This window comes from Brachybacterium sp. AOP3-A1-3 (assembly GCF_052378285.1).
GTDB lineage: Bacteria > Actinomycetota > Actinomycetes > Actinomycetales > Dermabacteraceae > Brachybacterium.
Genome location: NZ_JBQSXM010000003.1, coordinates 1 through 56,492, shown reverse-complemented (window position 1 = coordinate 56,492; position 56,492 = coordinate 1). Strand labels below are relative to the sequence as shown.

Below are 56,492 nucleotides of genomic sequence, written 5' to 3'. Positions count from 1 at the left end.
CGCCGCCCGCTCGCACAACCAGGCGCGACTGCCCCAGGAGTTCCAGGGCATGCCCAACGGGCACGAGGGCGCCCATCACTTCCTGGTCGATGACTTCGCGCGCGCCGTGGTCGACGGCAGGCAGCCGATGGTCAACGCCTGGCAGGCCGCGCGCTACACCCTGCCCGGCGTCATCGCGCACCAGTCGATGAACCAGGGCGGGGAGCGCCTGGAGATCCGCGACCTCGGCGACTGCCCGCTGCCGGTCCAGGATCTCGACGCGGACCAGGAGCCGCTGGACCTCGACGCGCTGTACGCCGAGCAGGAGGCGCGCAAGGGCGCTGCCGCGGAGTGAGGCGTCCCGCGCCGACCGCGAGGTCGTGCGCGGGACTAGCAGGCGGTGGGAGAGGACGGGCAGCCGTCACCTCCCACCGCCTGATCGGGCCGCTGTCGTGGAGGAGGCCGGCTCGGGGTCGACCGCGCTGTCGTCGTCCCGTCGGCCGCGAGGCATGATCACGAAGGCGACGACGGTGATGAGGGCGATCCCGGTCAGCCCCGTGGGGAGATCCAGGAACCAGTTCAGTCCGGCCGCCGTCTCACTCGTGGCGACCACGCCGATCGCCAGGCCCAGGGTCGAGTTGAGTGTCGCGTGGGCGAAGGCCGACGGGATCGGGTTGCCGCCTGCACGCTCGGTGATCGCGGTGAAGAGGTAGTTCAGGGTGATGCACGCGGGGATGAACATCGCCACCGCCGCCCATCGGGGCAGCCCGGTGTAGTTATGACCGATCAGGGTGACCGGCAGGTGCCACAGCGACCAGATCGCGCCGCCCAGCACGATCGCGCGCCACGTACCCATCGGCTTCAACGCCCGCCACAGCCAGCCCCGCCAGCCGATCTCCTCGCCGAGGGCGGGCACCACGGTCACCAGCACGCCGAGCGCCGAGATGGCCAGGACGAGCGCGACCGCCCCGGCGGTGGGCATCGCGGCCCCGCTCTCGGCCATGGTGCGGGAGACCTCGGCCGCCCAGGTGCTGCCGGTGAGATCGCCGGGCACGCCGCGCAGCACCATGATCACGGCGGTGGCGACGTTGAGGGCGAGCACCAGGAGCGTGGCCAGAGGCGCCCACAGCAGGATCCGGCGCCACTTCCCGCGGAAGCGCAGACCGGTGGCGTCGCGCCACGAGGTGCGGTCCACGAGCTTGGCGACCACGATCGACGCCGCCATCGGCGCGAACATCCCCACCCCGACCACGAGCGAGTACAGCGGATGGGCGATGCCGCCTTGGAGCACCCAGAACGGCGCCGCGCAGAGCCCGAACAGCCCATAGGCGACGGCGATGAAGACGAGGACGCTGCGCCACTGGACGCCGGGTCGCCCGACAGGGCCGGTGGGCGCCTGGTGACCGGCAGCCGCCCCGGGAGCTGCGTGAGTCGTCGGGCGATCCGTCGGGCGGCCCGTCGTCCGGACCGTCGGCCGGGAGGCCTGTCGATCCGACCGCTGGTCCGGCGGGAGGAGCGTGCTCGGAGCGGCCCAGGGGTGCGGACGGGGAGCGGGCTCCTGGGCGGGAGGTGGGACGGGGGTGCTCATGGCTCCACGGTTGCCCTCCGGGAGGTGCCGGTCAATGCGCTGGCGTGGGGTCTAGACCTTGGTCGGCAGAGTGCCGACGCAGGTCCGACGGAGTGTCGACGGAGGGCCGACGGAGGGCCGACGCGCGGCCGACGGGGTGCCGATGCAGGGTCGACGCGCGGCCGACGCAGGGCCGACGCAGGGTCGACCACGGGCAGAGGGCGCGCGGCACGAGGTGCTCGGACGCCTGACCCTCTCTCGCGGTCCACTCGATTCGGCAAGGGGGTTGGTGAAATCACGGAGAACGACAGGGGTCGAGGGTGGCACGGCGGCGAAGAAGTGGTAACTTCACACTCGTCACGCTTGAGAATGAAGTTTTCTCACCGGCTGGTCCTCCCGACCGATGCCGAGTCCGTGAATCGACGAAGGAGTCCTCATGATCGCTCGACGACAGGTCCTGGCCGCTGGTGCGGCAGGCTCGGCAGCATTGGCCCTCGCAGCCTGCGGTGACGGCGGAGGCGACGGCGGAAAGGTCGACGGCGAGGGCAAGACCATCACCATGTGGCTGATGGAGGGGACCAACGCCAGCGCCGACGACTACATCGACGAGCTCAAGACCGCATTCACCGAAGCCACCGGCGCGACCCTCGACGTCCAGGTCCAGCCCTGGGACGGCGCCCACGACAAGTTCGTGACCTCCATGGCCGGCGGCACCGGCCCCGACGTCGCCGAGGTCGGCACCACCTGGGTCCCCGAGTTCGCCGACGCCGGCGGCCTGGACGACCTCACCGAGGACATCGAGGCCGCAGGGCTCACCGACGGCCTGGTCGAGGGACTCGTCGAGGCGGGCACCCTGGACGGCGTCATGTACGGCATGCCCTGGTACGCCGGTGTGCGATCGATCCTCGGCAACAAGGACATGCTCGAGGAGGCCGGGGTCAACACGCAGCCCGAGAGCTGGGACGACCTGCTGACCATGATCACCACCCTCGAGAAGCACAATCCCGACTGGATCTCGTTCCCGGTCCCGGGGGCGAGCATCTTCTCGGCGACGCCGTTCGTCTGGGGCGCCGGTGGCGAGATCGCCACGGACGACGACGGTGCGTTCACGGCCACCATCAATGCCCCCGAGGCCGTCGAGGGCCTGACCTGGTACACGGACCTCGCGCTGAAGCACAACTCCTCGACCGCCGCAGCGAACACCTGGGTGGAGACCGAGGCTCTCGCGGAGTTCCTGCAGGAGAAGGTGCCGATGTTCATCACCGGCTCCTGGGTTCCCGCGACCATCCGCCAGGACAATCCGGAGCTCGCCGAGAAGCTTGTGGCCTTCACGATCCCGGCCAAGGACTCGGCCGTCGCACCGTCCTTCCTGGGCGGCTCGCTCATGTGTCGCTTCACCGAGTCCTCGGAGCCCGAGCTGGCGTTCGAGCTCATCAAGCTCGTCACCACCGGCGACTTCGCCACCCGCTGGGCCGAGGAGACCAACTACTTCCCCGGCACCATCGACGCGCTCGACGAGATCGTCGAGGGCGGCGACGACCTCACCAAGGTCTTCGCCACGCAGATGACCGAGGGCGGCAAGTCCGTGCCGGTGACCCCGTCCTGGGGGAAGATCGAGGGTGCGAAGACCATGAGCACGCTGGTCTCCTCGATCCTCGGCGGCACCCCGGTCCAGGATGCCGCAGACACCGCCGCTGCGGAGATGGACAAGATCTTCGGCGAATGAGCACCCCGACCACTCTCGAGAGGACCCGTCCCGACGGTGCGGAGCCGCTGGCGCCCCGCACCGTCCCGCTCGGGCGGCGCGTGCGCAAGCTCGCCCTGCCCTGGACGCTGCTCGCTCCCGCCCTGATCTGCCTCGCGGTCCTGCTGCTGTGGCCGATGGCGCGGGTGCTGGACCTGTCCCTCCAGGACTACGAGCTGCGCAATCTGCTGAAGGGCGAGAGCAACTACATCGGCCTGGACAACTTCGTCCAGGTGCTCACCGACCCCTTCCTGTGGACCACGGTCCTGCCCAACACGGTGGGCTTCGCCGCCGTGTGCGTGGTGCTCACGATGGTCGTCGGCACCGTGGTGGCCCTGTTCCTGAACTCGCTCAGCACCACCTGGCGCAGCATCTGCACGACTGCGGTGATGGTCGCCTGGGCGATCCCGGCGCTGACCGGCACCTACATCTTCGTGTGGCTCTTCGATCCGCAGTCCGGGCTGGTCATCACCCTGCTCGACAGCGGTGGCCTGATGGACGCCGGCACCTTCAACTGGTTCACCAACCGGTGGACCTTCTATGCGATCGCCACCATCAACGTCGTCTACCACGGCTTCCCGTTCATCGCGGTGACCATGCTGGCCGGCCTGATGACCGTGCCCAAGGAGCTGTACGAGGCCGCGGCCATGGATGGTGCCACCGCCTGGCGCCGCTTCTGGAACGTCACCGTGCCCGCGCTGCGGCCGATCATCGCCGTCTGCGTGATCCTGTCGACGATCTGGGACTTCAAGGTGTTCGTGCAGATCTACCTCATGCCCGGTGGCGACGGCTCCACCCGTGAGGTCATGAACCTCGGCGTGTGGTCGTACACCCAGTCCTTCGCCCAGGGCGAGTACGGCATGGGCTCGACGATCGCGGTGCTGCTGACCGCGCTGCTGCTGGTGATCTCCGTGATCTACCTCCGCGTGCTCATGAAGGAGGACGAGCTGTGAACCGACCGACCCCTGCCGGCCAGGTCGGGAAGGTGCTCGGCATCGTGCTGCTGATCTCCCTGAGCCTGTTCCCCTGCTACTGGATGGTCTCCACCGCGGTGGACACCAGTCCGCTGTCCCGCGGCGCGAGCCTGCTCCCGTCGGGCTTCACGCTCGACCACTTCCGCCACGTCCTCGTGGACGAAGGATTCCTGCGCTACGTGAAGGTCTCCGTGATCGTCTCGGTGGGCACCGTGGTGCTCTCGGCGATCGTGGCGCTGCTGGCCGCGGTGTCCGTGGCCCGCTTCCGCTTCCGTCTCCGCACCCAGGTGCTGATCATGGTGCTCATGGTGCAGATGGTCCCGTTGGAAGCTCTGGTCATCCCGCTCTTCCTCCAGGCGCGGAACTTGAATATGCTCAACTCCCTGTTGGGTCTGACGATCGTGTACCTGAGCTTCTCGCTCCCGTTCGCGATCTGGAACCTGCGCGGCTTCGTCGCGGCGGTGCCCAAGGAGCTCGAGGAGGCGGCGTACATGGACGGTGCGACCTGGGGGCGGATGTTCCGCTCGATCCTGCTGCCGCTGGTGGCACCCGGACTCGTGGCGACCTCCGTGTTCTCCTTCATCACCGCCTGGAACGAATTCATCTTCGCCCTGACCTTCATGCAGGACAGCACCAAGTACACCGTCGGCGTGGGCCTGCGGACCTTCTTCACCCAGAACTCCGCGGACTGGGGCAGCGTCATGGCCGCCTCGACCGTGATCACGCTGCCCGTGGTGATCTTCTTCGTGCTGGTCCAGCGCAACCTCGCCTCCGGCCTCACGGCAGGGGCGGTGAAGGGCTGATGACGACCACCCCGACGGACGCCGCCCCCCGGCCGTGGGATGCCGACGTGCTCGGGGTGCTCATGGCGCCGTTCACCGGCACCGCTCTGCCACCCTGGATCGGCGAGGCGCTCGATGCCGGCCTCGCCTCGGTGATCCTGTTCGGGCACAACACGCCGGACCCGGCGACCACCCGGGCATTGTCGCGCGCGGTGCATGCCCGCTCCGAGGACTGCATCGTGGCGATAGACGAGGAGGGCGGGGATGTCACCCGCATCCAGTCCGCCACCGGGTCCTCCCTGCCCACCGCCTGGGCGCTGGGGGAGGTCGACGACATCGAGCTGACCCGCCACGCGGGCCACGCCCTCGGCGACGTCCTCGCGGCATGCGACGTGGACCTCGACCTCGCCCCGGTGCTGGACGTCTCCACCGACCCCGCGAACCCGGTGATCGGGACCCGCGCCTACAGCGACGATCCGGATCGGGTCGCCGCCCACGCCCGCGCTTTCGCCACCGGGCTGATCGAGGCCGGACTGGGCACCTGCGCCAAGCATTTCCCGGGCCACGGCGCCACCTCGACCGACTCCCACACCGCCCTGCCGCGGATCGACCTCGATCGCGCCGAGTTCGAGCGCGACCACCTGGCCCCGTTCCGGATCGTGCCCTGGCTGGACGCGGTGATGACCGCCCATGTCCTGGTCCCCGCCCTCGGCGAGGGACCGGCTTCGATCTCGCCCTGGGCGAGGCCGCTGCTGGACCGGGCCGCGGGCGGCACGTTCCGCGGGCTGCTGATCACCGACGCCCTGGACATGGCGGCCGTCGCCCGGGACCCCGGCTACGGGGAGGCCGCCGTGCGCGCGCTGGAGTCCGGTGCCGATCTGCTGTGCCTGGGCACGTCGATCCGCCGCGACGACGAGCAGATGGTGCGCGAGGCCCATGACGCGATCCTCGCCGCCGTGGACACCGGGCGACTGGGCCGGGAGGCGCTCCACGCCCGGGCTGTGCGCACCCGCGAGCACTGCCGGGGTCTGCGCACGCGGCGCCGCTTCGTCCCCGCCCGCGATCTGACCGAGGTGCTGGCCCGCGCCGAGCAGCTCGGGGCCGCTGCCGCCGCACGCGCGGTCCGCTCCCGCGACGCGCGGCTCGGCCTCGGGCCGACGGCCGTGCTCGACCTGCGGGCGCGCGCGAACCATGCCTCGGGGGCGCGCTCCGAGCAGCTGATCCAGGCGCTGCGCGACCGGCGAGTGCGGGCCGACGTCCCCGACTATCCCGAACAGATCGACGCCGACGCCCAGGTCGTGGCGATCACCCGACTGCCCCGCAGCAATCCTGAGGAGGGGGAGCGCCTCGCCGTGCTGCTCCGACGTCGGCCCGACGCGATCGTGGTCCACGTGGGGGTGCCCGATGCGGCTCCCGACCATCGCCACCTGGTCCTCGCCCACGGCGCGGGCCGCACGATGATGCGCGCGGCCGTGGACCTCCTGCTGGACGGGAAGCCCTGATGCGGGTCCTCGGCATGATGTCCGGGACCAGCCTCGACGCGATCGACGTGGCCCTGGTGGAGTTCGCCCGGGATCCCCGGGAGCCGAGCGTCCTGACGGCGCGCCTGGTGCACGTCGGCGAGCAGCCCTGGCCGGAGGGCACGCGCCAAGCACTGATAGCCGCCCTGTCTCCGGCGCCGGCGGACGTCGCCACCTGGAGCCGCCTGCACGCCGCCGTGGGAGAGGCGTTCGCCGGCGCAGCCGCCGATGTCCTCTCCCGCCATGGAGGCGCCGATCTCGTGGCGACGCACGGCCAGACGATGTACCACGACGTGCAGGAGGACGGCCGCGTGGCGGGCACTCTGCAGATCGGGGATGCCTCCCGCATCGTCGCGGCCACGGGGACCGCGGTGATCCACGACTTCCGCAGGGCCGACGTCGCCGCCGGCGGCCAGGGCGCACCCCTGGTGCCGATGCTGGACCAGCTGCTGCTGGGCGGCGACCGGGGCGAGCGCACCGCCGTGCTCAACATCGGCGGGATCTCCAATGTGAGCGTCGTGGGCGGGAACGGCGGGAACGAGGGCGGGAACGGGGGCGAGGACGAGCGCGGGAGCGGGGTCGTTGCCGGGGATCTGGGTCCTGGCAACGCCCTGCTCGATGCCGCGGTGCACGCCGCGACCGGGGCGAGCGCGGATCTCGACGCGCGGATCGCGCGCACCGGCACGGTCGATGCGGCCGCCCTGCGCCGACTGCTCGGCGATCCGTTCTACGCGCAGCCCCTGCCGCGCTCCACGGGCCGGGAGCACTTCGACGGCCAGTACGTGCGACGGATGCTCGGAGCCGGAGCCGGAGCCGCCGACGGAGCTGGAGCAAGCGCCGGGGCGGGAGCTGGAGCCACGGGCGGGGGAGCGGGCGACGACGCGATCGACGCCCTCGCGCTGCCTGACCTGCTGGCCACGCTCACCGAGCTCACCGCCGTGACGATCGCCCGGGCGATCGCGGTGGTCGGGGCGAGCCGCGTCGTCGCCTCGGGCGGCGGCATCCGTAACCCCCTGCTGCGCGAACGCCTCGCCGCGCAGCTGGCGCCGATCCCGCTGCTGGACGCCGATGAGCTGGGGATCCCGGCCGACGGCAAGGAGGCGCTCCTCATCGCCCTGCTCGGGTACCTCAGCGCCCACGGCCTCCCCGGCACCCTGACCCGTGCCGACGGCACCTCGCACACCGGCGCGCGCACCCCGGTGGTGCTCGGCTCGCTCCTGCCGCCGCACGGCCTGCGGGGCCGGCGCGGAGACCTCGACGAGCTCCCCGTCGGCCGCCTCGAGATCGTGCCGGGGCTGGAGTCGAGGCTGGGGCCGGGGCGATGAGCGCCCCTCTGCTGCAGGGGATCCGCGGGCGACGGGATGACCTCCAACCGGCGCTGCGGCGTATCGCCGACGTGGTGCTCGCCGATCCGCTGGCCGCCGGACGCCTCACCATCGACCAGCTCGCCGAGGCCGCGGGCTGCGCGCAGTCCTCGGTGGTCAACTTCGCCCGCGAGATGGGCTGCACCGGGTACCGGGACTTCCGTGCGGCGCTGGTGGAGGAGACGGTGCGCGCTGCGGCCCACGAGGGTGACCTCGCGTTCCCGCTCGACATCGATCCCGCGGATCCGCTCGAGACCAACGTGGCACGGATCGCCGCGGCCGATGCCCGTGCCGTGCGGGACACGGTGCGCCTGCTGGACCTGGGCCAGCTCGAGAAGGCCGCGGCGATGCTGAGCTCCTCGCGCCGGATCAACCTCGTCGGCATGGGGGCCTCGGGCCTGACCGCGACCGATCTCCAGTACAAGCTGACCCGGCTGGGGTTCTCGGCGCAGGCGCTGACCAGTGCGCATGATGCGCTGCCGGCGGCGAGCGGCCTCGGGGAGCAGGACTGCCTGGTGGCGATCTCGGATGGAGGCCGCACCAGGGATGTGCTCGATGCCCAGGAGGTCGCCCGACGGGCGGGAGCGCGCACCCTCGTGATCACGGGGTCCCCGGCCAGCCCGTTGGCCCGCAGCAGCGAGCTGGTGCTGCTGACCGCGTCCCGCGAGCCGTCCTTCCGCGCGGGGGCGACGTCCTCCCGGATCGCCCAGCTGACCATCGCGGACTGCCTGCTCATCGCGCTGTCGACCTCGTTGCCCGATGCCGGCGCCGCGGCCCTCGAGCGGACCCGGATCGCGCTGGAGAGCCGTCGATCCTGACCCGATCGGGGGCTCTGCGGCAGCATGGGATCTGCCGCACGGTGCGGCAGAACCTTGACCTTACGGTTCCGTAAGTTACGCTACCGTCGTGAGCGTTTTCCGATCCACGATCCCTGATGTCGCGGCCCAGGAGCCGATGGTCCAGCTCCTGGCGCCCGACGGCACCCGCACCCCCCATCCCGAGCTCGATGCCGTGATCGCCGGGAGCGGGGGCGAGGACGACCTCGCCTCCCCGGAGCGCCTGCGCGGCTACTACCGCGACATGGTGATGATCCGTGCGGCCGACCTCGAGGCGACGAACCTGCAGCGCCAGGGCCAGCTCGGGCTCTGGGCGAGCGCCCTGGGCCAGGAAGCCGCCCAGATCGGCGCCGGGCACGCCTCCCGCGAGCAGGACTACCTGGTGCCGACCTACCGCGAGCACGGCATCGCCTGGGCTCGTGGCATCGAGCCCTGGCGCCTGCTGGAGTCCTTCCGTGGGGTCAGCCACGGCGGCTGGGACCCCAACGCGCTGCGCACCCACCCCTACATGATCGTGCTCGGCTCCCAGGCCCCGCACGCCGTCGGCTACGCCATGGGCCTGCAGCGCGACGGCGTCGTGGGGACCGGCGAGAAGCAGACCGACACCGCCGTGCTGGCGCTGTTCGGCGACGGCGCCTCGAGCGAGGGGGAGGTCTCGGAGTCCTTCACCTTCGCCGCCTCCTTCCAGGCGCCCGTCGTCTTCTTCACCCAGAACAACCAGTGGGCGATCTCCGTGCCCACCTCGGTGCAGACCCGGGTGCCGCTCGCGCAGCGCTCCCGCGGCTGGGGCATCCCCTCGGTGCGCGTGGACGGCAACGACGTGCTCGCGGTCCTCGCCGCCGTGCGCGACGGGCTCGACGCGGCCCGTGCGGGGGAAGGGCCGCGATTCATCGAGGCGGTCACCTACCGCATGGCCGCGCACACCACCAGCGACGACGCCTCCCGCTACCGTCCCTCGTCCGAGGAGGAGGAGTGGGCCGAGAAGGACCCGATCCTGCGCCTGCGGCGTCACCTCGAGCAGCTCGGGGAGATCGACGAGGCGTTCATCGCCCGCTGCGACGAGGAGGCCCACGACCTCGCCATGCAGCTGCACCACCACATCCACGGCATGGAGGACCCGGATCCGGTGGGCATGTTCACCCACGCGTACGCCGAGCCCCATCCGATCGTCGAGGCCGAGCGCGAGCAGTACCTGGAGTACATCGCCCAGTTCGAGGACGAGAGCGACGCCGGCGACAGCGCCGAGCAGAACGGGGAGCGCGCATGAGCAGCACCACCCTCCCGATCGCCAAGGCGATCACCGCCGGGCTCCGCGACGCCATGCGCGCGGACGACAAGGTCCTGCTGATGGGCGAGGACATCGGCGTGCTCGGCGGCGTCTTCCGCGTCACCGACGGCCTGCACTCCGAGTTCGGGTCCCAGCGCGTGGTCGACACCCCGCTCGCGGAGGCCGGGATCGTGGGAACCTCCGTGGGTCTGGCCGTGCGCGGCTACCGACCGGTGGTCGAGATCCAGTTCGACGGGTTCGTGTTCCCGGCGTTCAACCAGATCACCACGCAGGTCGCGAAGATGCACAACCGCACGAACGGCGCGGTGCACATGCCGATCGTGATCCGCATCCCGCACGGCGGCGGCATCGGGGCGATCGAGCACCACTCGGAGAGCCCGGAGGCGCTGTTCGCGCACACCGCCGGCCTGCGGATCCTGGCGCCCTCGAACGCGCACGACGCCTACTGGATGACCCGTCAGGCCATCGAGTGCGAGGACCCCGTCATCGTGTTCGAGCCCAAGAAGCGCTACTGGGTCAAGGGCGATGTGGATCCCGACGAGCGCCCCGAGCTGTCCGCGTGGCAGGCGGAGGTGGTGCGGCCCGGGACCGACGCGACCCTGCTGGCCTGGGGGCCGAGCATGCCGCTCGCGCTCGAGAGCGCGGAGGCCGCCGCCGAGGACGGCATCGACCTGGAGGTCATCGACGCCCGCTCCCTGGCACCCATCGACTATCCGACGATCGCCGCCTCGGTGAAGCGCACCGGGCGGCTCCTGATCACCCACGAGGCGCCGGTGCTCGGCGGCCTCGGCGGAGAGATCGCCGCCCGCATCTCCGAGGAGTGCTTCTACCACCTGGAGGCCCCCGTGCTGCGCGTGGGCGGCTACCACCTCCCGTACCCGCCGGCGCGCATGGAGCACGCCTACCTCCCCGACCTCGACCGCGTGCTCGACGGCGTGGACCGCCTGCTCGAGCACTGACGTCCACGCGCCTGCGTGAAAGGATTGCCCCATGACACACGAGTCAGACCCGACTGCGAACTCCTCCTCGATCGTGACGATCGCGCTCACCGATCCCGGTGAGGGCCTGACCGAGGCCGAGATCATCGACATCAAGGTCGCCGTGGGCGACACCATCGCCATCAACGATGCGGTGGTCGAGGTGGAGACCGCGAAGAGCGCTGTCGAGCTCCCCAGCCATGTGGGAGGCACCGTGGTCGAGATCCTGGTGGCCGTGGGCGACGAGATCCCCGTGGGCACCCCGCTGCTCCGTGTCGACACCGCCGGAGGGCCGGCACCGTCCGCTCCGGCCGACCCCCCTGCGTCTGGCGCAGGAGCCCCCACATCTGGCTCCGACGCCACGGCTGCCGCCGATGCCGCCTCGGCCCCGGCCGCCGGGTCTGCGGCGGACGACGTGCAGACGGCCGCCGAGGTCGCTCCGCAGCAGGAGCCGGCAGAGTCTGCGTCCTCGGCCGCCGACGGAGAGCCCAAGAACCTCGTCGGCTATGGCGCGAAGGCGGCCCCGCAGCGCCGTCGTCGGCGTCGCAGCGCGCAGGACGACGGTCAGCAGGTGCCGATCGACCGCATCCTCGCCAAGCCCCCGGTGCGCAAGCTCGCCCGGGACCTCGGCGTCGCCCTCGCCGATGTGTTCGCGACGGGGCCCGACGGCACCGTGACCCGCAGCGACGTGCTCGCCGCACAGCAGCGGGCGATCGGCGGCGACGTCCCCAGCGGTGGCGCCGAACAGGACGGCGAGTACTTCCCCGAGGAGTCGCCACAGGTGCCCGAAGGCCTGGGAGGCGCGATGAAGTCCACCCGCGACCAGTCCTTCGCCGGGGTCACGAGCGATGACCGCACCACGCGGGTGCCGATCCGCTCCGTGCGCAAGCGGACCGCGGAGGCGATGGTGGCATCGGCCTTCACCGCCCCGCACGTGACGGTGTTCAACGAGATCGACATGACCCGCACCGTGCAGATCGTCTCGGATCTCCGGGCGTCCCGGGAGTGGGCCGACGTCAAGGTCAGCCCGCTGGTGGTGGTCGCGAAGGCGCTGCTGGTCGCGATCCGTCGCAACCCCGAGGTCAATGCATCCTGGAGCGAGAAGGACCAGGAGATCGTCTACAAGCACTTCGTGAACCTGGGCATCGCCGCGGCGACCCCTCGTGGGCTCATCGTGCCGAACCTCAAGGATGCGCATCTGATGACGCTGCGGGAGCTGGCCGAGGGGATCAACGACCTCGCCAAGACCGCCCGGGCCGGGCGCACCTCTCTCTCCGACACCCGGGACGGGACCATCACGGTCACCAACTTCGGCGTGTTCGGCATCGATTCCGGCACCCCGATCCTCAACCCGGGGGAGTCCGTGATCCTCGGCGTGGGCGCCATCAAGGAGAAGCCCTGGGTGGTCGACGGGAAGATCGAGATCCGCAAGGTCGCCCAGCTGGCGCTGAGCTTCGACCACCGTCTGATCGACGGTGCACTCGGCTCCGAGCTGCTCCGCGACATCTCCGCCGTCCTGGAGGATCCCGCCCTGGGTCTGGTCTGGGGCTGATGGGGACTGGTCCGGAGCCGATGGGGCTGGTCCGGGGCCGAGCGGACGGTGCAGGGCCGTGGCGAGTGAGGATCCGCGCAGAGACGTCAGATCGGGGACATCCTGTGATCTCCCCACCGCGGCCCTCGGTACCCTGATCCGGTGACTCCGAGCCCACCCCCGCCCTCGACCTCGCGCCGCGACGATCCGCGGATGCACACGGTCGAGATGGCCGCGCTGCGGTTCGACGACCTCGACCAGGCCACGGACACCTTCGGCTCCGGGCCCGTGCAGGTCCCGTTGCCCTCGTGGAAGATCGCTCTGCTGGTCGCCGGGGGCGGAGCAGCGGGTGCGATGCTGCGCTACGCGGTCTCGCTGATCATCCCCACCGTCACGACCCCCACCCTCGTCGAGCTGCCCTGGGCCACATTCTGGGTCAACCTGCTGGGCTGCCTGGGGCTGGGACTGCTGACCGGCGCCCTCGAGGCGCGACCCGGACGTCCCTGGGTGCAGCCGCTGCTCGGCGTCGGCCTCTGCGGCGGGTTCACCACCATGTCCACGGTGGTCCTCGAGGGCTCGGCGATGGTCGGAGCGGATTTCCCCCTGGTGGCTTTCGGGTACGCCCTGCTCACGGTGGTCTTCTGCCTCGCGGCGACGGTGGCCGGGCTCCTCGTCGGGCGACGGGCCGCCCTGGCTCACGAAACCCGCTCCCCGTCGGAGACTCCGGACGGCGCGGACGAGTCGGATGGGGCGGACGGGTCGACGGATCCCGACATCCTGAGCGTCGTCGACGACCTGGATGGGTACGACGAGCTGGACGAGGAGAGCCTGCGCAGCGATCAGCGCGATCACCGTGACCCTGACGGGGAGAGCGGCTACAGCGATCAGCGCGATCAGGGTGGCCACAGCCATCGAGCCACGCGGGAGACGCGGGAGACGCCGGACGCGGAGGACACACCATGAGCGCGGGGGCCATTCTGCTGGGAACGCTGCTGGTGGGCATCGGCGGCGGCGCCGGATCGGCGCTGCGCTGGTGGCTCCGCGAGGCCGGGATGCGCCTCGCCGCCCGCCGGTCGAACCAGGGTGACGTGCGCATGAAGCCGTGGCTGACCCTGCTCGCGAACGTGCTCGCCTGCCTCCTGCTCGGGATCGCGGTGGCCCGCCTGGGGTCCGCGGTCTCCGGAGTCGCAGAGATGGGCTTCCTGCTGGTCGGAGTCGGCTTCTGCGGGGGACTCTCCACGCTCTCCACCGCCGCCCTCGATGTGGTCGACCTGATCCGCCGTGACAGCTTCGCGATCTCCGTCGGGTACTTCCTGCTCTCGATCGGCACCGGGATGGCCGCGCTGTGGATCGGCTTGGTGATCGCTTCGTGACCGCTGTCGCTCCGAGGCGCCCCCCGGTGTCGGCGATCGTGCTCGTCCTGGTCACGATGCTCGTGCTGGCGCTGATCTCCGTGCTCGCGGCCGACGCCGCCGGCGGGGACAACCTCGTGCTGCGCGACGCTGGCGCCCTGGCCCGCGTCGGCGGCCCCATCGCCTCGATGATCGCCGACCTGGCAGCGGCCCTCACGCTGGGCGGCGCCGTGGTGAGCGGCTGGCTGCTCCGGGAGCAGGCCGACCGTGCCCGCGCGATGACCCTGGTCGGCATCGGCGCCGCGATCACCACCCTCGCACGGGGCGCCTCACTGGCCTTCTCCTACGCCGTCGCGACCGGGCAGAGCGTGGGCTCCGCACGATTCGGCTCCGACCTCAGCGTGTTCCTCGCGACCGAGCTCGGCATCTGGCTCGTGACCGCGGTGGTGATCGCCGCGGCCGCGACCACCATCGCCGTCACCGGGACCTCGCGCGGCACCGCCCGGACGGTCGCGATCGCCGCCGGTCTGGTGGCCTTCTCCAGCGCCATGACAGGGCACGCAGGCGGGGGAGAGAACCACGAGGTCGCGACGTCGACCATGCTCGTGCACCTGCTCGCGGTCGGGATCTGGCTGGGCGGCCTCGCGGTCCTCCAGCTGCTGCCGAGCACCTCGCGCGACGATGCGGCCGTCGTGCGCGGATACTCCCATCTCGCGCTGATCTGCTGGATCGCGCTCGCGGGGAGCGGCGTGTGGGCCCTCGCGGTGCGCATGAACTCCCTGTCGGACATCCTCACCAGCGCCTATGTGCAGCTCGGGGTCGCCAAGGCCGTGCTGCTGATCGTCCTGGCGATGTTCGGCGTGCTCCAGCGCCGCCAGGTCGCCACCGGCTTCGGCTCCGGCGCGGCCGGCCAGCAGGCCGCGGTCACCTACCGCCGGCTCGCCGTGCTCGAGCTCGCCCTGATGGGGCTGGCCGTCGCGCTCGCCGCCGCCATGAGCTCCTCGCCGCCTCCGGCCGACGCCGGCACCCCGCCGGCCGGGCCCGCCGGGGTGCTCACCGGGTATCCGCTGCCCAGCGCCCCGGATCTGTGGACCGTGCTCACGGCCTGGCGCCCCGATCCCTTCGGGATGATGCTCGCCTGCGTGATGCTGCTGGTGTGGTGGCGGCCGCGCGGCCCACGACGCGACCGTGCCCGGAGCATCCGGCTCGTCCTCGGCGGCGTCGTGCTGGTGCTGCTGACCAGCGGCCCGCTGAACGTGTACGGCAAGGTGCTGGTCTCGGCGCATCTGCTGCAGCACGTGCTGCTGCTCGCCGGCGCCGGGGTGCTCATCGGCAGCGCGGTCACGGTCCCGGCGCTGCTCCAGCGGCTCCTGGCCACCCGCACGTGGCTCGCGGCCCTGGGGGCGGCCGCCCCGGTGGCGCTCCTCGGAGCCGCCTATGCCGGACCCTTCCTGCGCAGCGCGCTCGACGGGCACGCCGCCCACCTCGCGCTGCAGATGCTGGCGCTGTGCGGCGGGGTGCTGATGACCCTGGCCGTGCGCAGCGCGTCAGGCACCCGCCGACGCGCGCTCGCCGCGACGGCACCCCTCGTGCTCGGCCTGGCGGCGGGGACTCTCCTGATCAGCACCGACCTGCTCCTCGCCGCGAGCTGGTTCGGGGCGACCGGTCGCACCTGGCTGCCCGACGCGCTCGCCGATCAGCAGCGCGGAGGGATCGGTGTCCTCGTGGTGAGCGTGCTGACGGGGCTCGGCGCGGCCCTCGCCCTGCGCGGCCACGGGAGGGTCGCCGACGCTCCGGCCGCGAAGCCCGCTGCCGCCGCGCCGACGGCCACTCGCTGAGGCGGCCGCGGCAGGCGAAGTGGTCCTGGTCAGACGACGAAGGGGTCCCGGTCAGGCGAAGAGGTCCCGGACCGAGCGCAGGCGGGCCAGGAGGGTGTCGCGATCTGCGGCCGGGACCAGCATCTCCCCGGCCTCGTCCCCGGACCCGATCCTGGGCGTCGTGGCGCTGGCGCGGGCAGTCACCTTGTGCGCGCCGAGCACGCCGCTGAGGCGACCCAGCACGCCGGACCCGGCCGAGGAGTCCGCGACGGGCACGGCGCTCTCGGACCCGGCCCGCAGCTGCTGGAACCTCCGCAGCGCCGAGGAGCCGCCCGCGCGGCTCGCCGCCAGCACATAGGCGGCCACGTCGGCCTGCTCGACCAGCACGGGCAGGGCGCCCCCGGCGACCCGCTGCTGCCCGAGCACCACAAGATCGTCGCGGCCACGGGGGAAAGCTCCCAGGAACAGGTCGAGGTCGCCGGCCGCGGTGCGGGGCACGACGTCCTCGGGAAGGTGCCCGGCCCCGGACTCGTAGCCGGTCGCGAGCACGATCAGGTCGGGGGCGTAGCGGAGGTGCCCGGCGTGGTGGGAGGGTCCGTCGTGGTAGACGGTGCCGTCCTCGGTGACGCTGGTGATCGCGCCGGCGGGGGTGATGCGCCCCTCCCGCACGCGGGCGAGCACATCGTCGGAGATGATCACCGAGTCCTCGAGCAGGGGCAGGACGGGCTCGGGCAGGCCGGCATCCTGCGGGGTGCCGACGCTGCGGCCCACGACGGCCTCGGCGATCTTCTCGTTGAGGCCGCCCAGCAGCGCGGGCTCACGGGACGCGGCGACGTCACCGGGGACCCCACCGATGCGGCGCGGCACCACCCAATGGCCGGTCCGGACGGACCAGCGCACCTCGAGGGCGCGGCGGGCGGCGTCGACGGAGATGTCCGCCGCGGACTGTCCGGAGCCGACCACGAGGACCCGCTTGCCCTCGAGCCCGTCGGGCCCGGTCCAGTCCTTGGAGTGGATGACCTGCACGGACTTCGGGACGTCGGCGGCCCAGTCGGGGCGATGCGGTCGCTCGACGATCCCGTGCGCCGAGATCACCGCGCGGTAGATCAGGACCTCGCCGGTGGACAGCTCGACCTGCCACACGCCGTCCTCGAACGGGCGGGCGTAGCGGACCTCGACGCCGGGGCGGAAGTGCGCGGTGAGCTCATGACGGGCGGCATAGGCGCGCAGGTACTTCGCCATGTGCCCGGGGCTGAGGAACTCGGGGAAGGACACGGGCTGGAGCATGTCCTCGTACTGGGTGAACTCCCGGGAGGAGATCATCTCCATCGAGGGCCAGACCGGAGAGTCCGCCCGCTCCTCGTTCCAGATTCCGCCGACGTGCTTGGCACGGTCGACCAGGTCGAAGGGGACCTCCAGCGCCTTCAGGGCCGCTGCGGCCGCAAGGCCCGCAGGGCCGGCGCCGATGATCAGCACCTTCTCGCGGCTGGGGATCTGGTCGTGATGGTCGGGCATCGAATAGAGCCTTCCGAGTCGGGCGGCGCGCGGTGCCCGGGACGTTCCCCGGACACCCGGCTCAGCGGCGGGCAGACGCTGGCCATTCTAGGGGTCCTCAGTCTCCCACCGGACCGGACTTCGCAGGTTGCCCAGCCCGCGTGATCTCGCGCTCGCGTCCGGCCCGAGTACGTTCCCTCCCCACCACCACCCCTCGCGGGCGGTTCCACGGCGAGGCGGAGGAGACCCGGAGGAAGCGCGGAAGACGTCAGAGCAGCACGGCTCTGGCCATCTCGCGCGCCAGCTGCAGGGCGCCGGGCAGGCCGGTGGGCGCAGTGCAGTAGGTGCGGCCGTCGGCCTCGAGCCCGGTGCTCACCTCGTCGTGGATCGGACCGGCGGAGGCGAGCACGGAACCGGCCAGGACCACGGGCAGGCCGCAGTCGGGGTCCAGGGCGCGCACGGTGTCCATGACATGCCGGATGGCGGTATCGAGGATCTCCCGGGCGGCGGCATCCTCGGGCAGCGTGCCGGGCAGGCGTGCGAAGCGGCCCAGAGCGGCGGGGGAGCCGGAGGGCAGCACGTCATCCAGAGCACGGATCAGGTCCTGGCGGGTATCGCCCGTGGGGGAGGGCGGCAGCAGCCCGTCACGGAGGTCGAGGTCGAGCAGGTCGCCGAGCGCCTCGGTGAGCAGAGTGCGTCGCCCACGGTGGTCGAGGTCGGCGGCCACGGCCTGCACGGTGCGTCGGCCCAGCCACACGGCGGAGCCGATGTCGCCCAGCAGCCAGCCCATCCCGTCGCGGCGCTCGACAGCCTTGCGGTCGTGGAAGCGCACCGAGACCGCCCCCGTGCCCGCGAGCACGAGCAGGCCGTCGTCCCCGACCCCGCCGGAGAGGAAGGCGGTGCGGAGGTCGTCGGTGATGAGGATCCGTCGGGGGTCGATGCCCAGCTGCGTGAGCCGCTCGGCCACAGCGCTCTGCACCTCGGCGGCCCGTGCCGGCCCGGCACCGGAGATGCCGAGGGCGACTGCCACGACCTCGAGGCCCTCACCCAGCTCGCGGCGTCCTGCCTCGAGCACGTCGCGCACGGTGTCGGCGAGGTGGTCCAGCGCCGCCGCACCCGAGGAGCGCAGGTTCGCGCCGGGGCCCGCGGCCTCCGCGATCGGGTCTCCGGCCAGCGGCGCGAGGACCAGACGCGAGCTGGTGCCCCCGATGTCCCCGGCGATGACGACGGGCGTCGACGAGGTCGTCTCGGCGTCCATGGTGGCCTCCCTCTGGCGGATCTCGGAGCGGGCCTCCATCGTAGGGCGGCTGCATCTCGCGGGAGGCATCGCAGGGTGACGCCGCGGGGCGGCATCGCGGGGAGGCGCCGCGGGAAACCCTCGCGAGGACGCATCGCCGGGAGGCGCCGCGGCGCGGGAGGGCAGGTCCGGCTCGCTCACTGGCTACCCTGGTCGCGGTGGCGGCGACGACGTCCCGGGATCACGGATGATCCTTGGCGCGCTCTTGCTCGCCCCACCCTCACCGACCTGTGTCCACGACGACCTCGACCCGACCCCAGGAGCCCCCGTGACCGATCCCCGCCCCGACGACGCCGCCATCCCTCTGGACCTCGCGGATCTGCCCTCGCCCACCGAGGAGCGCAATCCCGCCAGCGCCGAGCTCGATTCCCTGGACGCCCGCGGCATGGTCGACGTGATCCTGGGCGAGGATGCGACGGTCGCCGGCGCGGTGCAGGAGCAGGCCGGCCCGATCTCCGAGCTGGTCGAGGTCTGCGTGGGGGCGATCGCCGCGGGGCGGACCGTGCACTACCTGGGCGCCGGCACCTCGGGTCGGCTCGCGGTGCTGGACGCCGTCGAGCTCGCCCCCACCTTCAACGCGGACGAGTCGATGGTCGCCGCCCACCTCGCCGGTGGCGCCGGAGCGTTCCTCACCGCCGTGGAGGGAGCCGAGGACGATGCCGAGGCCGGAGCCGCGCTCGTGCACGAGGTGTGCGTCGCAGGCGACGTCGTGATCGGCCTGGCCGCGAGCGGGCGCACCCCGTTCGTGCGCGGGGCGCTGCAGGCCGCCCGGGCCGCCGGGATGCCCACCGCGCTGATCTCCGCGAATCCTCGGGCCGAGCTCGCCGGTGACGCGGACATCCCGATCCTGCTGGACGTGGGCCCCGAGGTGGTCACGGGCTCGACGCGCATGAAGGCCGGCACCGCCCAGAAGCTCACCCTGAACGCCCTGTCCACCGCCATGATGGTGCGCCTGGGCACGACCTACGGGAACCTCATGATCGATGTGCGTCCCACCAACGCGAAGCTCGTGGGACGCACTGTGCGGATCCTCGTCCAGGCCAGCGGCGCCAGCGCCGAGGAGGCCGGGCGGGTGCTCCAGGCCGCCGGCGGCAGCGTGCGCGTCGCGCTGGTCGCCCTGCTCTCCGGGGCCGACGTCGACCGCGCGGCCGCCGCCCTCGCCGACTATCCTCGGGATCCGCGGCGCGCCGGTGACCCCGCCGGCATCCGCTCGGCCGTCGCCGCGCTCGCCAAGCAGCCCTGAGACCGGGTGGCCGCACGTCCGCGGTAATTCCCTGGACTTCCGCACGAGCCGGTTCCTACACTCGTCCCCGTGAAGCTCTGATCAGCCCCTGACCCACACGCGCCCTCGCGAACCGGAGCTGATCCATGCCCTCATCACCCCTGAACCCCTCTGCGCTCGCCGCTGCCCCGACCGGCACCGGCGACCCCGCCCTGCATCTGCGGGCCGACGGGATCTCCTTCTCGTTCCCCGACCGCCGCGTCCTCACGGACGTGAGCCTCGTGGTGCCCGCCGGCCGGCCCACCGGCCTGCTCGGCGAGAACGGCAGCGGCAAGTCCACGCTGCTCCGCGTGCTGTCCGGCGACCTCGCACCCGACGGCGGCGCGGTATCGGCCCCCGGCCCCCTCGGCGTGCTCCACCAGGAGCTGCCCTTCGGATCCGAGGCCACCCTGGCAGCCGTCGTCGCCGACGGCCTGGACCGCTCGCGCCGACTCGAACGGGAGCTCGCCGAGGCGGGGGAGGCCCTCGGCGCCGGCGGTGGCGATCCCACCCCGGAGGCGAGCCGTCGCTTCGACGAGCTGCTCGCCGAGGCGACCCTGGCCGATGTCTGGAACGCCGACCAGAGGGCGGAGACCGTGCTTGCCGGGCTCGGCCTCGCCGGCATCGACCCGCTCACCGCCCTGGGGTCGATCAGCGGCGGCCAGCGCGAGCGTCTCGCGCTCGCGCATCTGCTCATCTCGCGCCCCACCACCTGGCTGCTCGACGAGCCCACCAACCATCTCGACGACGACGGCGCGGCCTTCCTCACGGCAGCGATCGCCGCCCATCCCGGGCCGGTGCTGATCGCCAGCCACGACCGCGCCTTCCTCGACGACGCGACGACGGCGCAGCTGGACATGGACCCCGCCGAGTCCCCGCTGCGCACCGAGATCGGCGGTCTCAGCGTGTACACGGGAGGGTTCAGCGACTACCTGCTGGCGCGCTTCGAGGCCCGTGATCGCTGGGAGCACCGCTTCCGCAGCGAGCAGGAGGAGCTCGCAGCGCTCCGTCGGGCCGTGAAGGACTCCGAGACCGTCGGGCACGTCGGCGCGGCACCCCGTACGGAGGCGCGCGCCTCGAAGAAGTTCTATGCGGACCGCAACGCCGCCGTGGTCTCGCGGCGCCTGCGGGAGTCCCGGGCGCGCCTCGCACAGCTCGAGGAGGAGCAGGTGCGCAAACCCCCTGCGGAGCTGCACCTCACCCACCTGCCCGATGCTCCCGGGCGCGGCCGCAGCGGGGGCGCGGGCGCCGGCTCCGTCATGCTCACCGCGAGCCGCGTCGCGGTCGACGGGCGGCTCGCCCCGACCTCCTTCAGCCTCTCGACCGGGCAGCGGCTGCTGGTCACCGGCGCCAACGGCTCGGGGAAGTCCACCCTGCTGGACACGGTGACCGGCCTGCTCACACCCACCTCGGGCAGCGTGGATCGACCGCGTGGCCTGCGCATCGGCCATCTGGGGCAGGACGATGCGGCCGTGCCCGGCCGTACCGTCGGCGCCCACCTGCGGGCGGCCGCCGCCGGCACCGAGCAGCCGCCGCCCGAGGACGGCGCCGTGCCCGAGCTGTTCGGACTCGTCCATCCCCGGGATCTCACCCGCCCGCTCGACCTGCTCTCCCGCGGGCAGCTGCGCCGCGTGATGCTCGCGGCGCTGCTGCTGGACCCGCCCGAGCTCCTCGTGCTCGACGAGCCCACCAACCACCTGGCGCTGGTCACCGCGACCCGGTTCGAGAAGGCCCTCGAGGACTGGGGAGGCACCGTGCTGATCGCCTCGCACGACCGCTGGCTGCGCAGCCGCTGGCAGGGTGAGGTGCTCGCGCTGGGGGACTGATCGGTCGAGGAGGTGCTGGCACGGGCCGGCTGATCGGTCGCACGGGCAGGTCAGGCTCCTGCCGTCATACGGGTTCATGTTCCTCGCCACCGTCACGGGCTCCGGGCCACGCTGGGCACGAACCCGTCTTCCGAAGGAGCCACCATGTCTGCCACGCCCGCGCAGCCCCAGAAGTTCGAGACCCTCACGATCCATGCCGGTCAGACCCCGGACTCCGACGCCGGATCGCGTGCGCTGCCGATCCACCAGACCACCAGCTTCGTGTTCCCGAGCGCCGAGTCCGCCGCGGACCGCTTCGCGCTCACCGAAGCCGGCCCCATCTACTCGCGCATCAACAACCCCACCCAGGGCGCTGTCGAGGACCGGGTGGCGGCCCTCGAGGGCGGCGCCGCCGGTCTGCTGGTCGCCTCCGGGCAGAGCGCCATCACCCTGTCGATCCTGAACCTCGCAGGCGCCGGCGACTCCGTGGCGGTCTCCCCGAGCCTGTACGGCGGCTCGTACAACCTCTTCAAGCACACTCTGAGCCGCCTGGGGATCACCCCGCAGTGGGTGGAAGATCCCACAGACCCCGCATCCTGGCGGGCGGCGGCCGACGAGACCACCCGCGCGTTCTTCGTCGAGTCGATCCCGAACCCCAAGCAGGACATCCCGGATCTGCGCGCCGTCGCCGACGTCGCCCACGAGATCGGGGTGCCGCTGGTCGTGGACAACACGGTCGCGACCCCGTTCCTGCTGCGTCCGCTCGAGCACGGCGCGGACGTCGTCGTCCACTCCGCCACGAAGTTCCTCGGCGGTCACGGCACCTCGATCGCCGGTGTGATCGTGGACGGCGACAGCTTCGACTTCGCCGCCCATGCCGAGAAGTACCCCCAGTTCAACGAGCCCGACGAGTCCTACAACGGCCTCGTCTTCGCGGGCCTTCCCGCCGCCTTCGCGACCCGCGCGCGCACCAACCTCCTGCGCGACCTCGGCCCGGCCGTCTCCCCGTTCAACGCCTTCCTCATCGGCCAGGGCCTGGAGACGCTCCCGCTGCGCATGGAGCGGCACCTCGCCAACACCCGCGTCGTCGCCGACACCCTCGAGGCCGACGAGCGTGTCGCCTCGGTGACCTGGGCGTCCCTGGACTCCTCGCCGTACAAGGCGACCGCTGACAAGTACCTCCCCCAGGGGGCGGGCAGCGTGCTCGGCTTCGTCCTGCCCGGTGGTCTCGAGGCCGGCCGACGCTTCGTGGACGCGCTGACCCTGCACTCCCATGTCGCCAACATCGGCGACGTGCGCAGCCTGGTCATCCACCCCGCCTCGACCACCCACTCCCAGCTCTCCGAGGACGAGCAGCGCGCCGCCGGCATCGAGCCGGGCTTCGTGCGCCTCAGCGTCGGCATCGAGCACATCGACGACATCCTCGCCGACATCGAACAGGGGCTCGCCGCCGCGAGCTGACCGCGCACGCACCCGCTGCACGGCGCGGACGGCACCGTCCGCACGGCGCTGACGGCACCGTCCCACCCGGGGCGGTGCCGTCGTCGTCCCCGCTGGGTCCTGCGGGGCACCACACCGCGGAGCGGACGTGCAGACATCGTCGATAGGCTGGGAGGCATGAACCCCGACCTCGCGACCCTGCCGCCCTCACCGCTCGCCGCATGGCCCCCGGTCTGGACCCCGGCCGCGGCGATCTTCGACTGCGACGGCCTCCTCGTGGACACCGAAGGGCAGTGGGTGGCCCTCCAGGACCGGTACCTCTCCCGCCACGGCGCCACCCTCGACCCGGCGACCCGCCGGGCGATCACCGGCCGTGCCGCCGAGGTCGTGGTGGTCACCATCGCGGAGGCCGTGGGCAAGGACCCCGTCGAGGTGGGGGAGGAGCTGGTGGAGGAGCATCGCCGCACCATCGGCGACACGCTGACCCCCATCCCCGGCGCCCTGGAGACGCTGCGGGCGATCGCCGCCGTGCGGCCCGTGGCCGTCGCCTCGAACTCGCCGCGGGACCTGCTCGACCTCAAGCTCGACGGACTCGGCATCGCCGACGTCGTGGACGCCTCGATCGCGATCGAGGACGTCGACGCCCCCAAGCCCGCCCCCGACATGTACCTCGCAGCGGCCCGGGCGCTGGGCGCCGATCCGACCGAGTGCCTGGGCTTCGAGGACTCCGAGACCGGGGCGGAGGCGGCCCTCGCCGCCGGCCTGCAGCTGATCGCGGTCCCCTCGATCCCCGGGCAGGAGCCCCGGGCGCCCCGCCGGCTCGACTCCCTCGCGGACCCGGTGCTGGGCACCTGGATCGCCGGCTGGGTGAGCACCCGATGAGCCCCCTGACCCCGAATGCTCCCCTGAACCCGATGAGCCCCCCGAACCCGAAGAGTCCCCTGGGCCCGACGGGCGCGCCGGCTGCGCCGAACCGCTTCACGGAGGCCTTCGGGGACTGGACCCCGCAGGCCGTCGTCTTCGACTGCGATGGTCTGCTGCTGGACACCGAGACGGTCTGGCAGCGTGCCCAGGACACCGTCGTCGGCTCCCGGGGCGTGTCCCTGTCCGCGGCCGACGAGACCACGCTGCACGGATCCACGCTCGAGGACGCCGCAGCGCTGATCGCGGCACGGGCCGGGCAGGACCCGCAGGACATCGACGCGGACCTGCGCCGCGAGTTCGACCGGGAGCTCGGCGCCGGAATCCGTCTGATGCCCGGTGCCGAGGAGATCGTGCGCCTGACCGGTGCGAAGGTGCCGCTGGGATGCGCCTCCAACTCCTGGCTGGAATCCCTCGAGGAGAAGCTGGTCCTGGGAGGTCTGCGGGAGCACTTCGCCGTGCTCGAGGCCTCCGACACCGTCGAGCGGGCCAAGCCGGCGCCGGACATGTATGCCGCGGCGGCCCGCGCCCTCGGCGCCGAACCGATGGTCACCCTTGCCTTCGAGGACTCGGGGACAGGAGCCCAGGCGGCCCGCGACGCGGGCCTGCGCCTGATCGTGGTGCCGACGCCCGGCCACCCGGTCCCGTCGGCCGATCTGGTCCTGGGGGACCTCACCGATCCGGAGCTGGCGGCCTGGATCAGCACCTGGTGAGAGCCGTGGCGAGCGGGGCCGCACGGCCCGTCGGGAGCGGGACGGCGAGGGCCGATTCGTGCGCTGTTCTCGACGAGTTCGCGTCGCCGCAGGTCATGGCGCCGCGCGCGGGCGGATGTCCACGCATGTCACCTGAGTTGGCCTCGATGCCTCGGGGCAGTGTTCACTGGACCCCATGACCACTCCGCACGACGACCCCTCCGCGCCGTTGACAGCCCGAGCCCGAGGATCCGCGCTGCGCGGCCGCGGGTGGCTGAACACCGGTGGCGTCGACCTCGATCTGGAATCCCTGCGCGGCAAGATCGTGCTGCTGGACTTCTGGACGTTCTGCTGCGTGAACTGCCTGCATGTCCTCGACGAGCTGCGCCCCCTCGAGGAGAAGTGGGCCGACGAGCTCGTCGTCATCGGCGTGCACTCCCCGAAGTTCGAGTTCGAGAAGGACCCGGACGCGCTCGCCGCGAACATCGAGCGCTACGAGGTCACCCATCCGGTCATCGACGACCCGGAGCTGGAGACCTGGACCGAGTACGGCGCCCGTGCCTGGCCCACCCTGATGGTGCTCGACACCCATGGCCGCATCGCCGGCAACCTCTCCGGCGAGGGTCATGCCGCGAACCTCGACCAGCTGATCGAACGCCTCGTCGCCGAGGGCGAGACGGACAGCTCCCTGCGACGCGGTCCGGCTCCCACCGTGCTCACGGACCGGACCCCGCAGACCCTCCGCTTCCCCTCGAAGCTCACGCCCCTGCCCGACGGCCGCCTGGTGGTCTCCGACGCCGGCCAGCACCGCCTGGTGGTCTTCCAGGCCGACGGTCAGACGGTCGACGAGGTGATCGGCACCGGCACCCGCGGCCACGCGGACGGCGACTCCGAGACCGCCCAGTTCACCGAACCCAACGGCGTGCTCGCCCTCCCGCACGACGTCGCGGTCGAGGTCGGCTACGACCTGCTGGTGACCGACACCGCCAACCACCTCCTGCGCGGGGTGAAGGTCGGCCAGGATCGTCTGCTGCGCTCCCGCACGGCGACCGAGGTGTTCACCGTCGCCGGCAGCGGTGCCCAGTGGATGCAGGGCGAGCCCCTGCCCCGCGGTGAGGGCGACGCCCGCGACTACGCGCTGTCCACCCCGTGGGACGTGACCTGGTCCCATGTCCTGAACCGGGCCGTGATCGCGATGGCGGGCATCCACCAGCTGTGGACCTTCGACCCCGTCACCGGCGCGCTCCTCGTGCTCGCGGGCACCACCCAGGAGGGTCTGGTCGACGGCCCGGCGGTCACCTCCTGGTGGGCGCAGCCCTCGGGTCTGGACGAGCTGCCCGACGGCCGGATCGTCGTGGCCGACTCCGAGACCTCGGCCGTGCGCGTCCTGGATCCCCAGACGATGCGGGTGAGCACCCTCGTGGGCCAGGGCCTCTTCGACTTCGGCCACGTCGACGGCCCCGCCGGGCCCGACGGCGTCGCCCGGCTCCAGCATCCCCTCGCGGTCACGGCCCTGCCCGACGGCCGGATCGCCGTGGCCGATACCTACAACGGCGCGATCCGGATCATCGAGGAGCATGATCCCCAGGACCCCGAGGTGACCGCGGAGGTCACCGTCGTCACGGTCGCGACCGACCTCGACGAGCCCTCCGCCGCGATCGTCGGCCCGCCGGTCGATGGCATCGGACAGCTGATCGTCGTGGAGTCCGGCGCGCACCGCGTCACCTGGGTGCCGGTCGCCAAGGCCGCCGAACGCGTCATCGACGAGGGCGCGCTGCGCTCCGAGCGGCCCGTCACGGAGGTCGGACCCGGCCCTCTCAGCGTGCGGGTCCTGTTCACCCCTCCTGAGGGGCACAAGCTCGACAACTCCCTGGGACCGTCCACCCAGGTGACCATCTCGACCACCCCGTCGGCCATGCTCACCGACGGCAGCGGTGTGGGCACCGACCTGGAGCGGACGCTCGAGCTGGACCCCGCCTACACCGAGGGCGTGCTGCACGTGAACGCGCGCGCCGCCTCCTGCGATGCGGATCCGGCCGTGGAGTTCCCGGCCTGCCATATGCACCAGCAGGACTGGGGGGTGCCGATCCGCATCGTCGACGGCGCCCCGACCCATCTGGACCTGTCCCTGCTCGCCTGAGTCGCCCGTCGACCCCGCAGAGCCCCGACGTCGGAAGCTGACTTGTGGACCTGATCACCGAATTCCCCCTGGGCGACGACATCGCCGTGACCCTCCTGGTGCTGGGCGTCCTCGCCGTCGCCGCGCTGGTCGTCGGCGCCGTCGTCCCCAGCCGCCTGCGACGCGATGAGGACGCTCCCGAGATGGACGACGGCCTCGGTCGTCGCCTCGGGAAGCAGCTCACGGCTGCAGGGTCCCTCATCCTGTGGGTGGGACTGCCCGCCCTGGTGCTGCTGTACCTGGTGCCCGGCTCGACCGACGATCGCCTCCTGCGCTCGGCGATGATGCTGGTGGGCCTGCTGCTGGGGCCCTTCGCGGCCTGGCGCGGCCTGGCCGTGCAGCTGTCCGCCCTCGGGATCGACACGGAGCGGCGGCCGGCGCTGATCTCCCGGCTGGGCGCTCTGGCCGTCACCGGAGCGCTCGCGACCGCGGTGCTCCCCGTCGTCCTCATCGTGTGGTTCCTGCATGCCTCGGGGTCCTCGGCGCTCCTGGGACTCGCCGCCGGCGCCGCGATCTCGGCGCTCGCGATCCGCGTGACCTCGGCGCCCCTGGACGCGGCGGCCGCCGCTGCGACCGTGCTGGTCGGCACCGACGAGCACGAGATCGACGCCGATGACGACGACAACCTCGGCATGCCCCACCTGCGGGCGTCCCGGATGTTCCGTCGCGGGGCGGCGCTGAGCGCCGACCTCGTGGCCCTGACCTCCGCGGCGGCTGCACTGGGAATCCTGCTGGGGGTGCCCGTCCTGGCCGGCGAGGGCATCCTCGTGGTCCTGCTCGCTCTCGGGGTGGCGATGCTCGCCGCCGGGGCGGTGGCCGTGGTCCCGCACCTGGGCAGCGCCGGGCACGAGCGCGGGGCACTGCGCCTGGGCGGTCTCGTCCCGGCCGTGCTCGGCGGCGTCGGCATGGTCGTCGCCGCAGCGCTGTGGCTCCCGTCGGCCTACAAGGAGCTGCGCTTCGCCCAGGTCGGCATGGAGAACTTCACGGACCCGGCCGTGGCCGGGCCCGAGCCGCTCCCGCGCGCACAGCTCGAACCGCAGATCGAGCAGGCCGTGGCGGACATGGGCCAGTGGATCGAGCAGACGGACGAGACGCGCGACGCGAGCGCGTTCCTCGACGTGCTCACCCTGTACACGATCTCCCCGAGCACCGTCGTGGCGGCGTCCCTGGGCCTCGGCGTCCTCGCCGCCCTGGCCGCGGTCCTGCTGCTGGACCGCACCGGTCACCGCACGGGCGGGACCGTGCTGCGGGCCGCCCGCACCAGCCGCACCGGTGGCGCCCTGGGCATCACCTCGGCACTCGCCTCGACCGCGCTGATCGCGGCGGGCGCCCTCGCCCTGGTGATCCTCGTCGGAGGCGTGATCTCGGTGCTCAGCGCCGGGGTGCCCTCGCTGGCCCTCGCCCTCCTGGCCCAGGCGGGCCTCGGGGCCCTCGTGGTGGCCGTGGCCTATGCCGGGTCGCTGCTGGCCCCCAGCGTGGTGGACCGCCCCGGCATCGGGCGCGGGCTGCGCGACGCCGCGTCCGGTGCGGCGACCGGCCCTCGCGCCGCACTGCTGCTGGCCGCCGTGCTGACCTCCCTGGCGGCGCTGGGACCCGTGGTCAATGCGCTGCAGACCGCCGCTCGGGGGAAGACGGTCTGGGAGGACCGTGCGCTCCATGCCCTCAGCCCCGTCTCGCTGCCCGTCCTGGCCGGCGTGGGCCTGGGTGTGCTCACCGTGCTGCTGGTGGCCTCGTCCCTGCTCGACGGCGCCCGGCGCCTCGGGGCCGAGGCCGTGGTCGAGACCCGCTCCGCGATGCTCGAGAACCGCAGCGGGGTGGCACTGGACGACCTGCCCGAGCTGGTGCGTCGTGCGGTGCTGCCGGCCCTCGTGGTCGTCGTGCTGATGCCGGTCGTCGCAGGGTTCGGGCTGGGTCCCGCCGCCCTGCCGGGCCTCGTGGTCGGCGTGGTGCTGAGCGCCGCCGCTCTCGGCCTCTGGACCCTCGGCGCCGGATCCACCCTCCAGAACGCCTCCACGGTCATCGGCCAGGGGCGCTACGGCGGCCCGGGCTCCTGGGGCCACTCCGGCGCGCTGGGCGGCGCGGTGCTCACCGGCGCCCTGCGTGGCGCGATCGGATCCGTGGCGCTGCCGCTGGTGCTGGTCACCTCGCTCCTGGCCGCGCTCAGCGTGAGCTCCGTGGTCGGTATGGCCACGGACGGGACCAACGTCTTCCTGCGCTGGGGGATCGCCGTGGTCGCCCTGGTGATCGCACTGACCTGCTGGGTGGTCTCCGCGACCGCCACGGAGGTCGACCTCGAGGACGGCGAGGGCGAGATCTCCAAGCCGCTCTTCGCCCGCGCCGAGGAGGGCCCGGAGGACACCCTGGACGCCATGGACTGGGAGTCCGACGACGATTCCCGGCAGGTCGTGGTTCCCTCGCGCAAGCCCACCTCGACGAAGCGCGGCAAGCCCTCCACGACGAAGGATGGCAAGGCCGCCACGACGAAGCGCGGCAAGCGCCGTGGTGCGACTGACGAGGGCTGACGATCCGGGGTGCGGCTCCGAGGGGTGATCCCTCGGGCCGACTCCGGACCCCGGTCGTGCGGGGGAGGGGTCAGACCCGGGCGCCGAGGCCGCGCAGCACGAAGTCCTCGAGCGCCGACGGCGAGAACCGGCGCGAGGTCGAGCCCACCAGCAGCGAGTTGACGACCCGCACGGTCGCGTCGATGTCGAGATCCGCGGCGAAGTCGCCGCGAGCCACGCCGTCCCGCACGATCGTGCGCAGCACCTCCTCGATCAGGAGGACATGCTCGCGCATGCGCTCGGCGGCGCTCTCGGTGAGCGAGGCCTTGCCCATCGACTGCGGCATGTGGAACGAGACGTTCAGCTCGAGCTGCGTGCGCACATAGGCCCGTGCGGCCTCCCGCGGAGAGGCGGAGTCGCTCACGCCGGCCCGCAGCTGGGCGATGTAGTCGGAGGTCTCGTGGAGCGCGTACTCGACCAGGAGGGTCTCGCGGTCCGGGAAGTGGTTGTACATCGCGGTGCGGCCGACGCCGGCCGCGGTGGCGATCTTCGAGAACGTGATGGTCTCGAAGTCCTGGCTCTCCAGCAGCTCCGCGAGCGCGGCGAAGATCTTGTCGCGCGTGCGTTCGCGGTGCTCCTCGAGGGAGGCTCCGATGATCTTGGGCATGACGCATTCTTACACTTCGACAGAACGATGTGCGCACCACGCCGAGCGGGGGCTCTTCCCGCGCGGATATGGCGGGTAGGCGCGAGTCACGCACCGGTATGCACGAAGGACCGCCGGCCGATGGCCGACGGTCCTGATCGAGCGGGTGACGGGAATCGAACCCGCGCTATCAGCTTGGGAAGCTGAAGTTCTACCATTGAACTACACCCGCGAAAATCCACCTGACCAGTGCGTGATCCCTGAGGATCGGCCCTCGTCGAGCGAACGCAGATCAGCATACCTGAGGTGGCGATGCTCCGCGAACCGGGTCCGCAGGGTGATGCGCGCAGGGGAGTCGGACGGGCCGCCGGGGTGCCGGGACGAGGGCGAGCGCGGGAACGGCGGCCGGACGGCGTACCGTCCCCGGGGGCGGGCGGATAGGCTGTGCGGCGTGCTGCTGAGCGATCATGACATCCGAGGACAGATCGAGGCCGGGCGAGTGCGCCTGGAGCCTTTCGATGACGCGATGATCCAACCTGCGTCGGTGGATGTGAGGATCGACCGGTATTTCCGGCTCTTCGACAACCACAAGCACGCGATGATCGACCCCGCGATGGAGCAGGCGGATCTGACGCGCGAGGTCGCCGTCGATCCCGAGGAGCCGTACATGCTCCATCCGGGCGAGTTCGTGCTCGCGTCGACCTACGAGCAGATCACCCTCCCGGATGACGTCGCCGCACGGCTGGAGGGCAAGAGCTCCCTGGGTCGCCTCGGTCTGCTCACCCACTCCACCGCGGGGTTCATCGACCCGGGCTTCCAGGGCCACATCACCCTCGAGCTGTCGAACATGGCGACCCTCCCGGTGGCGCTGTGGCCCGGGATGAAGATCGGGCAGCTGTGCTTCTTCCAGCTCTCCAGCGCCTCGGACAGCCCCTACGGCAGCGCAGGGAACCTCAACCGTTACCTCGGTCAGCGCGGACCCACCCCGTCGCGCTCGGCGCTGAACTTCCACCGCACCGTGATCCCCGTCCAGGAGGACTGATGAGAGACACCGCGGATGACGCCGACTCGAACGTCGCCGGTTCGGGCGAGAACGTCACGAGCTCGGACGGGAAAGCCGCCGGTTCGGCCGGGAACGTCGACGTGACGGGTCACGGCGACGAGGCTCCTGCCGTCCCCGGCTCGGAGGGAGCCCGCACCGCGCATCGGCTCCAGCTGCCTCGGGACACCCCGGCGACGGACGTGCTCGCCATGGTGCGCAATGTGCGCCCGCAGGCCGTGCTGGAGGAGGACGGGACGATCGAGATCGGCGACGACACCCGTCTGGTGCCCGATCCGTCGCCCCGCGGCGCCGGCCGCTGGACCATCGAGACCCCGCGGGTGCGCGAGGATCCCGTGCCGGAGGGCCTCGAGGACCCCCACGGGTACGGGAGCGCCTTCCCGGAGGGACTGCCGTTCGCGGCGGAGCGGCGCGCGCTGGATCTGGTCTGGTCGCTGGGCCGTCGCCTCTACGGGGCCGTGGTCACCGACGGCGGGGTCCGCCTCGAGCCGCACCCGTTCCACGTCCGGGATCTGACCGTCGTCAGCCCGCATGCACTGGCTCCGGAGTCCTTCGCCCAGCTGATCGCGCCGCTCGAACCCGATGCGGAGCTGGACCGGGTCCCGTCGGAGATCGCGCGATCCGGGTACAGCGTCACCATTCCGCTGAGCGCGCCGGCCCCACAGGACCCGTCGGCTCCACAGGACCCGTCGGCTCCACAGGACCCGTCGGCGCCACAGGACTCGTCGGCCTCGCCCGCATCGCAGGACTCGCACGTCGCTCAGGCCTCGCAGAATGACGGCGGCGTGATCCACGTCCGGGTGGGGCGCAGCACGGGACATCCCGCGCTCAGCGCGCTCGGCTGGGTGGATTCCGCCGTCGACTACGAGCTCGTGCACATCCCGGCGGATGAGGCGGAACTCGCCCTCGAGAGCCCCGATGCGGAGACCGCTGCGCGCTGGGCGCACGCCTACCGCCGCATCGGACTGATCGCCGGACTGCTCACCGAGACCGTCGGCGGCTACGTCGTGGACCTCGAGGGCTTCCTCGTGGATCCCGCCGACCTCGTCTGATCCGAGCGCCTCTGCGCGCGTCGGGCCGTCGGCTCCGGCGTCAGCTCGCCGCCGCGGTCTTCGCGGGCGCTGCGCCGGCCGCGCCGAGCTTGATCGGCAGGAACGCCAGCAGCCCCAGGGCGATCACGATGACGATGCCGAGGATCCCGGTGCGGGTGTCCTGGAAGACCGCCACCGTCACGGCGAAGGCCGCCGTGCCCAGGAATCCCAGTGCCCTGCCCGTGGTGGCGTAGAGGCCGAAGTTCTCGGTCTCCCGGCCGGGCTCCGAGAGCCGGGTGAGCAGGTTCCTCGACGCGGACTGCACGGGGCCGACGAACAGACAGATCGCGAGCCCGGCGATCCAGAACACGAGGGCGGATCCGAACGCGAGGACGACGAGCCCCAGCACGATGATCCCGACGCAGCCGACGATGATCAGCCACCGGGTGCCCATGCGGTCGTCGGCCCGTCCGCCGAGGAAGACGCCGATGCCGGCGACCAGGTTCGCGGCGATCCCGAAGATGATGATCTCGACGGTGGAGAAGCCATAGGCGTTCGCGGCGAGCACCCCCGCGATGGAGAACACCGCCCCGAGGCCGTCGCGGTAGATCGCGGAGGCGACGAGGTACTGGAGCATGACGGGCTCCTCCCGGAAGGCCCGGATCACTCGGCGCACGATGCTGGCGTAGCCCTGCACCGGGGTCCAGCGCTGCGCGGGGGCGCCCGCGGGATGCTTGGGCGCCCAGATCATCAGCGGGAGGGTGCCCAGCAGGATCCACAGCGCCACGAACAGGGGGATCGCCCGGTAGTTCCAGCCGTCGTCCCCGGTGATCCCGAGCAGCCCGGTGCCCGGCATCACGAACAGGACCAGCACCGCGCCCAGGCACACGATCGATCCCCAGTACCCGACCGCCCAGGCCGTGCCGGAGATCCGGCCGCGGTTCGCCGGGGTGGAGACCTCGGGCAGCACGGAGTTCACGAACACGCCGGCCAGCTCGCTGAACACGACGGCGAGGGCGATCAGGGCGGCCCCCAGCACAAGATCGTCCGCGTCGAGCGCGACCAGGGGCATCAGGGCGACCACCAGCACGGTGGCCAGGGTCGTCACACGCAGCAGGGTGTTGCGGACCCCGCCGCGGTCGGCGAGATTGCCCAGCAGCGGGGCGAGCAGGGCGATCGCCACGGCACCGATCGACTGCCAGGTGGTCAGCACCTGGGAGCCATGGTCCTGCGCGGCCTTGATCGCCTCCTCCCCGACGGCGCCCTCGGAGGCGACGGCGCTCGCGACATAGGTCGCGAAGACGAAGGTGAGGATCACGGAGCTGAAGGCGCTCATCCCGCCGTCCCACAGCGCGAACGAGACGACGGGGCGACGACGGGGTCGCGGTGCGGGGTCCGAGATGATGCGGTCTCCCGGGTCCGGGGTGGTGGCCATGACCTCACTGTACGGAGCGCGGAGCGTCCGTCAGCACGTGAAGTGGGAGAAGGCCCTCAGAAAAGCACGGCGATGCTCCCGTAGAATGGTCAAGGCCCCTTCCCCTGCTGTCGATGGACGGAGACTGCGTGTACACGATGCTCCTCGCCCATCTGGTGGCCGCGCTCGCGGGGCCGGTCCTGGTGCGGCTGATGGGGCGCAATGCGTTCTTCGTCCTGGCTGCGGTGCCCGCGGCCTCCACGGTGTGGCTGGCGACGGTGGACCCCGTCGCGCTGGCGCACAGCCCTCTCGAGGTGTCCGTCCCCTGGATCCCCTCCTTCGGCATCGAGCTCGCCTTCCGCCTGGACCCGCTGAGCTGGGTGATGGCGATGATCGCGACCGGCATCGGGGCGATCGTGCTGATGTACTGCGCACGCTACTTCCAGGACACCGAGCCCGGTCTGGGTCGCTTCGCCGGCGTGCTGACCGCCTTCGCCGGGGCGATGATCGGCCTGGTGCTCTCCGACGACGTGATGGTGCTCTACACCTTCTGGGAGCTCACCACCGTCTTCTCCTACCTGCTGATCGGGCACTACCAGGACCGGCAGGCCTCGCGCCGTGCTGCGATGAACGCCCTGATCTCCACCACCGCCGGGGGACTGGCGATGCTGGTGGGGCTCCTGATGATCGGCGCGGAGGCGGGCTCGCTGCGGATGTCGCAGATCCTGGTCTCCCCGATGTGGGCGGACGCCGGCCCGTATCTCGTCATCGCCGTGCTGCTGATCCTGGCCGGGGCGATGACGAAGTCCGCCCTCGTGCCGACGCATTTCTGGCTGCCCGGTGCGATGGCCGCACCCACCCCGGTCTCCGCCTATCTCCACGCGGCGGCGATGGTGAAGGGCGGCGTCTACCTGATCCTGCGGTTCGGTCCGGCGCTCACCCACCTCGAGGCGATCAGCATGATCATCGCCGTGTTCGGAGCGGCGACGATGCTGCTGGGCGGATGGCGCGCGCTGCGGCAGACGGACATCAAGCTGCTGCTGGCCTACGGCACGGTCTCCCAGCTGGGCTTCCACTCCGCGGTGGCCGGGCTCGCCACCCATGACGCCCTGCTGGCGGGACTGGCGATGCTGATCGCCCACGCCGTGTTCAAGGCGCCGCTGTTCATGGTCGTCGGCATCATCGACAAGAAGTTCGGGACCCGTGACCTGCGGGTGCTGTCTGGCGTGTGGAAGGTCGCGCCGGTGGTCGCCCTGATCGGCACCATCTCGGCCGCGTCGATGGCCGCGGTGCCTCCGCTGTTCGGCTTCGTCGCCAAGGAGGCGCTGTTCACGGCGCTCTGGGACGGCGCGCCCTGGCACCGCATCCTGCTGGTCGCGCTCGTCGCGGGCTCGATCCTCACCGTCGCCTACTCCTGGCGCTTCATCCACGGAGCCTTCGGCGCCGCTCCGGGCGCACCGGCGGTCGATGCTCCGCGGATCCCGGTGCTGTTCTGGCTGCCGCCGGCGCTGGTCGCCGTGTTCTCCGTGGCGTTCCCCCTGTTCCTCGGCCCGCTCGAGACGGTTCTGCGGGGCTTCTCGGCCCAGCTGCCCGAGACCGGCCCGGGGATCCACCTCGTCGTGCTCCCTCACCTGGGGGTGCCCCTGCTGGCCTCCGTGATCGCGCTCGGCCTCGGTGTCGTGCTGTGCCTGGTCGCGCGACCGTTCGCGGCGCTCCAGAAGAAGGTCTCCCCGCAGACCTGGGCCGGCGAGGAGGTGCTGGACCGGATCGACGCGGAGCGCGGCTTCCGCCGCCTGATGCGCAGCACCGACGCGATCTCCGTCGCCGTGACCCCGCTGTTCCAGCGCGGCTCCCTGCCCTACACCCTGGGCACGATGCTGCTGGTGCTGATCGCCCTCGTGGCCCCGATCGCGATCTCGCAGTCCCCGCTGCCGGACAACCTGGTGCTCTTCCACCATCCCGTCGAACTGATCATCCTCCCGGTCGCCGCCCTCGCCGCGCTCGGTGCCGCCCGGTCCCGGCGTCGCCTGCGCGCGGTCTTCCTCATCTCGATCACCGGCTACGCGGTCGCGGTGCTGTTCCTCGTCGCCGGCGCCCCGGACGTCGCGACCACCCAGGTCCTGGTGGAGACCGCGATGACCGTGGTGCTGGTGCTCGTGCTGCGCCGCCTGCCCACGCACTTCTCCCGCAGGCCGCTGCGGATCGGCGCCTGGGGCCGCTGGGCGATCGCGATCAGCACCGCCGTGGTCCTGTGCGGCGCGGCGCTGTACGCGGCCGACGCCCGCTACCTCGACCCGCTCGGACCGGGGCTCATCGAGACCGCCTACACGATCGGCGGCGGCCACAACGTCGTCAACGTCGCCCTCGTCGATGCCCGCGTGTGGGACACGATGGGCGAGATCTCGGTGCTGCTGGTGGTCGCCACGGGCGTGGCCTCCCTGATCTTCGTGACCCGCCGCGAGCAGTCGATCTCCCGCGTGCGCGACCTGGACCTGCGCACCTCGATCTGGCGCCGCCGCTCCGATGCCGCCCTGCCGCAGAACGCCCTCGATTTCGATGCACGGCCCGACGATGTCGCCGGCGGCAACCGCTGGCGCACCTGGCTCTCGGCGGGGCTGACCCTCGCCCCGGAGCGGCGGATGGTGATCCTCGAGGTCACCACGCGGATCGCCTTCCCGCTGATGATGATGTTCTCGCTGTACCTGCTGATGGCGGGGCACAACCTCCCCGGCGGCGGCTTCGCGGGCGGTCTGGTCGCGGGCCTCGCCCTCGCGCTGCGCTATCTGGCCGGTGGCCGGTACGAGCTCTCCGAGGCGGCGCCCGTGCAGGCCGGTCTCGTGCTCGGCTCGGGGATGGCGATCGCTGTCGTCGCGGGGGTGCTGCCGGTCCTCTTCGGCGGGACGGTGTTCGCCACGGCCACGCCGATCGTGCACGTGCCGCTGCTCGGGGAGCTCCACTTCCCCAGTGCGCTGCTGTTCGACATCGGCGTCTACCTCGTCGTCGTCGGCGTCCTCCTGGACTTCCTGCGGACCCTCGGCTCCCAGATCGACCAGCAGCAGGAGATGGAGTCCGATGTCCGTTAGCCTCGCCCTCCTCCTGACCGCCGGGGTGCTCATCGCCTGCGGCGTGTACCTCGTGCTCGAACGCACCCTGACCCGGGTGATCCTCGGCTTCGTGCTGCTCGGCAACGGGGTGAACCTGCTGTTCATCGTCGCCGCCGGACCGCCCGGGAAGCCCCCGTTCGAGGGCACCGCGGATCCGGGCGAGATGACGGATCCGCTGCCCTTCGCCATGGTGCTCACGGCGATCGTCATCTCGCTGGGCATCACCGCCTTCGGCATGGCGCTGGCCTACCGTGCCTGGCAGCTGTTCGGGCACGACGAGGTCCCCGACGACGTCGAGGACCGGCGCGTGCTGCGCCGTCGGCGCCGACGGTCCGAGGACGCCGAGAAGCTGCCCTGGTCCCAGGCGCTCTCTGAGGAGTCCCGCCGCGGTGCGCTCATGCATTCCCAGGGCTTCGCCCCGGCCGACGACGACCAGCTCGGCTCCGACCTCACGAGCGCCGAGGACGTCCCGCAGGACGCCACCGAGGCCGACGAGGGCCAGGAACCCGCGCCGCGGCCGGCCTTCCGGCGACGCGCACGCGATCAGGACCGAGGTCGTGAACAGGACCGAGGTCGTGATCAGGACCGGGGTCGGGGCGATGACCACGGTGCGACGCGGGCCCCCGGGGCGGGCCCGGCCACCGATCCCGACCCAGAGCACATCGACGAACGGGGGGACGCATGAGCATCGAGCTCCTCCTCGCCCTTCCGGTGATGCTGCCCCTCGGCGGCGCCGCGGTGACCCTGCTGCTGCGCCACCATCCCCGCGTGCAGCTGTGGCTGACGATCCTCACGCTCGTCGCGATCCTCACCGTCGCCCTGGTGATGGGTTATCACGTGACGCAGGAGGGCGTGCTCGTCCTCCAGATCGGCAACTGGTCCCCGCAGCTGGGCATCGTGCTGGTCGCCGACCGGCTCACCGCCCTGATGCTCGTGGTCTCCAGCTTCGTCACCCTTGCGGTGCTGGTGTACTCCAGTGCGCAGGCCGTGAGCGAGCAGACCGGGCGCACGCCGCTCGCGATCTACCACCCCACGTACCTGGCGCTGGTCGCCGGGGTGTCCATGGCGTTCCTCGCCGGGGACCTGTTCAACCTCTATGTCGGTTTCGAGGTGCTGCTCGCGGCGAGCTATGTGCTCCTCACCCTCGGCGGCTCCGCCAGCCGGATCCGCGCGGCGACGATGTATGTGATCGTCTCCCTGCTCAGCTCGATCATCTTCCTGTCGGCCATCGCTGCGGTCTACGCGGCCACCGGCACCGTGAACCTCGCCGAGCTGGCGGTGCGCCTGGACGGGCTCGAGCCCGGCACCCGGATGATGCTCGAGCTGATGCTGCTGGTCGCCTTCGCGATCAAGGCCGCGATCTTCCCGCTGAGCGCGTGGCTGCCGGACTCCTATCCGACCGCGCCCGCCCCGGTGACCGCCGTGTTCGCGGGCCTGCTGACCAAGGTGGGCATCTACGCGATCCTCCGCATGGAGACCCTGCTGTTCCCGGCCTCCCAGATCCAGGATCTGCTGCTCGCGGCCGCTGCGCTGAGCCTGTTCATCGGCATCCTCGGCGCCGTCGCCCAGACGGACCTCAAGCGCGTGCTGTCCTTCACCCTGGTCTCGCACATGGGATACATGCTGTTCGGCATCGGGATGAGCACCCAGCTGGGGATGGGCGCGACCATCTACTACGTCGCCCACCACATCACCGTGCAGTCCACGCTGTTCCTGGGCGCGGGGCTGATCGAGACCCGTGGCGGCACCACGAACCTCATCAAGCTCGGCGGTCTCGCGAAGCTCGCCCCGCTCATCGCGATCCTCTTCTTCATCCCGGCCATGAACCTCGCCGGCATCCCGCCGTTCTCGGGCTTCATCGGCAAGGTGGGCCTCATCGAGGCCGGCATCCAGTACAACCTCGCCTCGGGCTGGATCCTCATCGCCATCAGCGTGCTCACCAGCCTGCTGACGCTCTACGCGATCGCGAAGATCTGGAACCGTGCCTTCTGGCAGGAGCCCAGCGAGGAGATCGTGCAGCGCGATGTCACGATCCCGAAGGTGATGACGGGCGCCACCTCCGCGATGATCGGCTTCTCCCTCCTGCTGACCGTGCTCGCGGGACCGATCATGGCCTACTCGAACGAGGCGGCCGCCTCGGTGCTCGAGCGTGTCCCCTACGTCAGCGCGGTGCTCGGGGACGACGCCGCGGATGCCCTGGTGTACAAGATCCGTGAGGACGGGCAGAGGGTGGAGGACCGATGAAGCGCCGATTCACCGAACTGACCCGCTCCTGGATCTGGATCCTGGCGTCGGTCGCCCTGTGGTGCCTGCTGTGGGGTGGGCTGGATCTGAAGAACCTGCTGGGCGGCCTCGTCGCGGCGCTGTTCGTCTTCGTGCTGTTCCCGATGCCGCCGCTGGGCCATGAGCTCACGATCCGTCCGGTGCGCTTCGTCCTCTTCCTGGTGCGCTTCCTGTACGACCTGTGCGAATCCGCGATCGAGGTGGGCTGGTACGCGATCCGCCCTGCCCCGCAGCCGCCCAGCTCCGTGATCGCCGTGACCATGGCCTCGCGCTCCGATTTCTTCCTCAGCTGCACCGGTGTGCTGTGCACGCTGATCCCCGGCTCCGTGGTGGTCGAGGCGCAGCGCGCCACCGGCACGCTGTTCCTGCACACCATCGGCACCGGCACCCCGGAGGAGGCCGAGAAGGCGCGGCGCACCGTCCGCGAGCAGGAGGAGCGCCTGCTGTGGGCATTCGGCCGCCGCGAGGTCCTCGAGGAGGCTGGTCTGCGATGAGCACGTTCGACATCATCCTGGTCATCTACAGCGCTGTCCTTGCGCTGACGGCGCTGGCCGTCGTGTACCGCATGGTCGTCGGGCCGACGATCCTGGACCGAGCGGTCTCCACCGATTCCCTGGTGGTGCTGGTCGTGATCGCGATGGCCCTCTACACGGCGTCCGCGAAGGCCGACTGGGCGGGGCCCGCGATGCTCGCGCTCACGGGGCTCGCCTTCATCGGCACGGTCACCTTCGCCCGCTTCGTGGGCCGCGAGGAGCCGCGCACACCGCAGCTGCGCCGCCACCGCCCGGAGTCCGGCACCAGCACGGGCCCGCTGGACGCCATCCACGTCGACCACCGCAGCGAGGAGCACGCCCCCGCTCTCACCGAGCCCGTCGCCGTGATCGGCGCCGAGCACCTGACCGCTGACGATGCCCCGGGCGAGGCCGGCGCGCAGGAGCAGTCCGCCGGTTCCGGGGCCGCCGGTTCGGGGCTCGTGAACTCCGGGTTCGTCAACTCCAGGTTCGACGACGGAGCCGGGAACTCCGACCACTTCGAGCGCGGTTTCGGGGCAGAGGAAGGCTCTCGCGGCTTCGAGTCCGAGGCGCACGGTGACGAGGGGACCGACTCGACCGAGTCGACGGACACGACGGGGGAGACCCGATGACCGCCGTCGAGACCATCGCCGCGGTGCTGATCGGCGCCGGGCTGCTGCTGGCCGTGCTGGCCGCCGTGGGCCTGAACCGCTTCAACGGTGTGCTGATGCGCATCCACGCGGCCTCCAAGCCGCAGGTGCTGGGCCTGATCTTCGTCTTCACCGGGGTGAGCCTGGTGGTCGGCTCCTGGGCGCTGGCAGGGCTTCTGCTCGTGGTGCTCCTCGCCCAGATGATCACGATCCCGGTGGCGAGCGTGATGGTGGGCCGTGCCGCCTTCCGTCGTGGCTTCGTGCGCGGAGGAGATTATGCGATCGATGAGCTGAGCGACCGCCTCGCCACTCCGACGGACGATGACGACGACGAGGACGGCTTCATCGACGACGACGGCGATGACCACGAGGGCATGGCCTCCGACCGCGAGGACCAGTTCCCCGAGAACATCGTCGCGACCACCGAGGGTGCGATCACCGATCACAACTGGGAGGAACCGGAGACCGGCGCCGAGAACGTCGACGACGACGAGGTCATCGACGTCGACCTCGAGGACGAGACCGAGCGGGAGGCCGAGGAGGTCGCCGAGCGCGACCCCCGGCACTGACCCGCGCCCGCGCCCTCACCCGGCTCACGCACGGCTCCGGTTCGACGCACGGCTCTGGATCGACGCACGGCCCCGGATCGACGCACGCCATGGCGCGGGGACGACGAGCCCGGGCCAGGTGATTCAGAACAGTCCGATGGACTCCCCGGACCCGGTGACGCCCATGCGCAGGGCGGCGGGCTCCTTCGGCAGCCCCGGCATGGTCATGATCGCGCCCGTCAGCGCGACCACGAAACCGGCCCCGATCTTGGGGACCAGGTCCCGCACGTGCAGCATGTGCCCGGTGGGGGCTCCGAGCAGCGTGGGGTCGTCGGAGAAGGAGTACTGGGTCTTGGCGACGCACACCGGGAGGGTGTCCCATCCGTTGCGCTGCAGCATCCGCAGCTGGGCGGGCGCCTTGCCCTCGAGCACGACGTCGTCGGCCCCGTAGATCTCCCGGGCCAGGGTGCGCAGCGACTCCTCGATGCCGTCGGCCGGATCGTAGAGGTGGTGGAAGCCGTCGCCGCCGCCGGTGTCCATCGCCGCGAGCACCTCGTCGGCCACGGCGAGGCCGCCCTCGCCGCCCTTGGCCCACACCTCCGACAGCGCGGCCCGGAAGCCCTGCTCCCGTGCCCACGTCAGGACCGCTTCGAGCTCGGCCTCGGTGTCGGTCGGGAAGCGGTTCAGGGCGATCACGGGCTCGAGCCCGAACTTGCGGAGGTTCTCCACGTGGCGGGCGAGGTTCACGGTCCCGGCACGGACGGCGTCGATGTCCTCGTCGGCGAGATCTGCCTTGGCGACGCCGCCGTGCATCTTCAGCGCGCGCACGGTGGCGACCACCACGGCGGCGTCGGGGGAGAGGCCGCCCAGCCGCGACTTGATGTCCAGGAACTTCTCGGCGCCGAGGTCCGAACCGAATCCGGCCTCGGTCACGGTGATGTCCGAGAGCTCGAGGGCCAGGCGCGTGGCGGCGAGCGAGTTGCAGCCATGGGCGATGTTCGCGAAGGGCCCGCCGTGCACGAGAGCCGGGGTGCCGCCGAGGGTCTGGACCAGGTTCGGCAGCAGCGCGTCCTTGAGCAGCATCGTGATCGCGCCGGCCACGCCGAGGTCGGCGACGCTCACGGGGGAGCGATCGTAGGTGAAGCCGATGACGACCCGGTCGATGCGTGCCTCGAGATCCGCGAGATCAGTGGCCAGGCACAGGATCGCCATGATCTCGGACGCCACGACGATGTCGAAGCCGTCCTCGCGCGGGACGCCCTGGGTGGGCCCTCCGAGGCCCACCACGATCGAGCGCAGGGCGCGGTCGTTGACGTCCACCACGCGCTTCCATTGGATGCGCCGCGGGTCGATGCCCAGCTGGTTGCCCTGATGGATGTGGTTGTCGATGAGCGCGGCGAGGGTGTTGTTGGCGATCTGGATCGCGTGGAAATCGCCGGTGAAGTGCAGGTTGATGTCCTCCATCGGCACCACCTGTGCGTAGCCGCCGCCGGTGGCGCCGCCCTTGATGCCCATGATCGGGCCGAGCGCCGGCTCCCGCAGCGCCACCATCGTGGTCATCCCCTTGAGGGTGAAGGCATCGGCGAGGCCGACGGTGGTGGTCGACTTGCCCTCGCCCGCCGGCGTGGGCGACATGGCGGAGACCAGCACGAGCTTCGCGCTCGGGGCGTCGGTGAGGCCCTGCATCCGCCGCACGTCGACCTTGGCCTTGTAGGAGCCGTACGGGACGAGGGCCTCGGCGGGGATGCCTGCCGTCTCGGCGATCTCGGTGATGGGGAGCAGGGTCGCCGCCTGGGCGATCGCAAGGTCCGGGTTCTCGGCTGACATCGTCGTCCTCCAGGGTTCGGCTGCCGGCGGGGTCGCCGCAGACTCGTCGTCCCGGTCAGCCTATGACTCCCGTCCTCGCCATGCGTGTTCTTCCGGGATTGTCGCCTCCCGCCACCGGCGAGCGTGGCGAGCGGCCTCCCACGCGCACAGCAGCACGAGGATCACGAAGGTCAGGAGCCGCCAGGGCTGCAGCTCGTCGGCGGTCGCGGCGACGGAGGCGCCGAGGGCGAGCCAGAGCAGAGTGAGTGTGCCGTAGACGAGGGTCATCCGACGTGACTTGACCGTCGGGTCCCGCGGGAGCGAGCGCGCATACCCCTCGGGGGAGGCGAACTCCGCGACCAGCGTCCTCCCTTCATCGCGCGCATGGTCCTCGGCCTCGTGCAGCACCGTGGAGATCCTCCGATCGGACATCTCGCCTCGCTCTCGCAGCGCCGCGCGGGCTCGGTTCAGCCACTCGGTGTCCGCGATCTCTCCGGCGTCGAGGATCGTTGGGACGGTCACGGGGGCAGGAACCGTCGAGGGGCCCCGCCACAGCTTCGCGGTGATCCAGCACAGGATCCCGTATCCGGGGATGAGGAGCGCCGCCCACCAGCCGTTGGCTCGAGGCCCCGTCTGGCCCAGCGGCATGATGATGAGCGCGACGATGGTCGAGCAGATCGCGAGCGTCAGTGCGGAGAGCACTGCGGTGACGGGAAAAGGGAAGCAGCGCGAGGCGCGCTTGTACACGCAGATCAGAGTGATGATCGCGGCGGAGAGAAGGAGCGGCATGAGTGCGAGGCCGGCTGTGAGGTCGCCGACCTCACGGCCGGGCAGCAGATCGAGGAGGTTGCTCGCCATCAGCACAGCACTCAGTACCGCAGCTCCTCCGAGGGTGAATACCGCCGCGTCGCGGGGGCCCATCAGCAGGGGGTCGTCGAACGCATCGAGACCCTCGCTCTGCATCGCCTCGACCTGGTGGTGTGCCCAGTCGCGGGCCGGGCCGTAGAGGTCCTCGGGGCCTTCCCCGCTGTCCCGCACGAGCACGACGGCATCGAGCAGGGACTCCTCTGCGACGTCGATCTGCACCCCAGCGAACACCATCGTCACCAGGGCGTGCTCCGCCCAGTCGGCATCGGCGGGCTCTTGTCGTGCGGCGAGGTAGGCGGCTCGCAGGCGCTCCCTCTCCGAGCCATCCTCGTTCGTCAGCGTGCTGTCCTCAGGTGTCATTAGGACCTCCTTCTGGGGTGGGGCGCGGAGCGGCGCCTTCGATCTCCGGGACCGAGCCGATGCCCTCAGCGGACGTGCCGAGCGCGTGGCCGAGCAGGGTGAGGGAAGTCCGGTCGCGGACGAGCCGGGTTCGTCCCGCAGCGGTGAGCGTGTACTGCCGGCGCGCTGGTCCGGACGGGCCGGGGACCCACTCGGCGGTGATCGCCCCGGTGTCCTCCAGTCGCGCGAGGACCGGGTACAGGGACCCGCCCTTGGGGGTGCCGAAGCCGCGGGCGTGCAGCGCTTGGGCGATTCCGTAGCCGTGCAGGGCAGTCAGCTCGAGGCAGGCCAGGACGGCGCTGGGCAGCAGTGCGCGGATCCAGGTCGCCGGCCACTGCGGGACACCGTCCGGTCTCGGATCTAGGTCATCCATAGAGTTAAGTATGCACGATACCTAGTAACCGCGCGTGATCCGAGGGTCGTGGGGCGCATGGGTCGGGATCGGCACGCTCTCCATCCATGACAGAGACGAGTGGATGGATTCCGATCGCCCGGGAGGACCCGGAGACGGTCGGCTACCTGGAACCGATGACCGACGACTACGAGCTCGTGCAGCCACGATCGCTCCTCGGACATGCCGTGGGCGCTCAGGTCGACTACGACGCGGGTGAGCGATTGGTGGAGGTGCTCAACCTGGCCGAGCTTGCCGAGCAGTGGGTGCTGGACGCGGGAACTGCCGACGAGATCGCTGGGCTGACAGTCATCGAGCTGTCCCCGCACGAAATCCTGCTTGCCGATCACTACGCGACCAAGGGACTTGCGGCCACGGAGAAGGTGCACGTGGCCTGGCCCGACCTGCCGGAGCGGCCCAGCCGGGCGTGACCGTCAGTTATAGCGCGTCACGGCCTCGCGGATCTCGGCGGCCGTGGTGCCCACAGCCTCGCGAAAGCGCTGCAGGGAGTCTTCCCGGGTCGTCCCCCGATACTTCTCGAGCAGCCGGTGGTCGTGCCGGTCCGTGGTGAACCGAGCGGCGACCATGTTGGCGAGCCAGGGAACGGTTCCTGTGCTGGACCCGGCGGTCAGATGGTCGACGACGTCCTGGACCGTCCATGCGTCGCACATCGTGGGTGCCTGCCACTGCGCTGGCGAGAGATCGCGCAGGACGTCCTCCAGGGCGGCCCGTTCCGCATGGATCAGGGGCCAGAGGTTCTTGGTGCGCATACCGCGAAATGTAGGGTCGTGCCCGGTGCGGCGCAAGACGCGTGAGTGGGCGACCGCGACGATCCCAGCACCCCGACAGCAGACATGCGAAGACCCCCGCCACTGGCGGGGGTCTTCGTGAAGGTGGCTCCGACCGGCGTCGATCCGGTGACCTTTCGATTTTCAGTCGAACGCTCTACCAACTGAGCTACAGAGCCGTGGCCGCGAGCGGCCGAGGACAAGACTAACAGGGCTCCGGCACTGATCCCAACCGGCGAGGACCGGTGAGAGGCACACCACCTTCGGGGAGGTGCTGGAGCACCTCCTCACCTCCCCGAAAGGGGTCGCACCCTGCATCGACCTCGAGCCGTCGCTCAGGAGACCTTGATGATCGACTTCCCGAGGTTGCGGCCGCGCAGCATTCCCACGAAGGCGTCGGGCGCGCTGTCGAGGCCGTCGGTGATGTCCTCGATGTACTGCACCTGGCCGGAGGCGACCCAGCCGCCCATGTCCCGCAGGAAGTCCTCGTAGAGCGCCTCGACGAACTCGAGCTGGATGAACCCGCGCAGGGTGAGGCTCTTGGCGAGCACCGTGCCCATCAGCTGGCCGCTGCGGTCCGGGCCCTCGGGCAGGGAGGTCGAGTTGTAGTTCGCGGCGAGACCGCACACCGGCACCCTCGCGTACGTGTTCAGCTGCGGCAGCACCGCATCCCAGACGGCCCCGCCCACGTTCTCGAAGTACACGTCGATGCCGTCGGGCGTGGCGGCGGCGAGACGGCCGGGCAGGTCGGGGGCGCGATGGTCGAGGGCCTCGTCGAAACCGAACTCGCGCAGCAGATCGACCTTGCGCTCTCCGCCGGCGATGCCGACCGCTCGGGCGCCGTGGATCTTCGCGATCTGCCCCACTGCCGATCCCACGGGACCGGTCGCGGCCGCGACGGCGACGGTGTCCCCGGCCCTCGGCTCACCGATCGCGAGCAGACCCGCGTAGGCGGTGAAGCCGGGCATGCCGAGGACGCCGAGCGCGGTGGTGACGGGGGCGGTCTCCGGATCGAGCTTGCGCAGATGACCGGTCGTCTCGACGCTGTACTCCTGCCAGCCGCCGTAGGACAGGACGGTGTCGCCGGGGGAGAAGCCTTCTGCCGCGGACTCGACGACCTCGGAGACCGTGGCCCCCACGACCACATCACCGATCTCCATCGGAGCGGCATACGACTTGGCGGCGCTCATGCGACCGCGCACGTAGGGATCCAGGGAGAGGTAGCGGGTGCGCAGCAGGACCTGGCCCGCGTCGGGGGAGCCGATCTCGACGGCGTCGTGCTGGAAGTCTTCGGCGGTGGGCTCGCCGTGCGGGCGGGCGGCGAGGCGGATGCGGTGGTTCAGCGGCGTGGTGCTCATGGCTCGAGCGTAGGGCGGTGGCCGGGGACGTGGTCGGGCGAGGCCTTGTGAGGGGTCCGACAGCGTGTGCGGGAATCCGCCGTCGGGCACACGAGGGCCGTTCGGCGTGACACGAGTCCCATCCATCGACGACCGACGACCGACGACCGACGACCGACAGCGGTCGACGACCAACGACGGCCGATGCCGGTCGCACGGGTGGATGGGGAGCCCGCCGGCCGGCGGAGTGCGCCGGGAAATGCAGGAAGCCCCGGAACGATGTTCCGGGGCTTCCTGCGAGGGCGACCCTGACCAGACTTGAACTGGCGACCTCCGCCGTGACAGGGCGGCGCTCTAACCAACTGAGCTACAGGGCCTCACGTGATCTCTGCACTTGCGCGCTTCGACCTGACCAACTCTACCGGACGTTCTCGGGGCTCCCAGCCACTTTCACTGTGAGCCGCCTCGCACTCCGGTCTCATGCGGCTGACCAGGACATCGATCAAACCGTACGAGTACCCCCAACGGGATTCGAACCCGTGTCGCCGGCGTGAAAGGCCGGTGTCCTAGGCCACTGGACGATGGGGGCCCGGGCAACGAAGTACCCGACGCAGAGCATACCCATCGAAGGTGCTGTGCGTCTGCGGGAATCCCGTCGATGCGGCATACGCGACACGAATCGTCGGCCGCTGGATGTCCGGGTGCGGCGACGGGCGGCTCCCGGGCCGGCCGACGGCGTGGTTCGATGGGCCCATGATCCGGATCAGCCGAGAAGAGTTCGAGGAAGCGGTCGACGACGCGCTCGACTCGTTGCCCGAGGAGATCGCCCGGTCGATCGCGGAGGCGAACGTCGCGATCCTCATCGAGGAGGAGCCGCAGTTCGAGCATGCGGACGGCACCGAGCTGCTGGGCCTGTACGAGGGGATCCCGCTGGACAAGCGCTCCGTGTTCGACGGCTACGCCCAGCCCGACCGCATCTTCGTGTTCCGAGGACCGCTGCAGCGCGTGGCCGCCTCCCGCGAGCACCTCGTCGAACAGATCGCCGTCACGGTGCTGCACGAGCTCGGACACCTCTTCGGCCTCAGCGACAAGCGGCTCCACGAGCTCGGCTGGGGCTGAGCGCCGCGTTCACCATGGTGGCCTCCGCAGCGCTCATCATGGCGGCCACCGCGGCCCGCACGACCGCGCTCAGGCGTCGAGGTCGCTGAGCCCGGCCTCGTGGGCGATGATCGCGATCTGGACCCGGTTCGTGCAGTCCAGCTTGGCGAAGATCTTCGAGACGTGCGCCTTCACGGTCGCCTCGCTCATGAACAGCCGCATCCCGATCTGGGCGTTGGACAGCCCGGCCCCGACGGCGCCGAGCACCTCGGTCTCCCGTTCGGTGAGCTGCTCGATCCCGGGGTGACGGTCCTGGCGGGTGCCGGGGTTCGAGTCGGAGAAGTGGGAGAGCATGCGCCGGGTGATGGTGGGCGAGAGCATCGCATCGCCTCCGGCGACCACGTGCACGGCCCGGGCGAGGTCCTGCGGCGGGGTGTCCTTGAGCAGGAAGCCGCTGGCCCCGGCCTCGAGCGCCTGGAACACGTACTCGTCCATGTCGAACGTGGTGAGCATGATGATCTTGGGCGGGTTCGGCAGCGCGGAGACCGCCTTGGTCGCGGCGATGCCGTCGAGCCCCGGCATCCGCACGTCCATCAGCAGCACGTCGGGGCGGTGCTTCTGCACGAGAGTCACCGCCTCGGTGCCGTCGCCGCCCTGACCCACGACCTCGATCGCCGGGTCGGCGCCCAGGATCATCGCCAGCCCGGCTCGTACCAGGGAATCATCATCGACCAGTCCCACACGGGTCACGTCGTCATCGGCCATGGGATCACCGCCCTCACTTCGAAGCGTCCTTCATCGGTGGGGCCCGACGTGATCGTGCCGCCGGCGTGCGTCACACGGGTCTCGATCCCGGACAGACCCATGCGGGCCCCCGGCAGATCCGTCGTGAACCCCTTGGGAAGTACATTACTGACCTCGATCACGAGGTCGGTGCCCGGCTCACCGATCAGCGCCACCCGGGCCTTGGTGTGCAGGGCGTGCTTGTGGATGTTCGTCAGCCCTTCCTGCACCACGCGGAAGGCGGTGCGTGCGAGCTGGTCGGGCACCTGGTCGTCGATGAAGTCGAACAGGTCCACGGAGATGCCGGCCTCCTGCGAGGTGGCGACCAGGCGGCGCACGTCGTCCCAGGTGGGCTGGGGTGCCAGCGGGGCCTCCTCGCCGTCGCCGCGCAGCACGCCCAGCACCTCGCGCAGCTCGGAGAGCGCGGTGGTGGCGGTCTGCCGGATCAGCGCCGCGGACTGCTGGACCTGCTCGCGCTCGAGGTTCGGGTTCACCTCGAGGGCGCCCGCCTGGAGGGCGACCAGGGAGATCTTGTGGGCGACGATGTCGTGCATCTCGCGGGCGATGCGGGTGCGCTCCGCGCGTCGGGCCTGCTCCTGGGCGACCGCCTGGCCGGACTCCGCCTGCTCGGCGCGCTTCTTCAGCTGCGCGAGCAGCATCCGACGGGTCGAGACGTACATGCCCAGTGACGCCGAGGCCGCCACGATCAGCGCAGTGACCACGATGCCGGTGATCCCGACGATCCCGAAGCCGATCCCGCTCATGCTCAGCTCCGGCACGATGCCGGCCACGACGGCGAGCAGGGCGACCAGCAGGGTGCGCGCGCGCCGGCTGCTGCGCGTCGCGTAGGCGAACGGGACGACGACCAGCACCACCAGCGACCACGCGACGGCGTTGAGCGCGAGCACGAGGGGGAGCAGCCACGGCCAGTGGCGGTGGCGCAGGAGGAGGGCCGCGCCGAGGCCGACGATGAGCACGGCGCGCAGCAGATCCCAGCCCGAGGCGGCGAGGATCGCCGACAGCACGGCCTCGGCCAGGATCAGGACGCTGAGCGTCACGTCCTGCCAGGTCCGGCGCACGGGCGCTCCCAGTTCTTCCACTCCGTCACTGTATCGGCGCGAGCGGGCGTCCGGTCCTGCGGCCGGCTCGTCGGCCCGGGTTCCAGCCGGAGGTCGGCCCCGCGGAGGACCCGCCCCCGACGCAGGTCGGGGGTCGCGCCCCCGTCGGCCCGCCTGCGGCCGACGATCGTCGCGCCCGCGCTGGCCCCCGGTCGCTGTCCGTGCGGGGTATCGGCGACGGATCGTAGGGACATGACCTCACAGACCAGCCCCGCCGCCCGCGGCACCTCCGCCGCCCGCGGCACGTCCGCCGCCATCGAGGTGCAGGGCGTGACCAAGTTCTACGGCGACCGCGCCGTGGTCGACAACTTGAGCTTCACCTGCCGGCCCGGCAGCGTCACCGGCTTCCTCGGCCCCAACGGCGCCGGGAAGTCCACGACGCTGCGCGTGCTGACCGGCCTCGCCCGGGCCGACGCCGGCCGGGCGCTCGTGGGCGGTGTCGACTACCGCAGCCTCGATCACCCCGCCCGCACCATCGGCGTGATGCTCGACGCGGGCGCGCTCCACCGCGGCCGGACCGGTCTGGAGACCCTGCGCCTGGCGGCGCGCGCCATCGGCATGCCCGCCTCCCGGGCCGACGAGGTCCTCGAGACCGTCGGTCTGGGGCACGCCGGTGCGAAGCGGGTGGGCGGCTACTCCTATGGCATGCGCCAGCGGCTCGGCATCGGCGTGGCACTGATCGGGGACCCGGCCGTGCTGGTGCTCGACGAGCCCGCGAACGGCCTGGACCCCGAGGGGATCCGGTGGATGCGACGCCTGCTGCGCTCCTTCGCCGACGCCGGCGGCACAGTGCTGCTGTCCAGCCATCAGCTGCGCGAGGTGCAGGCCACCGTGGACCAGCTGGTCGTGATCGCCGGCGGCCGCCTGGTGCGCGAAGGCACGCTCGACGAGCTGACCAGCGAGGGCGGCACCCGGGTGGGCGCCCTGGATCCCCAGGCCCTGCGCACCGCCCTCGACACCCACGGCATCGCCTACGAGCGCCGCTCCGGGGACGAGCTCGAGGTGAGCTTGGCACCGGAGGACATGGGACGCCTCGCCCTGCGCGAGCAGATCGTCCTCACCACGTTGGGCGCCACCGATCACGGCGGGCTCGAGGAGGTCTTCTTCGCGCTGACCGGCCAGACGGAACCCGATGAGGAGTCCGGTGCGCCGACCGGGCAGTCCCAGCCCGCCGTGGTCGGCGGGCCCTGACCTCGTCGACGCCGACCGATCACTCACGGCACGACCACGCACCACGCACCACGCGAACCAGCATCGCTCGCCACGCACCACGCGAACCAGCACCCCTCGCCCTCTCCGGCACCCCACCTCTTCGAGGAGACCTCCCATGAGACCCGCACTCGACCTCCGCGCCCATCTCGACACCCGCGGCACCGCGATCCTGATGACGATCTCGCTGATCCTCATCGTCGGCTTCGCAGCCCTCGCCGGGCTCCTGCAGCCGCTGTTCCTTCCCGACTCCACATCCGAGATGGCGCTGACCCTCTATGTCCTCAGCCTTCCGCTGTCGCTGATCATCCCCGTGATCGCCGTGCTGATCACCGCAGGGGAATGGTCCGACGGCTCGATCCAGCTCACCTTCCTGCAGCGCCCCGGGCGCCTCGGGGTGCTGGCCTCCAAGGTGATCGCGGCGATCGTCGTGGTCGTCGTGCTCCTGGCGATCTCCGTCGCCATGGCGGCGCTGACCACCTGGATCGGCGGCGAGCTGATCGGGGATGGTGCTGTCTTCTCCGGGATGGGTGATGCGCTCGCCTCCCTGCTCGCCACGCTCGGGGCCACGCTGCTGTTCTCCCTCGCCGTGGGCATCGCCCTGCAGTCCACCGTGCTCGGCCTGGTCGCCGCGATCGGCATCCCGTTCGTGGTCGGCACCGCCACCGCGATCGCCATGCTCACCGGGTCCGAGACGATCATGGACATCGTGCGGGCGGTCGACCTCCAGACGGCTGCCATGGCACTCGGCACCGGGGACGCCACCGCCTTCGAGCTGCTGCCCCTCGCCCTGCTCGTGGTCCTGCCCGCCGCCTACGGCGCGTGGCGCTGGAACAGCCGCGAGGTGTCCTGACCCGTCCTGCCCCGTCCTGGCCTGCCCCGAACCGACTTGCCCCGTCCTGACCCGACCCGGACCGTCCTGCCCCGGTTCGCCGGGGGCTCGCGGAACCTGCCATCCGCGGGGCCTAGGATGGCCGGGCCGTCGCGCGCCCGGCGCGCCCGCACCATCCCGCTCCGCCCCAGGACAAGGAAACCTTGTATGACACTCGCCGCCCAGCCGCGACGGCCCTTCGCCCGACTCACAGCGGCACTCGCCGTGACGGTCCTGCTGCTCAGCGGCTGCAGCCAGCTCGGCGGCGGGCCGGAGGGCGGCGCCGATGGCGGGGCCGGCGACGGCGGGTCCAGCGATGGCGGAAACCCGGCCCAGCCGGCTCCGGACAGCGAGGAGGGCCTCCCGCTGGAGGAGCTCGGCACGTCGGCCGCGCAGGATCTGCCCACCGACCCGTCGACCGATCCGGAGTACGCCCGGTACTACGAGCAGGACATCGAGTGGGGCGCGTGCGAGGGCGTCGTCGCCGACGGCCTCGAGTGCGGGACCCTCACCGTCCCGCTCGCCTGGAACGATCCGAGCGGCACGGACATCGACCTCGCGGTGGCACGCATACCCGGCTCCGAGCAGGACGCCGGATCGCTCGTGTTCAACCCGGGTGGCCCCGGCGTCTCCGGCGTGAACTACATGGAATCCGCGCCGTACATGGTCTCCCCGGCGGTGCTCAGCGACTACGACCTGGTGACCTTCGACCCGCGGGGCGTGGGCCGCTCCGAGGGAGTCGAGTGCCTGACCGATCAGGAGACCGATGAGTACCGCGCGGTGAAGGGCCAGCCGATCTCCGCCGAGTCCACCCAGGAGTACGAGAAATGGGGTGCGCGGATCGCCGAATCCTGCGAGGAGCACTCCGGGAAGGTCCTGCCCTACCTCGACACCTACTCCTCCGCACGCGACATGGACGTGCTGCGCTCGGCCCTGAACAGTGACCAGCTCGACTACCTCGGGTACTCCTACGGCACCTACCTCGGATCGAGCTACGCCGATCTGTACCCCGACCGCGTCGGGCACTTCGTGCTGGACGGGGCGATCGATCCCACGCTCACGATGGACGAGTTCGTCGCCGGGCAGGCGGAGGGCTTCGAGAAGGCGGCCGACGTCTTCATCCAGGACTGCCTGGACACGGCCGAGTCGTGCCCTCTCAAGGGCGACGTCGCCGAGGCGAAGAAGCAGCTGAACGCGTTCTTCGCGGCAGCCGACGAGTCACCCGTGGACAGCGGGGACCCCGATCGGCCCCTCACCGGCTCCCTCGCCCGCTCCGCCGTGCTGACGCTGATGTACAGCGACGAGCTGTGGCCCACGGGCCGACAGGCGCTGAGCGCGGCGATGAACGGTGACGGCAGCCAGCTGCTGGAGATGGACGACCGCTCCGCCGAGCGCCAGCTGGACGGTTCGTACCGCACCAGCGCCGCGTTCTCGATGACCGCCGTGAACTGCCTGGACCATCCCCGCGTCGCCGACGCGGAGTGGGAGAAGCAGGAGGCAGCGCGCATCGCGGAGCAGTTCCCCACCTTCGGGTCGAACATCGCCAAGGATGACTGCGCCCAGTGGCCGCAGGCCCCGGTGCGCGAGCCGGCGGAGATCTCCGCCGACGGTGCGGCGCCCATCGTGGTGATCGGGACGACCGGTGACCCGGCCACCCCGTACGCCTGGTCGACGGCCCTGGCCGAGCAGCTGGACAGCGGCGTGCACCTGACCTGGGACGGCAACGGGCACACCGCGTACGGGCGCTCCGGTGGCTGCATCGAGGAGCAGGTCGACGCCTACCTCCTGGACGACACCGTGCCGGAGAACGGTTTCAGCTGCTGAGCGCAGAGTCTGCCGGGCGCTGAGTCCGCCGAGCGCAGAGTCCGCCGGGCGCACGGTCCGCCAGGCGCGGCGTCCGCCGGGCGCGGCGTCCGCCGGGGGCCGTAGCCGCTCGGCGGACCGCGGTCAGCTGATGACCATGTCGAACACGTGGATCGACGAGTTGCCCGGCAGCACCACGACGTCGACCGTCTTGGAGCTGTCGATCTCGACGGCGGTCGCGAAGACGCTGTAGGTGCCGTTCTCGTTACCGTAGCCCTCGGGGGTGTTGCGCCCCTTCGTCGCCGCGACGACCTCCGCGTCGAGGTTCGCCCCGACTCCCGTCCAGTTCGGGACCCCGAGGGTGCCCTCGTCACCGGTGCCGTCGGTGTAGTAGACGGTCACTGTCCCGGTCGCGTTCAACCCCGAGCCGGAGACGAGGAAGCCGATCTGGCTCCCGGTATCGTCGACCTCGATCGCCTGACCGCTGGCGGTGACGTTGTCCGCCTCACCGGCGGCGACATCGGGCCAGGTGAACTCGGTCCCTGCCCCCTCGAGGGTCGCTCCCGGGGTGACCTCGACCGCCTCGAGGGCCTCGGCCGAGAACGAGTTGCCGTCGCCGTCGAAGTCACCCTGGGCCACCGACGCGAGCGTGGTGATGCCGACGTTGTTGCGCGCCGCGGCGATCGAGTCGACGGGCTCGCCGGAGGTCAGCACGCGCTCCTGGGTCGCGGTGCCGATGCCGTCACCGCCGTTGTAGGTGATGGTCGCGGTGAAGGGGTACATGCGGAACCCGTCGCGCAGGGTGGGAACGCGCACGTCGAAGACGGCGTGTGCGCGCTCGCCGGCGTCGATCCGTCGGATGTCGATCGTCTGCGGGCCGACGGTCCATCCGGCCGGACCCCGCAGCGAGACGTTCACGCGCGTCATCGGCGCCCGGGAGGCGTTGGCGACGGTGACGGTGACCGTCTGGACGGTGTCCTCCTGGGTGAGGTCGACCGGGGAGATCTGGACCGTGGTCTGCGAGGGCGCGGACGCTGCCAGGGCGTTCCCGGCCATGGCGAGGGAGACGAGCAGTGCGAGGGCGAGGACCACCGCGGCGCGGCCGGCACCCCGCAGCTGCTGTGCCCGAGCGGCGGGAACGACGGGAGCGGTGGGGAGTTCGGGGGAGTTCACGGCATCTCCTTCTCGTGGGAATCCATACCTTGACGGACCTCGGACCAGCGTCCACGGGTGAAGTCGGGCATCTCGAGCACGGCCCCGCCCTGGTTGATGGACTCCTCGCTGAGGGGCACCGGAGCGCACCAGGTCGCGGAGTCGTAGACGTCGATGTCCGGGACGAGGCCGAGCCGGATGCACTGCACGAAGCGCCACTGCAGCAGGTAGTCGATGCCGCCGTGGCCGCCGCTCTGCTCGGCGTCGTCGCCGACGGTGCGCCACAGCCAGTGGTCGAACTCCTCGCGGTAGCTGTCGAACGGGCGCCAGGCGTCGTCGCCGTGATCGGGTTCGGTGTAGATCCGGGCCCCGGACTCCCCGACTGGGACGTAGTCCTCGAACACGCCGCGAGTGCCGGCGATCGAGTTGATCCGGCTGTACGGCCGGGGAGAGGAGACGTCGTGTTCGGTGCGGATCACACGACCCAGCTCGGTGTCGTGCAGGCAGGTGATGAGGTCGCCTTTGATGTAGGTGTCCTCCCACGAGGGGTGATCCGCTGGCATGAACCTCTCGCGGTAGTCGGCCAGGGCCCGGGGTGCGGTGGCGGTGGCGCGGATGGTGGTGATGCGATCCCCGCGGTTGATGTCCATCGCGTTGGCGACCGGGCCCAGCCCGTGCATCGCGTAGAAGGAACGGTTATGGGTGGTGTGCCACGTGCGACGCCAGTGGTCGGTGTAGTAGTTCTCGTCGAACATCAGGGCGCGCAGGTCGTGCAGGTAGGCGCCGTGCCCGTTGGTCAGGTCGCCGAACAGCCCGGCATGGGCGGCGCGCATCATCGCCAGCTCGTTGCGGCCGTAGCAGGTGTTCTCCGAGAGGGAGAGGTGCCTGCCGGTCTTCTCGCTGGTGGCTACCAGGTCCCACAGCTCGTCGACCTCGCAGGCCACCGGGAGCTCGACCACGACGTTCGCGCCGGCCTCGAGGGAGGCCTTGCCGTGGGCATAGTGGAATTCCCAGGGCGTCGCGATGTACACCAGGTCCAGCTCGACGGCATCGAGCATCTCCTGGAAGGAGGTGTCGGCGCCGCCGAACTCGCGGGGACGGGGATGGCCCTCCTTCTCGAGAGCGTCGGCGGTGCGGGTGGCGCGGTCGGCGCGGATGTCGCACACGGCATCGAGGGAGGTGCCGGGTACGGCGGCCCATCCGGCGGCCATGGAACTGCCGCGGGCGCCGAGGCCGATCAGGCCGATGCGCACGGTGTCACGCTGCTCGTAGGGGACGTCGATCATGGAGGCCTTGCCGGGGATGGGGGCCTTGGTCGGCTTCTTGACGGGGAGCGGCGCGGCTCCGGCCGATGAGGCACCGAGGGCCCCGACAGCGCCGACGCCGGAGAGACCGGCGCCGGTGAGGAGGGTGCGTCGTGACGGGAAGGGGGACTGGGGCATGCAGGATCACCTCGTGGTGGTCGGATCCGCTTCGCATCGACAGTGGCGCGAGGGAACTCCGGGTCTGGACGACTTCCGACCCGGAGTGTGACGACCCTCTCATCGGGTGCGCGCCGTGTCAAAGGATTCACAGAAGACGAAGCGGGATTGCTGGCGGGCGCGGCGTCGGCGCGGGTGCCTCATCCCCGGAGGGGGGCGCCCTGGGTGACGTGACGGGGATCGCGCCATGCGGCTTTGCGCCCGGCCATATGTGTCCCGTAAGGTGGACTGGTCGGTCGCGTGACCGGCGGAAACGCCGCCTTAGCTCAGTCGGTAGAGCGATTCACTCGTAATGAATAGGTCGCCGGTTCGATTCCGGCAGGCGGCTCGGCAGGTCAGGCCCGGTTCTCCATTGCGGAGGCCGGGCCTGATTCATGCCTGAGATGCCCATTAGGTTGCCCATCTGGCGGATGACCACGAGCGGATGCCCAAATGGCACACCCCGAGCGCACACTGTCCCCATGGACCTGATCCGAACCTCCGCCGGCTGGGTCTACCCCGACCCGGCACCCTGCGACTGCGGCACCATGGCGGCGCGGCGGGGCTGGGAGTTCTGCAGGTGCGCGTCCGCGTCCGGTGGCGGGCACCCGTCCTGGCGGTGCAAAGCCTGTGGCGAGACGCGGACGCTCGGCTGCTCGGGAGCGATCGCCGTGCCGAACGAATACGGCGGGCGCGGTTAGGGCGACGGTCCCCGCGGTAGCGGGCCTGCTGGGCGCCGCCGATGGCTAGGCTCAAATCCCTAGTGTCAATCAACAAGTGGAGGTAGTAATGCGTGGTGGCAGTAGCAGCGATCAGGAACTTCGGGCGTCCGATCTGAACC

General features: G+C 71.3%; 47 protein-coding genes and 5 tRNA genes (1 of these 52 running past the window's edge). 34 read left to right on the top strand and 18 right to left on the bottom strand.

The window, feature by feature from the left end:
- A protein-coding gene (locus ACT3T5_RS05585) for a Gfo/Idh/MocA family protein (RefSeq protein ID WP_444593812.1) crosses the window boundary here: on the top strand, positions 1-334 show its end. Its footprint begins 959 nt before the window's first position; the window shows 334 of its 1,293 coding nt (coding positions 960-1,293); its start codon lies beyond the left edge, outside the window; its stop codon occupies positions 332-334.
- Positions 335-400: 66 nt separating this feature from the next.
- On the opposite strand, the gene ACT3T5_RS05580 is transcribed toward ACT3T5_RS05585, so the two are convergent.
- On the bottom strand, positions 401-1,567 hold the full coding sequence (locus ACT3T5_RS05580; protein WP_444593811.1) for a lysostaphin resistance A-like protein: 1,167 nt from the start codon (positions 1,565-1,567) through the stop codon (positions 401-403).
- 415 nt (positions 1,568-1,982) lie between these two features.
- On the opposite strand from ACT3T5_RS05580, the gene ACT3T5_RS05575 reads away from it, so the two are divergent.
- The 12 genes from ACT3T5_RS05575 to ACT3T5_RS05520 all read left to right on the top strand — a co-directional run bounded on the left by ACT3T5_RS05575 (position 1,983) and on the right by ACT3T5_RS05520 (position 15,752).
- Positions 1,983-3,272: a sugar ABC transporter substrate-binding protein gene (locus ACT3T5_RS05575; protein WP_444578240.1), complete on the top strand. Its 1,290-nt coding sequence runs from the start codon at positions 1,983-1,985 to the stop codon at positions 3,270-3,272.
- A complete protein-coding gene (locus ACT3T5_RS05570) occupies positions 3,269-4,243 on the top strand; it encodes a carbohydrate ABC transporter permease (RefSeq protein ID WP_444578241.1) in 975 nt (324 codons plus the stop codon). Before ACT3T5_RS05575 ends, ACT3T5_RS05570 begins: the two co-directional genes overlap by 4 nt.
- The gene (locus tag ACT3T5_RS05565; protein ID WP_444593810.1) at positions 4,240-5,067 is read left to right on the top strand and encodes a carbohydrate ABC transporter permease; all 828 of its coding nucleotides are present in this window, start codon (positions 4,240-4,242) and stop codon (positions 5,065-5,067) included. The genes ACT3T5_RS05570 and ACT3T5_RS05565 overlap by 4 nt, the downstream gene beginning before the upstream one ends.
- Positions 5,067-6,548, top strand: coding sequence for a glycoside hydrolase family 3 N-terminal domain-containing protein (locus ACT3T5_RS05560; protein WP_444593809.1), 1,482 nt, complete (start codon positions 5,067-5,069; stop codon positions 6,546-6,548). The genes ACT3T5_RS05565 and ACT3T5_RS05560 overlap by 1 nt, the downstream gene beginning before the upstream one ends.
- Positions 6,548-7,891 carry an anhydro-N-acetylmuramic acid kinase gene (locus tag ACT3T5_RS05555; protein WP_444593808.1) on the top strand — a complete coding sequence of 448 codons (1,344 nt, stop codon included), beginning with the start codon at positions 6,548-6,550 and terminating at the stop codon, positions 7,889-7,891. The genes ACT3T5_RS05560 and ACT3T5_RS05555 overlap by 1 nt, the downstream gene beginning before the upstream one ends.
- Positions 7,888-8,748: a MurR/RpiR family transcriptional regulator gene (locus ACT3T5_RS05550; RefSeq protein ID WP_444578245.1), complete on the top strand. Its 861-nt coding sequence runs from the start codon at positions 7,888-7,890 to the stop codon at positions 8,746-8,748. Before ACT3T5_RS05555 ends, ACT3T5_RS05550 begins: the two co-directional genes overlap by 4 nt.
- Positions 8,749-8,884: 136 nt before the next feature.
- Positions 8,885-10,033: a thiamine pyrophosphate-dependent dehydrogenase E1 component subunit alpha gene (locus ACT3T5_RS05545; RefSeq protein ID WP_444578303.1), complete on the top strand. Its 1,149-nt coding sequence runs from the start codon at positions 8,885-8,887 to the stop codon at positions 10,031-10,033.
- On the top strand, positions 10,030-11,013 hold the full coding sequence (locus tag ACT3T5_RS05540; protein WP_444578246.1) for an alpha-ketoacid dehydrogenase subunit beta: 984 nt from the start codon (positions 10,030-10,032) through the stop codon (positions 11,011-11,013). The genes ACT3T5_RS05545 and ACT3T5_RS05540 overlap by 4 nt, the downstream gene beginning before the upstream one ends.
- Positions 11,014-11,044: 31 nt before the next feature.
- Entirely contained in the window at positions 11,045-12,583 is a 1,539-nt protein-coding gene (locus ACT3T5_RS05535; RefSeq protein WP_444578247.1) for a dihydrolipoamide acetyltransferase family protein, read from the top strand.
- 141 nt (positions 12,584-12,724) lie between these two features.
- Positions 12,725-13,525 (top strand): fluoride efflux transporter FluC, encoded by an 801-nt coding sequence (locus tag ACT3T5_RS05530; RefSeq protein ID WP_444578248.1) that lies wholly within the window; start codon positions 12,725-12,727, stop codon positions 13,523-13,525.
- On the top strand, positions 13,522-13,935 hold the full coding sequence (locus tag ACT3T5_RS05525) for a fluoride efflux transporter FluC (protein ID WP_444578249.1): 414 nt from the start codon (positions 13,522-13,524) through the stop codon (positions 13,933-13,935). The genes ACT3T5_RS05530 and ACT3T5_RS05525 overlap by 4 nt, the downstream gene beginning before the upstream one ends.
- 26 nt (positions 13,936-13,961) lie before the next feature.
- Positions 13,962-15,752: a CopD family protein gene (locus ACT3T5_RS05520; RefSeq protein ID WP_444593807.1), complete on the top strand. Its 1,791-nt coding sequence runs from the start codon at positions 13,962-13,964 to the stop codon at positions 15,750-15,752.
- Positions 15,753-15,803: 51 nt separating this feature from the next.
- Here ACT3T5_RS05520 and ACT3T5_RS05515 read toward each other — a convergent pair whose 3' ends face one another.
- Entirely contained in the window at positions 15,804-17,246 is a 1,443-nt protein-coding gene (locus ACT3T5_RS05515; RefSeq protein ID WP_444593806.1) for a flavin-containing monooxygenase, read from the bottom strand.
- Positions 17,247-17,493: 247 nt separating this feature from the next.
- On the bottom strand, positions 17,494-18,483 hold the full coding sequence (locus ACT3T5_RS05510; RefSeq protein WP_444593805.1) for an N-acetylglucosamine kinase: 990 nt from the start codon (positions 18,481-18,483) through the stop codon (positions 17,494-17,496).
- Between the two features lie 307 nt (positions 18,484-18,790).
- Between ACT3T5_RS05510 and ACT3T5_RS05505 the strand changes: the two genes are divergently transcribed.
- The 7 genes from ACT3T5_RS05505 to ACT3T5_RS05475 all read left to right on the top strand — a co-directional run bounded on the left by ACT3T5_RS05505 (position 18,791) and on the right by ACT3T5_RS05475 (position 29,342).
- Positions 18,791-19,765 carry an N-acetylmuramic acid 6-phosphate etherase gene (locus tag ACT3T5_RS05505; protein WP_444593804.1) on the top strand — a complete coding sequence of 325 codons (975 nt, stop codon included), beginning with the start codon at positions 18,791-18,793 and terminating at the stop codon, positions 19,763-19,765.
- A 125-nt stretch (positions 19,766-19,890) separates the two neighbouring features.
- Positions 19,891-21,609, top strand: a complete 1,719-nt coding sequence (locus tag ACT3T5_RS05500) for an ABC-F family ATP-binding cassette domain-containing protein (RefSeq protein WP_444593803.1) — start codon at positions 19,891-19,893, stop codon at positions 21,607-21,609.
- A gap of 144 nt (positions 21,610-21,753) precedes the next feature.
- Entirely contained in the window at positions 21,754-23,049 is a 1,296-nt protein-coding gene (locus ACT3T5_RS05495) for an O-acetylhomoserine aminocarboxypropyltransferase/cysteine synthase family protein (RefSeq protein WP_444578255.1), read from the top strand.
- A 156-nt stretch (positions 23,050-23,205) separates the two neighbouring features.
- Positions 23,206-23,910, top strand: a complete 705-nt coding sequence (locus ACT3T5_RS05490; protein ID WP_444593802.1) for an HAD family hydrolase — start codon at positions 23,206-23,208, stop codon at positions 23,908-23,910.
- 32 nt (positions 23,911-23,942) lie between these two features.
- Positions 23,943-24,662, top strand: coding sequence for an HAD family hydrolase (locus ACT3T5_RS05485; protein ID WP_444593801.1), 720 nt, complete (start codon positions 23,943-23,945; stop codon positions 24,660-24,662).
- A 175-nt stretch (positions 24,663-24,837) separates the two neighbouring features.
- Complete coding sequence (locus ACT3T5_RS05480) at positions 24,838-26,781, top strand: thioredoxin-like domain-containing protein (protein ID WP_444578258.1); 1,944 nt, start codon at positions 24,838-24,840, stop codon at positions 26,779-26,781.
- A 44-nt stretch (positions 26,782-26,825) separates the two neighbouring features.
- Positions 26,826-29,342 carry a pyrophosphatase gene (locus ACT3T5_RS05475; protein ID WP_444593800.1) on the top strand — a complete coding sequence of 839 codons (2,517 nt, stop codon included), beginning with the start codon at positions 26,826-26,828 and terminating at the stop codon, positions 29,340-29,342.
- A gap of 70 nt (positions 29,343-29,412) precedes the next feature.
- Here the strand turns inward: ACT3T5_RS05475 and ACT3T5_RS05470 are convergent, their stop codons facing one another.
- Positions 29,413-29,988, bottom strand: a complete 576-nt coding sequence (locus tag ACT3T5_RS05470) for a TetR/AcrR family transcriptional regulator (RefSeq protein WP_444593799.1) — start codon at positions 29,986-29,988, stop codon at positions 29,413-29,415.
- 140 nt (positions 29,989-30,128) lie between these two features.
- A tRNA-Gly gene (locus ACT3T5_RS05465) sits at positions 30,129-30,199 on the bottom strand.
- 219 nt (positions 30,200-30,418) lie between these two features.
- Here ACT3T5_RS05465 and dcd point away from each other — a divergent pair.
- Together dcd and ACT3T5_RS05455 are read left to right on the top strand one after the other, a co-directional pair.
- Complete coding sequence (gene dcd / locus ACT3T5_RS05460) at positions 30,419-31,009, top strand: dCTP deaminase (protein WP_444578261.1); 591 nt, start codon at positions 30,419-30,421, stop codon at positions 31,007-31,009.
- Positions 31,009-32,079 (top strand): hypothetical protein, encoded by a 1,071-nt coding sequence (locus ACT3T5_RS05455; protein ID WP_444593798.1) that lies wholly within the window; start codon positions 31,009-31,011, stop codon positions 32,077-32,079. The genes dcd and ACT3T5_RS05455 overlap by 1 nt, the downstream gene beginning before the upstream one ends.
- 40 nt (positions 32,080-32,119) lie before the next feature.
- Here ACT3T5_RS05455 and ACT3T5_RS05450 read toward each other — a convergent pair whose 3' ends face one another.
- Positions 32,120-33,493, bottom strand: a complete 1,374-nt coding sequence (locus ACT3T5_RS05450) for an MFS transporter (RefSeq protein WP_444593797.1) — start codon at positions 33,491-33,493, stop codon at positions 32,120-32,122.
- 137 nt (positions 33,494-33,630) lie between these two features.
- Between ACT3T5_RS05450 and ACT3T5_RS05445 the strand changes: the two genes are divergently transcribed.
- From ACT3T5_RS05445 to ACT3T5_RS05420, 6 genes are read left to right on the top strand one after another with little or no spacing between them, the layout of a single operon-like run.
- Positions 33,631-36,555 (top strand): Na+/H+ antiporter subunit A, encoded by a 2,925-nt coding sequence (locus ACT3T5_RS05445; RefSeq protein WP_444594012.1) that lies wholly within the window; start codon positions 33,631-33,633, stop codon positions 36,553-36,555.
- Positions 36,545-37,261 carry a Na(+)/H(+) antiporter subunit C gene (locus tag ACT3T5_RS05440; RefSeq protein ID WP_444578264.1) on the top strand — a complete coding sequence of 239 codons (717 nt, stop codon included), beginning with the start codon at positions 36,545-36,547 and terminating at the stop codon, positions 37,259-37,261. Before ACT3T5_RS05445 ends, ACT3T5_RS05440 begins: the two co-directional genes overlap by 11 nt.
- The gene (locus ACT3T5_RS05435; RefSeq protein ID WP_444578265.1) at positions 37,258-38,820 is read left to right on the top strand and encodes a Na+/H+ antiporter subunit D; all 1,563 of its coding nucleotides are present in this window, start codon (positions 37,258-37,260) and stop codon (positions 38,818-38,820) included. The genes ACT3T5_RS05440 and ACT3T5_RS05435 overlap by 4 nt, the downstream gene beginning before the upstream one ends.
- Positions 38,817-39,353: a Na+/H+ antiporter subunit E gene (locus ACT3T5_RS05430; RefSeq protein ID WP_444578266.1), complete on the top strand. Its 537-nt coding sequence runs from the start codon at positions 38,817-38,819 to the stop codon at positions 39,351-39,353. The genes ACT3T5_RS05435 and ACT3T5_RS05430 overlap by 4 nt, the downstream gene beginning before the upstream one ends.
- Complete coding sequence (locus ACT3T5_RS05425; protein ID WP_444593796.1) at positions 39,350-40,003, top strand: monovalent cation/H+ antiporter complex subunit F; 654 nt, start codon at positions 39,350-39,352, stop codon at positions 40,001-40,003. Before ACT3T5_RS05430 ends, ACT3T5_RS05425 begins: the two co-directional genes overlap by 4 nt.
- The gene (locus tag ACT3T5_RS05420; RefSeq protein ID WP_444593795.1) at positions 40,000-40,590 is read left to right on the top strand and encodes a cation:proton antiporter; all 591 of its coding nucleotides are present in this window, start codon (positions 40,000-40,002) and stop codon (positions 40,588-40,590) included. The genes ACT3T5_RS05425 and ACT3T5_RS05420 overlap by 4 nt, the downstream gene beginning before the upstream one ends.
- A gap of 123 nt (positions 40,591-40,713) precedes the next feature.
- Here the strand turns inward: ACT3T5_RS05420 and ACT3T5_RS05415 are convergent, their stop codons facing one another.
- The 3 genes from ACT3T5_RS05415 to ACT3T5_RS05405 are packed head-to-tail and all read right to left on the bottom strand — an operon-like array spanning position 40,714 to position 44,014.
- Entirely contained in the window at positions 40,714-42,396 is a 1,683-nt protein-coding gene (locus ACT3T5_RS05415; RefSeq protein WP_444593794.1) for a formate--tetrahydrofolate ligase, read from the bottom strand.
- A 60-nt stretch (positions 42,397-42,456) separates the two neighbouring features.
- The gene (locus ACT3T5_RS05410; RefSeq protein ID WP_444578270.1) at positions 42,457-43,602 is read right to left on the bottom strand and encodes a hypothetical protein; all 1,146 of its coding nucleotides are present in this window, start codon (positions 43,600-43,602) and stop codon (positions 42,457-42,459) included.
- Positions 43,592-44,014, bottom strand: coding sequence for a PadR family transcriptional regulator (locus ACT3T5_RS05405; protein ID WP_444593793.1), 423 nt, complete (start codon positions 44,012-44,014; stop codon positions 43,592-43,594). Before ACT3T5_RS05405 ends, ACT3T5_RS05410 begins: the two co-directional genes overlap by 11 nt.
- An 86-nt stretch (positions 44,015-44,100) precedes the next feature.
- Between ACT3T5_RS05405 and ACT3T5_RS05400 the strand changes: the two genes are divergently transcribed.
- Positions 44,101-44,463 (top strand): hypothetical protein, encoded by a 363-nt coding sequence (locus tag ACT3T5_RS05400; protein WP_444578272.1) that lies wholly within the window; start codon positions 44,101-44,103, stop codon positions 44,461-44,463.
- 3 nt (positions 44,464-44,466) lie between these two features.
- Here the strand turns inward: ACT3T5_RS05400 and ACT3T5_RS05395 are convergent, their stop codons facing one another.
- The 5 genes from ACT3T5_RS05395 to ACT3T5_RS05375 form a co-directional block, all read right to left on the bottom strand.
- On the bottom strand, positions 44,467-44,802 hold the full coding sequence (locus tag ACT3T5_RS05395) for a maleylpyruvate isomerase family mycothiol-dependent enzyme (RefSeq protein WP_444578273.1): 336 nt from the start codon (positions 44,800-44,802) through the stop codon (positions 44,467-44,469).
- 124 nt (positions 44,803-44,926) lie between these two features.
- Positions 44,927-44,999: transfer RNA gene (locus ACT3T5_RS05390), tRNA-Phe, on the bottom strand.
- 156 nt (positions 45,000-45,155) lie between these two features.
- Entirely contained in the window at positions 45,156-46,178 is a 1,023-nt protein-coding gene (locus ACT3T5_RS05385; protein ID WP_444578274.1) for an NADP-dependent oxidoreductase, read from the bottom strand.
- Between the two features lie 282 nt (positions 46,179-46,460).
- Positions 46,461-46,534: transfer RNA gene (locus tag ACT3T5_RS05380), tRNA-Asp, on the bottom strand.
- Positions 46,535-46,673: 139 nt separating this feature from the next.
- Positions 46,674-46,746, bottom strand: a tRNA-Glu gene (locus ACT3T5_RS05375).
- A 164-nt stretch (positions 46,747-46,910) separates the two neighbouring features.
- On the opposite strand from ACT3T5_RS05375, the gene ACT3T5_RS05370 reads away from it, so the two are divergent.
- On the top strand, positions 46,911-47,276 hold the full coding sequence (locus tag ACT3T5_RS05370) for a metallopeptidase family protein (protein WP_444578281.1): 366 nt from the start codon (positions 46,911-46,913) through the stop codon (positions 47,274-47,276).
- A 69-nt stretch (positions 47,277-47,345) separates the two neighbouring features.
- Here ACT3T5_RS05370 and ACT3T5_RS05365 read toward each other — a convergent pair whose 3' ends face one another.
- Both ACT3T5_RS05365 and ACT3T5_RS05360 read right to left on the bottom strand, forming a co-directional pair.
- Positions 47,346-48,020: a response regulator gene (locus ACT3T5_RS05365; protein ID WP_444578282.1), complete on the bottom strand. Its 675-nt coding sequence runs from the start codon at positions 48,018-48,020 to the stop codon at positions 47,346-47,348.
- Positions 48,002-49,138: a sensor histidine kinase gene (locus tag ACT3T5_RS05360; RefSeq protein ID WP_444578283.1), complete on the bottom strand. Its 1,137-nt coding sequence runs from the start codon at positions 49,136-49,138 to the stop codon at positions 48,002-48,004. The genes ACT3T5_RS05365 and ACT3T5_RS05360 overlap by 19 nt, the downstream gene beginning before the upstream one ends.
- A gap of 210 nt (positions 49,139-49,348) precedes the next feature.
- Here ACT3T5_RS05360 and ACT3T5_RS05355 point away from each other — a divergent pair, with 210 nt between their 5' ends.
- The 3 genes from ACT3T5_RS05355 (at position 49,349) to ACT3T5_RS05345 (ending at position 53,060) form a co-directional block, all read left to right on the top strand.
- Positions 49,349-50,347, top strand: a complete 999-nt coding sequence (locus ACT3T5_RS05355) for an ABC transporter ATP-binding protein (RefSeq protein ID WP_444593792.1) — start codon at positions 49,349-49,351, stop codon at positions 50,345-50,347.
- Between the two features lie 136 nt (positions 50,348-50,483).
- Positions 50,484-51,218 carry an ABC transporter permease gene (locus tag ACT3T5_RS05350; protein WP_444578285.1) on the top strand — a complete coding sequence of 245 codons (735 nt, stop codon included), beginning with the start codon at positions 50,484-50,486 and terminating at the stop codon, positions 51,216-51,218.
- 186 nt (positions 51,219-51,404) lie between these two features.
- Positions 51,405-53,060 (top strand): alpha/beta hydrolase, encoded by a 1,656-nt coding sequence (locus ACT3T5_RS05345; protein ID WP_444593791.1) that lies wholly within the window; start codon positions 51,405-51,407, stop codon positions 53,058-53,060.
- A gap of 123 nt (positions 53,061-53,183) precedes the next feature.
- Here the strand turns inward: ACT3T5_RS05345 and ACT3T5_RS05340 are convergent, their stop codons facing one another.
- Positions 53,184-54,212: an NEW3 domain-containing protein gene (locus ACT3T5_RS05340; RefSeq protein ID WP_444593790.1), complete on the bottom strand. Its 1,029-nt coding sequence runs from the start codon at positions 54,210-54,212 to the stop codon at positions 53,184-53,186.
- Positions 54,209-55,633, bottom strand: a complete 1,425-nt coding sequence (locus ACT3T5_RS05335) for a Gfo/Idh/MocA family protein (protein WP_444593789.1) — start codon at positions 55,631-55,633, stop codon at positions 54,209-54,211. Before ACT3T5_RS05335 ends, ACT3T5_RS05340 begins: the two co-directional genes overlap by 4 nt.
- Positions 55,634-55,927: 294 nt before the next feature.
- Between ACT3T5_RS05335 and ACT3T5_RS05330 the strand changes: the two genes are divergently transcribed.
- Positions 55,928-56,000, top strand: a tRNA-Thr gene (locus ACT3T5_RS05330).
- The last annotated feature ends 492 nt before the right edge of the window (positions 56,001-56,492 follow it).

Bases quoted from the DNA above. Each gene is read 5' to 3' on its own strand.
- ACT3T5_RS05490 (WP_444593802.1), top strand. From the start codon at position 23,206: ATGAACCCCGACCTCGCGACCCTGCCGCCCTCACCGCTCGCCGCATGG.
- ACT3T5_RS05525 (WP_444578249.1), top strand. From the start codon at position 13,522: ATGAGCGCGGGGGCCATTCTGCTGGGAACGCTGCTGGTGGGCATCGGC.
- ACT3T5_RS05430 (WP_444578266.1), top strand. From the start codon at position 38,817: ATGAAGCGCCGATTCACCGAACTGACCCGCTCCTGGATCTGGATCCTG.
- ACT3T5_RS05420 (WP_444593795.1), top strand. From the start codon at position 40,000: ATGACCGCCGTCGAGACCATCGCCGCGGTGCTGATCGGCGCCGGGCTG.
- ACT3T5_RS05405 (WP_444593793.1), bottom strand. From the start codon at position 44,014: ATGGATGACCTAGATCCGAGACCGGACGGTGTCCCGCAGTGGCCGGCG.
- ACT3T5_RS05440 (WP_444578264.1), top strand. From the start codon at position 36,545: ATGTCCGTTAGCCTCGCCCTCCTCCTGACCGCCGGGGTGCTCATCGCC.
- ACT3T5_RS05575 (WP_444578240.1), top strand. From the start codon at position 1,983: ATGATCGCTCGACGACAGGTCCTGGCCGCTGGTGCGGCAGGCTCGGCA.
- ACT3T5_RS05540 (WP_444578246.1), top strand. From the start codon at position 10,030: ATGAGCAGCACCACCCTCCCGATCGCCAAGGCGATCACCGCCGGGCTC.
- ACT3T5_RS05350 (WP_444578285.1), top strand. From the start codon at position 50,484: ATGAGACCCGCACTCGACCTCCGCGCCCATCTCGACACCCGCGGCACC.
- ACT3T5_RS05385 (WP_444578274.1), bottom strand. From the start codon at position 46,178: ATGAGCACCACGCCGCTGAACCACCGCATCCGCCTCGCCGCCCGCCCG.
- ACT3T5_RS05445 (WP_444594012.1), top strand. From the start codon at position 33,631: ATGCTCCTCGCCCATCTGGTGGCCGCGCTCGCGGGGCCGGTCCTGGTG.
- ACT3T5_RS05355 (WP_444593792.1), top strand. From the start codon at position 49,349: ATGACCTCACAGACCAGCCCCGCCGCCCGCGGCACCTCCGCCGCCCGC.
- ACT3T5_RS05415 (WP_444593794.1), bottom strand. From the start codon at position 42,396: ATGTCAGCCGAGAACCCGGACCTTGCGATCGCCCAGGCGGCGACCCTG.
- ACT3T5_RS05580 (WP_444593811.1), bottom strand. From the start codon at position 1,567: ATGAGCACCCCCGTCCCACCTCCCGCCCAGGAGCCCGCTCCCCGTCCG.
- ACT3T5_RS05510 (WP_444593805.1), bottom strand. From the start codon at position 18,483: ATGGACGCCGAGACGACCTCGTCGACGCCCGTCGTCATCGCCGGGGAC.
- ACT3T5_RS05515 (WP_444593806.1), bottom strand. From the start codon at position 17,246: ATGCCCGACCATCACGACCAGATCCCCAGCCGCGAGAAGGTGCTGATC.
- ACT3T5_RS05560 (WP_444593809.1), top strand. From the start codon at position 5,067: ATGACGACCACCCCGACGGACGCCGCCCCCCGGCCGTGGGATGCCGAC.
- ACT3T5_RS05495 (WP_444578255.1), top strand. From the start codon at position 21,754: ATGTCTGCCACGCCCGCGCAGCCCCAGAAGTTCGAGACCCTCACGATC.
- ACT3T5_RS05410 (WP_444578270.1), bottom strand. From the start codon at position 43,602: ATGACACCTGAGGACAGCACGCTGACGAACGAGGATGGCTCGGAGAGG.
- ACT3T5_RS05395 (WP_444578273.1), bottom strand. From the start codon at position 44,802: ATGCGCACCAAGAACCTCTGGCCCCTGATCCATGCGGAACGGGCCGCC.
- ACT3T5_RS05470 (WP_444593799.1), bottom strand. From the start codon at position 29,988: ATGCCCAAGATCATCGGAGCCTCCCTCGAGGAGCACCGCGAACGCACG.
- ACT3T5_RS05335 (WP_444593789.1), bottom strand. From the start codon at position 55,633: ATGCCCCAGTCCCCCTTCCCGTCACGACGCACCCTCCTCACCGGCGCC.
- ACT3T5_RS05455 (WP_444593798.1), top strand. From the start codon at position 31,009: ATGAGAGACACCGCGGATGACGCCGACTCGAACGTCGCCGGTTCGGGC.
- ACT3T5_RS05500 (WP_444593803.1), top strand. From the start codon at position 19,891: ATGCCCTCATCACCCCTGAACCCCTCTGCGCTCGCCGCTGCCCCGACC.
- ACT3T5_RS05555 (WP_444593808.1), top strand. From the start codon at position 6,548: ATGCGGGTCCTCGGCATGATGTCCGGGACCAGCCTCGACGCGATCGAC.
- ACT3T5_RS05400 (WP_444578272.1), top strand. From the start codon at position 44,101: ATGACAGAGACGAGTGGATGGATTCCGATCGCCCGGGAGGACCCGGAG.
- ACT3T5_RS05425 (WP_444593796.1), top strand. From the start codon at position 39,350: ATGAGCACGTTCGACATCATCCTGGTCATCTACAGCGCTGTCCTTGCG.
- ACT3T5_RS05570 (WP_444578241.1), top strand. From the start codon at position 3,269: ATGAGCACCCCGACCACTCTCGAGAGGACCCGTCCCGACGGTGCGGAG.
- ACT3T5_RS05480 (WP_444578258.1), top strand. From the start codon at position 24,838: ATGACCACTCCGCACGACGACCCCTCCGCGCCGTTGACAGCCCGAGCC.
- ACT3T5_RS05545 (WP_444578303.1), top strand. From the start codon at position 8,885: ATGGTCCAGCTCCTGGCGCCCGACGGCACCCGCACCCCCCATCCCGAG.
- ACT3T5_RS05370 (WP_444578281.1), top strand. From the start codon at position 46,911: ATGATCCGGATCAGCCGAGAAGAGTTCGAGGAAGCGGTCGACGACGCG.
- ACT3T5_RS05345 (WP_444593791.1), top strand. From the start codon at position 51,405: ATGACACTCGCCGCCCAGCCGCGACGGCCCTTCGCCCGACTCACAGCG.
- ACT3T5_RS05550 (WP_444578245.1), top strand. From the start codon at position 7,888: ATGAGCGCCCCTCTGCTGCAGGGGATCCGCGGGCGACGGGATGACCTC.
- ACT3T5_RS05450 (WP_444593797.1), bottom strand. From the start codon at position 33,493: ATGGCCACCACCCCGGACCCGGGAGACCGCATCATCTCGGACCCCGCA.
- ACT3T5_RS05485 (WP_444593801.1), top strand. From the start codon at position 23,943: ATGAGCCCCCCGAACCCGAAGAGTCCCCTGGGCCCGACGGGCGCGCCG.
- ACT3T5_RS05365 (WP_444578282.1), bottom strand. From the start codon at position 48,020: ATGGCCGATGACGACGTGACCCGTGTGGGACTGGTCGATGATGATTCC.
- ACT3T5_RS05435 (WP_444578265.1), top strand. From the start codon at position 37,258: ATGAGCATCGAGCTCCTCCTCGCCCTTCCGGTGATGCTGCCCCTCGGC.
- ACT3T5_RS05535 (WP_444578247.1), top strand. From the start codon at position 11,045: ATGACACACGAGTCAGACCCGACTGCGAACTCCTCCTCGATCGTGACG.